The sequence below is a fragment of the Variovorax sp. FW305-3-2-15-B-LB1 genome (genome assembly GCF_058787635.1).
Window position 1 is genome coordinate 56739 of record NZ_JBYSZY010000010.1, and the last position, 54895, is coordinate 111633.

58 protein-coding genes (2 of these 58 only partly in view) are annotated in these 54895 nt (G+C 68.4%); 17 read left to right on the plus strand and 41 right to left on the minus strand.

All coding sequences use genetic code 11. The annotated features are described in order from the left end of the window. From flhB to fliE, 20 genes are all read right to left on the minus strand, one after another. Positions 1 to 939, minus strand: the 5' portion of a protein-coding gene (gene flhB, locus AC3WQR_RS08790) for a flagellar biosynthesis protein FlhB (RefSeq protein WP_095946641.1). 204 nt of this gene lie to the left of the window's left edge; 939 of the gene's 1143 nt are visible here — the first part of the coding sequence; the start codon lies at positions 937 to 939; its stop codon lies off the left edge, out of view. A gap of 134 nt (positions 940 to 1073) precedes the next feature. Further along, the gene (gene cheZ / locus AC3WQR_RS08795) at positions 1074 to 1718 is read right to left on the minus strand and encodes a protein phosphatase CheZ (RefSeq protein WP_062469395.1); all 645 of its coding nucleotides are present in this window, start codon (positions 1716 to 1718) and stop codon (positions 1074 to 1076) included. After that, positions 1715 to 2107 (minus strand): chemotaxis response regulator CheY, encoded by a 393-nt coding sequence (gene cheY / locus AC3WQR_RS08800; RefSeq protein WP_056582361.1) that lies wholly within the window; start codon positions 2105 to 2107, stop codon positions 1715 to 1717. Before cheY ends, cheZ begins: the two co-directional genes overlap by 4 nt. A 37-nt stretch (positions 2108 to 2144) precedes the next feature. After that, entirely contained in the window at positions 2145 to 3236 is a 1092-nt protein-coding gene (locus tag AC3WQR_RS08805; protein ID WP_082817926.1) for a protein-glutamate methylesterase/protein-glutamine glutaminase, read from the minus strand. A 2-nt stretch (positions 3237 to 3238) separates the two neighbouring features. Continuing rightward, positions 3239 to 3832: a chemoreceptor glutamine deamidase CheD gene (cheD, locus tag AC3WQR_RS08810; protein WP_095946640.1), complete on the minus strand. Its 594-nt coding sequence runs from the start codon at positions 3830 to 3832 to the stop codon at positions 3239 to 3241. After that, positions 3829 to 4656 carry a CheR family methyltransferase gene (locus AC3WQR_RS08815; RefSeq protein WP_070061567.1) on the minus strand — a complete coding sequence of 276 codons (828 nt, stop codon included), beginning with the start codon at positions 4654 to 4656 and terminating at the stop codon, positions 3829 to 3831. The genes cheD and AC3WQR_RS08815 overlap by 4 nt, the downstream gene beginning before the upstream one ends. Before the next feature lie 91 nt (positions 4657 to 4747). Beyond that, the gene (locus AC3WQR_RS08820) at positions 4748 to 6034 is read right to left on the minus strand and encodes an EAL and HDOD domain-containing protein (RefSeq protein ID WP_492741770.1); all 1287 of its coding nucleotides are present in this window, start codon (positions 6032 to 6034) and stop codon (positions 4748 to 4750) included. A gap of 22 nt (positions 6035 to 6056) precedes the next feature. Next, positions 6057 to 8066 (minus strand): chemotaxis protein CheA, encoded by a 2010-nt coding sequence (cheA, locus tag AC3WQR_RS08825; RefSeq protein ID WP_492741771.1) that lies wholly within the window; start codon positions 8064 to 8066, stop codon positions 6057 to 6059. A gap of 63 nt (positions 8067 to 8129) precedes the next feature. Further along, positions 8130 to 9038: a flagellar motor protein MotB gene (gene motB, locus AC3WQR_RS08830; RefSeq protein WP_139700362.1), complete on the minus strand. Its 909-nt coding sequence runs from the start codon at positions 9036 to 9038 to the stop codon at positions 8130 to 8132. A gap of 13 nt (positions 9039 to 9051) precedes the next feature. Beyond that, complete coding sequence (motA, locus tag AC3WQR_RS08835) at positions 9052 to 9912, minus strand: flagellar motor stator protein MotA (protein ID WP_307637195.1); 861 nt, start codon at positions 9910 to 9912, stop codon at positions 9052 to 9054. Positions 9913 to 9974: 62 nt separating this feature from the next. Further along, a complete protein-coding gene (gene flhC / locus AC3WQR_RS08840) occupies positions 9975 to 10565 on the minus strand; it encodes a flagellar transcriptional regulator FlhC (protein ID WP_070061562.1) in 591 nt (196 codons plus the stop codon). Further along, the gene (flhD, locus tag AC3WQR_RS08845) at positions 10562 to 10930 is read right to left on the minus strand and encodes a flagellar transcriptional regulator FlhD (RefSeq protein WP_370680118.1); all 369 of its coding nucleotides are present in this window, start codon (positions 10928 to 10930) and stop codon (positions 10562 to 10564) included. Before flhD ends, flhC begins: the two co-directional genes overlap by 4 nt. A 350-nt stretch (positions 10931 to 11280) precedes the next feature. After that, positions 11281 to 11565, minus strand: a complete 285-nt coding sequence (locus AC3WQR_RS08850) for an EscU/YscU/HrcU family type III secretion system export apparatus switch protein (protein ID WP_062469365.1) — start codon at positions 11563 to 11565, stop codon at positions 11281 to 11283. After that, complete coding sequence (gene fliK, locus AC3WQR_RS08855) at positions 11562 to 12791, minus strand: flagellar hook-length control protein FliK (protein ID WP_492741822.1); 1230 nt, start codon at positions 12789 to 12791, stop codon at positions 11562 to 11564. The genes AC3WQR_RS08850 and fliK overlap by 4 nt, the downstream gene beginning before the upstream one ends. 31 nt (positions 12792 to 12822) lie before the next feature. Beyond that, entirely contained in the window at positions 12823 to 13188 is a 366-nt protein-coding gene (locus AC3WQR_RS08860; protein ID WP_223301366.1) for a flagellar protein FliT, read from the minus strand. Continuing rightward, on the minus strand, positions 13188 to 13607 hold the full coding sequence (gene fliS / locus AC3WQR_RS08865) for a flagellar export chaperone FliS (protein WP_070061560.1): 420 nt from the start codon (positions 13605 to 13607) through the stop codon (positions 13188 to 13190). Before fliS ends, AC3WQR_RS08860 begins: the two co-directional genes overlap by 1 nt. Positions 13608 to 13621: 14 nt before the next feature. Beyond that, a complete protein-coding gene (fliD, locus tag AC3WQR_RS08870) occupies positions 13622 to 15070 on the minus strand; it encodes a flagellar filament capping protein FliD (RefSeq protein WP_492741772.1) in 1449 nt (482 codons plus the stop codon). Positions 15071 to 15124: 54 nt separating this feature from the next. Next, complete coding sequence (locus AC3WQR_RS08875) at positions 15125 to 15490, minus strand: flagellar protein FlaG (RefSeq protein ID WP_139700351.1); 366 nt, start codon at positions 15488 to 15490, stop codon at positions 15125 to 15127. Positions 15491 to 15653: 163 nt separating this feature from the next. Then, positions 15654 to 17300 (minus strand): flagellin N-terminal helical domain-containing protein, encoded by a 1647-nt coding sequence (locus tag AC3WQR_RS08880; RefSeq protein ID WP_492741773.1) that lies wholly within the window; start codon positions 17298 to 17300, stop codon positions 15654 to 15656. A gap of 166 nt (positions 17301 to 17466) precedes the next feature. After that, complete coding sequence (fliE, locus tag AC3WQR_RS08885; RefSeq protein WP_159274393.1) at positions 17467 to 17784, minus strand: flagellar hook-basal body complex protein FliE; 318 nt, start codon at positions 17782 to 17784, stop codon at positions 17467 to 17469. Positions 17785 to 18064: 280 nt separating this feature from the next. Between fliE and fliF the strand changes: the two genes are divergently transcribed. From fliF to AC3WQR_RS08955, 14 genes are all read left to right on the plus strand, one after another. Beyond that, entirely contained in the window at positions 18065 to 19762 is a 1698-nt protein-coding gene (gene fliF / locus AC3WQR_RS08890; protein ID WP_492741774.1) for a flagellar basal-body MS-ring/collar protein FliF, read from the plus strand. Further along, positions 19755 to 20756 (plus strand): flagellar motor switch protein FliG, encoded by a 1002-nt coding sequence (gene fliG / locus AC3WQR_RS08895; protein ID WP_062469343.1) that lies wholly within the window; start codon positions 19755 to 19757, stop codon positions 20754 to 20756. The genes fliF and fliG overlap by 8 nt, the downstream gene beginning before the upstream one ends. Further along, the gene (fliH, locus tag AC3WQR_RS08900) at positions 20743 to 21516 is read left to right on the plus strand and encodes a flagellar assembly protein FliH (protein ID WP_492741775.1); all 774 of its coding nucleotides are present in this window, start codon (positions 20743 to 20745) and stop codon (positions 21514 to 21516) included. Before fliG ends, fliH begins: the two co-directional genes overlap by 14 nt. Before the next feature lie 4 nt (positions 21517 to 21520). Then, positions 21521 to 22948, plus strand: coding sequence for a flagellar protein export ATPase FliI (gene fliI / locus AC3WQR_RS08905; RefSeq protein WP_492741776.1), 1428 nt, complete (start codon positions 21521 to 21523; stop codon positions 22946 to 22948). Continuing rightward, positions 22945 to 23403: a flagellar export protein FliJ gene (fliJ, locus tag AC3WQR_RS08910; RefSeq protein WP_062469337.1), complete on the plus strand. Its 459-nt coding sequence runs from the start codon at positions 22945 to 22947 to the stop codon at positions 23401 to 23403. The genes fliI and fliJ overlap by 4 nt, the downstream gene beginning before the upstream one ends. Before the next feature lie 19 nt (positions 23404 to 23422). Then, positions 23423 to 24760 carry a flagellar hook-length control protein FliK gene (locus AC3WQR_RS08915; RefSeq protein WP_492741777.1) on the plus strand — a complete coding sequence of 446 codons (1338 nt, stop codon included), beginning with the start codon at positions 23423 to 23425 and terminating at the stop codon, positions 24758 to 24760. A 117-nt stretch (positions 24761 to 24877) separates the two neighbouring features. After that, positions 24878 to 25393 (plus strand): flagellar basal body-associated protein FliL, encoded by a 516-nt coding sequence (gene fliL, locus AC3WQR_RS08920; protein ID WP_492741778.1) that lies wholly within the window; start codon positions 24878 to 24880, stop codon positions 25391 to 25393. Positions 25394 to 25423: 30 nt separating this feature from the next. Then, a complete protein-coding gene (gene fliM / locus AC3WQR_RS08925) occupies positions 25424 to 26425 on the plus strand; it encodes a flagellar motor switch protein FliM (RefSeq protein WP_062469328.1) in 1002 nt (333 codons plus the stop codon). Further along, a complete protein-coding gene (fliN, locus tag AC3WQR_RS08930) occupies positions 26418 to 26846 on the plus strand; it encodes a flagellar motor switch protein FliN (RefSeq protein ID WP_492741779.1) in 429 nt (142 codons plus the stop codon). Before fliM ends, fliN begins: the two co-directional genes overlap by 8 nt. Next, complete coding sequence (gene fliO / locus AC3WQR_RS08935) at positions 26843 to 27325, plus strand: flagellar biosynthetic protein FliO (protein WP_492741780.1); 483 nt, start codon at positions 26843 to 26845, stop codon at positions 27323 to 27325. Before fliN ends, fliO begins: the two co-directional genes overlap by 4 nt. Continuing rightward, positions 27322 to 28080, plus strand: coding sequence for a flagellar type III secretion system pore protein FliP (gene fliP, locus AC3WQR_RS08940; protein ID WP_492741781.1), 759 nt, complete (start codon positions 27322 to 27324; stop codon positions 28078 to 28080). Before fliO ends, fliP begins: the two co-directional genes overlap by 4 nt. Then, positions 28077 to 28346, plus strand: a complete 270-nt coding sequence (gene fliQ, locus AC3WQR_RS08945) for a flagellar biosynthesis protein FliQ (protein ID WP_062469313.1) — start codon at positions 28077 to 28079, stop codon at positions 28344 to 28346. The genes fliP and fliQ overlap by 4 nt, the downstream gene beginning before the upstream one ends. Then, positions 28343 to 29140, plus strand: a complete 798-nt coding sequence (fliR, locus tag AC3WQR_RS08950) for a flagellar biosynthetic protein FliR (protein ID WP_070061550.1) — start codon at positions 28343 to 28345, stop codon at positions 29138 to 29140. The genes fliQ and fliR overlap by 4 nt, the downstream gene beginning before the upstream one ends. Before the next feature lie 57 nt (positions 29141 to 29197). After that, positions 29198 to 30079, plus strand: coding sequence for a hypothetical protein (locus AC3WQR_RS08955; protein WP_492741782.1), 882 nt, complete (start codon positions 29198 to 29200; stop codon positions 30077 to 30079). Between the two features lie 40 nt (positions 30080 to 30119). Here AC3WQR_RS08955 and AC3WQR_RS08960 read toward each other — a convergent pair whose 3' ends face one another. Together AC3WQR_RS08960 and AC3WQR_RS08965 are read right to left on the minus strand one after the other, a co-directional pair. After that, positions 30120 to 30914 (minus strand): LytR/AlgR family response regulator transcription factor, encoded by a 795-nt coding sequence (locus AC3WQR_RS08960; RefSeq protein ID WP_492741783.1) that lies wholly within the window; start codon positions 30912 to 30914, stop codon positions 30120 to 30122. After that, positions 30911 to 31966 carry a sensor histidine kinase gene (locus AC3WQR_RS08965; RefSeq protein WP_492741784.1) on the minus strand — a complete coding sequence of 352 codons (1056 nt, stop codon included), beginning with the start codon at positions 31964 to 31966 and terminating at the stop codon, positions 30911 to 30913. The genes AC3WQR_RS08960 and AC3WQR_RS08965 overlap by 4 nt, the downstream gene beginning before the upstream one ends. 238 nt (positions 31967 to 32204) lie before the next feature. Here AC3WQR_RS08965 and AC3WQR_RS08970 point away from each other — a divergent pair, with 238 nt between their 5' ends. Next, positions 32205 to 33389, plus strand: coding sequence for an alpha/beta fold hydrolase (locus tag AC3WQR_RS08970; protein WP_492741785.1), 1185 nt, complete (start codon positions 32205 to 32207; stop codon positions 33387 to 33389). A gap of 160 nt (positions 33390 to 33549) precedes the next feature. On the opposite strand, the gene AC3WQR_RS08975 is transcribed toward AC3WQR_RS08970, so the two are convergent. Then, positions 33550 to 33927, minus strand: coding sequence for a tautomerase family protein (locus tag AC3WQR_RS08975; RefSeq protein ID WP_492741786.1), 378 nt, complete (start codon positions 33925 to 33927; stop codon positions 33550 to 33552). Between the two features lie 82 nt (positions 33928 to 34009). Here AC3WQR_RS08975 and AC3WQR_RS08980 point away from each other — a divergent pair, with 82 nt between their 5' ends. Then, positions 34010 to 34867 carry a LysR family transcriptional regulator gene (locus AC3WQR_RS08980; RefSeq protein WP_492741787.1) on the plus strand — a complete coding sequence of 286 codons (858 nt, stop codon included), beginning with the start codon at positions 34010 to 34012 and terminating at the stop codon, positions 34865 to 34867. Positions 34868 to 34877: 10 nt separating this feature from the next. On the opposite strand, the gene AC3WQR_RS08985 is transcribed toward AC3WQR_RS08980, so the two are convergent. Together AC3WQR_RS08985 and AC3WQR_RS08990 are read right to left on the minus strand one after the other, a co-directional pair. Beyond that, positions 34878 to 35480 carry an SMI1/KNR4 family protein gene (locus tag AC3WQR_RS08985; RefSeq protein ID WP_492741788.1) on the minus strand — a complete coding sequence of 201 codons (603 nt, stop codon included), beginning with the start codon at positions 35478 to 35480 and terminating at the stop codon, positions 34878 to 34880. Positions 35481 to 35545: 65 nt separating this feature from the next. After that, complete coding sequence (locus AC3WQR_RS08990; protein WP_492741789.1) at positions 35546 to 36232, minus strand: GNAT family N-acetyltransferase; 687 nt, start codon at positions 36230 to 36232, stop codon at positions 35546 to 35548. Between AC3WQR_RS08990 and kdsA the strand changes: the two genes are divergently transcribed. Beyond that, entirely contained in the window at positions 36186 to 37037 is an 852-nt protein-coding gene (gene kdsA / locus AC3WQR_RS08995; RefSeq protein WP_492741790.1) for a 3-deoxy-8-phosphooctulonate synthase, read from the plus strand. The two genes, AC3WQR_RS08990 and kdsA, sit on opposite strands and share 47 nt — an antisense overlap. Positions 37038 to 37060: 23 nt before the next feature. On the opposite strand, the gene AC3WQR_RS09000 is transcribed toward kdsA, so the two are convergent. The 16 genes from AC3WQR_RS09000 to flgE all read right to left on the minus strand — a co-directional run. Then, positions 37061 to 38119 carry a hypothetical protein gene (locus tag AC3WQR_RS09000; protein WP_492741791.1) on the minus strand — a complete coding sequence of 353 codons (1059 nt, stop codon included), beginning with the start codon at positions 38117 to 38119 and terminating at the stop codon, positions 37061 to 37063. A 184-nt stretch (positions 38120 to 38303) separates the two neighbouring features. Then, positions 38304 to 38942, minus strand: a complete 639-nt coding sequence (locus AC3WQR_RS09005; RefSeq protein WP_492741792.1) for a pentapeptide repeat-containing protein — start codon at positions 38940 to 38942, stop codon at positions 38304 to 38306. Positions 38943 to 39088: 146 nt separating this feature from the next. Then, positions 39089 to 40300 carry a flagellar hook-associated protein FlgL gene (flgL, locus tag AC3WQR_RS09010; protein WP_492741793.1) on the minus strand — a complete coding sequence of 404 codons (1212 nt, stop codon included), beginning with the start codon at positions 40298 to 40300 and terminating at the stop codon, positions 39089 to 39091. Positions 40301 to 40333: 33 nt separating this feature from the next. Then, complete coding sequence (gene flgK, locus AC3WQR_RS09015; protein WP_492741794.1) at positions 40334 to 42286, minus strand: flagellar hook-associated protein FlgK; 1953 nt, start codon at positions 42284 to 42286, stop codon at positions 40334 to 40336. A gap of 123 nt (positions 42287 to 42409) precedes the next feature. Next, positions 42410 to 44128, minus strand: coding sequence for a methyl-accepting chemotaxis protein (locus AC3WQR_RS09020; RefSeq protein WP_095946608.1), 1719 nt, complete (start codon positions 44126 to 44128; stop codon positions 42410 to 42412). A gap of 10 nt (positions 44129 to 44138) precedes the next feature. After that, positions 44139 to 44663 carry a chemotaxis protein CheW gene (locus AC3WQR_RS09025; RefSeq protein ID WP_307586301.1) on the minus strand — a complete coding sequence of 175 codons (525 nt, stop codon included), beginning with the start codon at positions 44661 to 44663 and terminating at the stop codon, positions 44139 to 44141. A 16-nt stretch (positions 44664 to 44679) separates the two neighbouring features. Continuing rightward, complete coding sequence (locus AC3WQR_RS09030; protein WP_492741795.1) at positions 44680 to 46302, minus strand: methyl-accepting chemotaxis protein; 1623 nt, start codon at positions 46300 to 46302, stop codon at positions 44680 to 44682. Between the two features lie 16 nt (positions 46303 to 46318). Beyond that, positions 46319 to 47899, minus strand: coding sequence for a methyl-accepting chemotaxis protein (locus AC3WQR_RS09035; protein WP_492741796.1), 1581 nt, complete (start codon positions 47897 to 47899; stop codon positions 46319 to 46321). A gap of 190 nt (positions 47900 to 48089) precedes the next feature. Continuing rightward, positions 48090 to 48371: a hypothetical protein gene (locus AC3WQR_RS09040; protein ID WP_307637168.1), complete on the minus strand. Its 282-nt coding sequence runs from the start codon at positions 48369 to 48371 to the stop codon at positions 48090 to 48092. A 9-nt stretch (positions 48372 to 48380) separates the two neighbouring features. Next, complete coding sequence (locus AC3WQR_RS09045; protein ID WP_492741797.1) at positions 48381 to 49946, minus strand: methyl-accepting chemotaxis protein; 1566 nt, start codon at positions 49944 to 49946, stop codon at positions 48381 to 48383. A 70-nt stretch (positions 49947 to 50016) separates the two neighbouring features. Then, positions 50017 to 51009, minus strand: coding sequence for a flagellar assembly peptidoglycan hydrolase FlgJ (flgJ, locus tag AC3WQR_RS09050; protein ID WP_492741798.1), 993 nt, complete (start codon positions 51007 to 51009; stop codon positions 50017 to 50019). A 10-nt stretch (positions 51010 to 51019) separates the two neighbouring features. Next, positions 51020 to 52141, minus strand: coding sequence for a flagellar basal body P-ring protein FlgI (locus AC3WQR_RS09055; RefSeq protein ID WP_492741799.1), 1122 nt, complete (start codon positions 52139 to 52141; stop codon positions 51020 to 51022). Next, positions 52141 to 52836, minus strand: coding sequence for a flagellar basal body L-ring protein FlgH (locus AC3WQR_RS09060; RefSeq protein ID WP_095946601.1), 696 nt, complete (start codon positions 52834 to 52836; stop codon positions 52141 to 52143). The genes AC3WQR_RS09055 and AC3WQR_RS09060 overlap by 1 nt, the downstream gene beginning before the upstream one ends. Continuing rightward, entirely contained in the window at positions 52836 to 53618 is a 783-nt protein-coding gene (flgG, locus tag AC3WQR_RS09065; RefSeq protein WP_070061530.1) for a flagellar basal-body rod protein FlgG, read from the minus strand. The genes AC3WQR_RS09060 and flgG overlap by 1 nt, the downstream gene beginning before the upstream one ends. Positions 53619 to 53641: 23 nt before the next feature. After that, positions 53642 to 54388, minus strand: a complete 747-nt coding sequence (locus AC3WQR_RS09070) for a flagellar basal body rod protein FlgF (protein WP_492741800.1) — start codon at positions 54386 to 54388, stop codon at positions 53642 to 53644. 13 nt (positions 54389 to 54401) lie between these two features. Further along, on the minus strand, positions 54402 to 54895 hold the 3' portion of the coding sequence (flgE, locus tag AC3WQR_RS09075; RefSeq protein WP_095747489.1) for a flagellar hook protein FlgE. Its footprint extends 721 nt past the window's final position; only the last 494 of its 1215 coding nucleotides appear in the window; its start codon lies off the right edge, out of view; it ends in the stop codon at positions 54402 to 54404.

The following is a 54895-nucleotide window of genomic DNA, read 5'->3' on the forward strand; positions in this document are numbered from 1 at the left end:
CAGAATCGCGACCTTGTGCTCCTTGGCCATCTCGCGGATGCGCGCGGCCACCAGCTCGGTGCCCTTGGCGACCACGCGCGGCGCGCGCATGTCGCTGTCCAGGTACTGCAGCGCGACGGCGAAGTGCGTCGGGTTGGTGAGCACGATGTCGGCCTTGGGCACCTCGGCCATCATGCGGCGGCGTGCCATCTGCTGCTGTTGCCGGCGGATCTGCGCCTTGATGTGCGGATCGCCTTCGCTTTCCTTGTGCTCCTGGCGCACGTCCTCGCGCGACATGCGCAGCTTGCGGTAGTAGTTCCAGAGTTGAAACGGCACGTCGACGAGCGCGACGAGGAAGAGCGTGGCGGCGATCAGCGCGCAGTGCTTGGCCACCAGCACCAGTGCATGCGGCAGCGCCTCGTGCGCGGGCTGCGACATGAGCGCCATCACGGCCTCGATGTCGTCCACGATGACCCACCACGCCACGCCGCCGATCAGCGCCGACTTGGCCAGCGCCTTCACGAGTTCGGCCAGCGCCTGCGCCGAGACCATGCGGCCGATGCCGGCCAGGGGATTGAGTTTTCCGAAGTTCGGCGCAACGGCCTTGCCGGAGAACATCCAGCCGCCGAGCATCAGCGGCGCCGCCACGGCGGCCACGACCATCATGGCGAACAGCGGCCCGATGGCCATGAGTGCATGCAGCACCATGAGCCCGCTCTGCGAGAGCATGTGCGCGGGGTCGAAGGCGCTGGCGCGTTCGAACTGCAGGCCGCGGCGCAGCGCGCCGCTCAGGCTCGCGCCGAGCGACTCGCCCGCCAGCCACAGGCCGGCGCTCGCGGTGGCGAGCATGACGAAGGTGGTGAGCTCGCGCGAACGGGCCACGTTGCCTTCCTCGCGCGCCTTCTCCAGGCGCCGCTCGGAGGCGGGTTCCGTTTTCTCGAGATCGCTTTCCTCAGCCATTCATGCTCCGAACCAGCACTGGCGAAGTACGCCTTGCCCAGAACCAAATTATTGGATCCGGTGGTGCGGAACAATCTGCCGATCAGGGCCGGTATCGCCCTGCAATTCGGCCAATCAAGCGGCCTGCAAGCGGCTCAGAAACCGAGGCTTTCGAGCAGGTCGTCGACCTGCGCCTGGTCGGTCACGGCGTCGGGGTTGCCGGGCTTCACCTGCGGCCCGTTCTGCAGGCTCTGCACGGCCTCGTGGCGCTTCTCGGGCGGCGAGTTGTCGATCAGCACCTGCAGCAGCTGCGTCTCGACGTCGTTGACGACTTCCATCATCTTCTTGATGACCTGGCCGGTGAGGTCCTGGAAGTCCTGCGCCATCAGGATCTCCATGAGCTGCGTGTTGATGGCGCTGGCGCGCTGGGGCACGTCGTTCAGGTAGCCGCGCGTGTCCAGCACGAGCTCGCGCGCCTGGTCGAGTTCGATCGGGTTCTCGAACCACTGGTCCCAGCGCTGCGTCAGGGCCTTGGCGTCGGTGGCCAGGGCTTCCTGCAGCGGCTGGGCCACGTCGATGGCGTTGAGCGCGCGGTGCGCCGCGCGCTCGGTGGTGGCCGCCACGTAGTTGAGGCGGTCGCGCGCATCGGGGATGGCCTGCGCGGCCTTGGCCACCTGCTTGTCCAGGCCCAGCTCGCGCAGGCCTTCGCGCAGCTGGCGCGTGAGGTGGCCGATGCGGCCCAGCAGTTCTTCGGTGGTGTTGTTGGTGGCGTCTGCCGCGCCGGCGGTGTCCTGGCTCATGCCTTGGCCAGCTTCTCGAAGATCTTGGTGATCTTCTCTTCCAGCGTCGCCGCGGTGAAGGGCTTCACCACGTAGCCGTTGGCGCCGGCCTGCGCGGCCGCGACGATGTTCTCCTTCTTGGCCTCGGCCGTGACCATCAGCACCGGCAGCGTCTTCAGCTCGGGGTCGGCGCGGATGGTCTGCAGCATGGTCAGGCCGTCCATGTTGGGCATGTTCCAGTCGGAGACCACGAAGCCGAAGCTGCCGCCGCGCAGCTTCTCCAGGCCGGCCACGCCGTCCTCGGCCTCGTCGACGTTGAGGAACTCCAGCTCCTTCAACAGGTTGCGCACGATGCGCCGCATGGTCGGGAAGTCATCCACCACCAGGATCTTGATGCTCTTGTCGATCACGATTTTTTCCAGCTCCACAGGTCGTTGTTCAAACTCGTCATACCCGGTTCGCACGTTCACCGAACGTGCGAAGGTGCGCCATCACGCGGCGACTGATCTCGTTCAGCGGCGACACCTCGTCCACCGCGCCCAGCGCCACCGCCTCGCGCGGCATGCCGAAGACCACGCAGCTGGCCTCGTCCTGCGCCAGCGTGTGCGCGCCCGCGCGCCGCATGCGCAAGAGGCCCTCGGCGCCGTCCTTGCCCATGCCGGTGAGGATGATCCCGATGGCGTTCTTGCCCGCGTGCTTGGCCGCCGAATCGAACAGCACGTCGATCGACGGCCGGTGGCGGTTCACGGGTGGCTCCTGGTCCAGGTGCGCCACGTAGTTGGCGCCGCTGCGCGCCAGCGACAGGTGAAAGCCGCCCGGCGCGATGTAGGCATGGCCCGGCAGCACGCGCTCGCCCTGCTCCGCCTCCTTCACGCGGATGCGGCACAGGCCGTCCAGGCGCTGCGCGAAGGAGCGCGTGAAGCCGGCCGGCATGTGCTGCGCGATGAGCACCGCGGGCGCGTCGGGCGGCAGCGGCTGCAGCACCTCGCGGATGGCCTCGGTGCCGCCGGTGGAGGCGCCGATGATGAGCAGCTTCTCGGTGCTCAGCAGCGGGCTGCGCAGCAGCGCCTCGGGCGCCGCCTCGTGGGCGGTACGTGCCGCCGTGGCCGCTGGGCGCGCGGGCAGCAGCCGCGCACTGGCGGCCGTGCGGATCTTGCCGGCGATGAGCTCGGTGTAGTTGAGCAGGCCGTCGCGCACGCCCAGGCGCGGCTTGGTCACGAAGTCGATGGCGCCCAGCTCCAGCGCGCGCAGCGCGATCTCCGAGCCGCGCTCGGTGAGCGAGGACACCATGACCACCGGCATCGGCCGCAGGCGCATGAGCTTCTCGAGAAACTCCAGGCCGTCCATGCGCGGCATTTCCACGTCGAGCGTGAGCACGTCGGGGTTCGTCACCTTGATGAGGTCGCGCGCCACCAGCGGGTCGGCCGCGGTGCCGACCACGGTCATGTCGCTCTGGCTGTTGATGATCTCGCTCATCACGCTGCGGATCAGCGCCGAATCGTCGACGCAGAGCACCTTGATCTTTTTCTTGCTTGGCAGGCTCACCGGCTTCCTTTGGTTCTGTCGATCTCGTGCGGCGCGGCGGGCACCGACAGCCGGCGCAGCAACTCGCCTTCGTCGCGGCGCACCCGCAGCACCTCGGTCTGCGCGCGCAGGCGGCGCACCACGGCCTTGCCGCTCTCGGGCAGGAAGCACACGCGGCGCGCGTGCGGCCCGCGCAGGTCCTGCGCCGCGACTTCGATGCGTTCCGCCTCCAGGTAGCGCAGCACGAAGTCGGCATTGCGGTCGCCGATGTTGAGCGTGGTCATGCCGGCCAGCACGGCGCCGCCGCCGAACACCTTGGCCTGCAGCCGCTCGCGCCGCGCGCCCGCGCGCACCAGTTCGCGCACCAGCACGTCCATGGCGTAGGCGCCGTAGCGCATCGAGCCGCCGCCGGGCTCGCCGTCATCGGGCAGCATGAAGTGGTTCATGCCGGCCACGCCCGCCTGCGCGTCGTGCAGGCAGGCGGCCACGCAGGAGCCGAGCACGGTGCTCAGCACGGTGTGGTCGGTGGTCACGTAGTACTCGGAAGGCAGCAGCTTGACGGCCATGCGCCCGACATCGCGGTCGAAGTAGTGATGGCTCGCCAGGCTCATGCGGTGCCCGGCGTGCGCGACAGCTCGTACACCGTCTGCCCCAGCGGGCGGAAAGCCGGGTTGACGAGCGAGGCGTTCTCGGAATGCCCGGCGAACAGCAGGCCGCCCGGCTTGAGCAGCGGCGCGAAGCGGTCGAGCACCTTCTTCTGCGTCGGCTTGTCGAAATAGATCATCACGTTGCGGCAGAAGATCGCGTCCACCGGCTCCTTCACCGACCAGGCGCTGTCCAGCAGGTTGACGCGCGAGAACTTCACCAGCGTGGCGACCTCGGGGCGCACGCGCACCTTGCCGGCGTTGGTGCCGGTGCCCTTGTTGAAGAAGCGCCGCAGCCGCTCGGGCGACAGGCGCCGCACCTGCTCGGTGGTGAAGACGCCGGTGGCGGCCTTGGCCAGCACGGCGGTGTCGATGTCGCTGGCGATGACGCGGGCCGAGCCGGCGCGCTCGCCCAGCGCTTCCATCAGCGTGATGGCGATCGAGTACGGCTCCTCGCCCGTCGAGGCGGCGGCGCACCACACGGTGACCGGGCCCGGGCGCTTGCGCACATGGTCGGCCAGCGTGGGAAAGTGGTGCGCCTCGCGAAAGAACGAGGTCAGGTTGGTGGTGAGCGCGTTGATGAACAGCTGCCACTCGTCGCCGTCGTGGCGCGCCTCGAGCTGGTCCAGGTACGGCGCGAACGCCGGCAGCTGCAGCTCGCGCAGGCGCCGCGACAGCCGGCTGTACACCATCTGCCGCTTCTGCTCGCCCAGGGCGATGCCGGCGCGGCGATGGATGAGGGTCCGGATTCTGGAGAAGTCGTGGTCGGTAAAGTGGAACTCGGTCGTCACAGCCAGCCTGGAAGCGTGACTTTCAATGGTCACGGAAACCGCCGTTTCCAATCGGCCGATCAGACGCGCAAAAGCCTTGCATTTCCGGGGGTCAGGCAGGCGGTGCGGTCACGGCCGGGCCGGCGTCGAGCGCCCACACCAGCGCCGACAGCTGCGCGGCATTGACCTGCGCCGCGCTCAGGAAGAGCGCCTCCGACAGGCGCGCGGCACGGCCGTCGTCGGTCTCGCAGCTTTCGGCCAGCGCCACGAAGGGGCCGTAGACGCCGCTGCGCGACAGAATCGCCTGCTGCACGGCCTCGGTGAGCTGCACCTTGCGCAGCACGCCTTCCATGGGCACGCCCAGCAGCTGGTCGAGCAGCGAGAACATGCCCGCGACGAACAGGTTGTCGGCTTCGCCGGGCGGCAGCATGCCCTGCCCCATCAGCTCGACGAAACGCCCGCGCAGGATGGCCTTCTTCATCATGAAGGGCGAGCTGACCTTGTTGCTGGTGGCCAGCAGCAGCGACAGCCAGCGGTACAGCGGCGAGTAGCCCAGCATCGCGACCGCATGGCGCAGCGAGTGGATCTCCACTGCCAGACCCACCGAGGGCGAGTTGATGTAGCGCAGCAGCCGGTAGGTGAGCGCGGCGTCGTGCTTGAGCGCGCCCTCGATGGCGCGCACGTCTTCGTTGCGCAGGATCATCTGCATCAGGTGCACGATGAGCTGCGACTCGGGCTGCAGCGCATCGGCGCTGTCGCGCGCCGGCGGCAGGCGCACGGCGCCGTCGACGAACACCTGCACGCCGCGTGCGGCGCAGGCCTCGAACTCGGCCCAGTTCGCCACGCGCGCGGCGATGGGCGCGGGGCCGGCGGGCGACACGTCCGCCAGGTGGGAGGGCAGCACCTCGCGGTGCGTGACGATGGCGCGCAGCTCGTCGTCGTCCGGCAGCGCGACGCCGCCGCACAGCATGAAGCCGAAGCCCTGCTCGCGCAGGAACAGCAGGATGGAGCGCATGTCGGCGTCCATCAGCTCGTCGGCCTTCATGCACAGCACGACGTTGCGCGGCGGCAGCGACTGCAGCTCGCTCTGGAACAGCGCATCGACCGTGACGTCGACGAACACCCTCTGTGCGCCCAGCAGCCAGCCGTGGCCGCCCGGGTTCAGGTGCAGGCCCAGCGTGTCCATGAGCGCCTTGACGCCGGCTGCGGCACCCGCGTCGGTGCCCTGCCCCGCCGCGCGCCAGGCCATGCGGTAGCCGACCACGCGGCGCTTGCCGTCGAGCAGCATGGCGTAGGCCACGTGGCCGTCGGCACCGACTGCGGGCGTGATGGCGGGCGTTGCGTCGGCTTGCGCGCCGTTGCCGTCGACGCCGGGGCGCCGGAAGAAATCGAACCTCATGCGGCCGTCCCTCGCGTCGGGATCAGGACGCCAGCGCGTCGATGCGGCGCGCCGCGCCCGCCAGGGCCGCCGCGCTCGCGGCCTGTGCGCGTTGGATGCGCGGCATCGCGCCCACGTCGACGATGAACGCCACGCTGCCGTCGCCCACGATGGTGGCGGCCGAGATGCCCGGCACCTTGCGGTAGTTGGTTTCCAGGTTCTTCACCACCACCTGGTGCTGGCCGAGCAGCTCGTCGACCAGCAGCGCGAAGCGGCTGTCGTCGGCCTGCACAATCACGAGGATGCCCTGCGTGGGCTGCGTCTGCGCGCCGGCCACGTCGAACACGCGGTGCAGCTCGATGAGCGGCAGGTACTCGCCGCGCACGCGGATCACGTGGCCGTCGGCGGTGATGGAGTGCAGGTGCTCCGGCAGCGGCTGCAGCGACTCGATCACGTAGCTCAGCGGCAATATGTAGGCCTCGCTGCCCACCCGTACCGACATGCCGTTGAGGATGGCCAGCGTGAGCGGCAGCACGATGCGCGTGGACGTGCCCTGCCCGCCGCGCGAATGAATCTCGACATGGCCGCCCATCTCCTGGATGTTGCGCTTGACCACGTCCATGCCCACGCCGCGTCCCGAGATGTCGGTGACCTGCTCGGCCGTGGAGAAGCCGGGCGCGAAGATCAGCTGCCACACCTCTTCGTCGGGCATGGCATCGTTCACCGGCAGGCCCTGCTGGCGCGCCTTGTCGAGGATGCGCTCGCGGTTCAGGCCCGCGCCGTCGTCGCTCACCTCGATCACGATGTTGCCGCCGTGGTGCTGCGCCGACAGCAGCAGCTGGCCGGTGGCGTCCTTGCCCTTGGCCAGGCGCACCTCGGGGGCCTCGATGCCGTGGTCCAGGCTGTTGCGCACGAGGTGCGTGAGCGGATCGACGATGCGTTCGATGAGCCCCTTGTCGAGCTCGGTCTCCTTGCCGTAGGTGTCCAGGCGCACCTGCTTGCCGAGCTTGGCGCTCACGTCGCGGATCACGCGCGGAAAGCGGCTGAACACGTAGTCCATCGGCATCATGCGGATCGACATCACCGATTCCTGCAGGTCGCGCGCGTTGCGCTCCAGGTGGCCCAGGCCGCTCAGAAAGCGCTCGTAGGCCACGGGGTCGAGCACGGTCGCGGCCTGCGTGAGCATCGACTGCGTGATGACGAGCTCGCCCACGAGGTTGATGAGCTGGTCGACCTTCTCGACGTCGACGCGGATGGAGCTGGACTCCTTGGCGCTGGCGGGCACGGGCGCGGCGGCGACCGGTGCTGGTGCGGCGGGTGGCTGCACGACCGGTGCTTCAACTGCGACCACAGGTTCGGCAACGTCGGCCGCCTCGCGCGTGATGTCGATCTGCGATTCGTCGATGACGAAGCAGCACACGGCCACGATGTCGTCGGGGTCGCAGGTGGTGGCGAGCCGCACGGTCAGCTGGTCGTTGCTGCGCGTGCGCGTCAGCACCGTGCCGAGGTTGGCCAGCTCGCCGGCGAGCAGCTCGCATTCGCTGTCGGACAGGCGCGCGAAGCGCACGACCAGCACGCCGTCGCTGCTGCCGCCTTCCTCGGCCGGCGCAGCGGCTTGCACGACAGGCGCCGGTGCGGGCGCGGGTGCCGGCACGGGCGCGGCGGCGTTGTTCTCCATGGCCAGCTGCTGCAGCACGCCGCAGATGTGGGCGACCCTCTCGGCGTCCGGCTCCTTGCCGGCCTGGTAGGCGGTGAGTTGTTCTTGCAAGGCGTCCTTCGTTTCCAGAAAGGCATCGATCATCGGAGCGCTCAGGTGCAGCTGCCCGTGGCGGGCCCTGTCCAGCAGCGTTTCGAGCACGTGCGTGGTGTGGGTCAAGGCGGTGAAACCGAACGTGGCCGCGCCGCCCTTGATGGAGTGCGCCGCGCGGAAGATGGCGTTGAGCTGCTCGCCGTCGGGCGCCTCGACGTCGAGGTCGAGCAAGAGCTGCTCCATCTCCGCCAGCAGCTCGATGGCTTCGACGAAGAAGGCCTGGGTGAATTGACTGAGGTCCATCTGTGGTGCTCCGGGGCCCGCGCTCGCGCACATTCACGCACGCAGGCCGCTTCCTTGTTCTTGTTATCCCGCCGTGTGTCCTGCCGCCGTGCGCGCCTGCGCGGCCGGTGGCGGCAGGCCGATGCGCGTGGCGCCGGCGTCGTTGCTGTTCTCGCGCTCGATGCGCTCCTGCGTGCGGTGGTTCAGCAAGATGATGCTGATGCGGCGGTTGATGGGGTTGCGCGGGTCGGCGCGGTCCAGGTGCATGCTGTCGGCCAGGCCGATCACGCGCAGCACCTTGTCCTCGGTCATGCCGCCGGTCACCAGTTCGCGGCGCGAGGCATTGGCGCGGTCGGCCGAGAGCTCCCAGTTGCCGTACGCGCGGTCGTTGGTGTAGACGATGGCGTCGGTGTGGCCCGACAGCGTGAGCTTGTTGGGCAGGCCGTTGAGCACGGGCGCCAGCTCGCGAAGAATGGCGCGCATGTGCGGCACCACGCGGGCGCTGGCCAGCTCGAACATCGGGCGGTTCTCGCTGTCCACGATCTGCAGGCGCAGGCCTTCGGTCGTGATGTCGATGAGGATCTGCGAGCGGAACTGCTGGAACACCGGGCTCTTCTCGATCAGCTCGTCGAGCTTCTTCTTCATCTCGGCCAGGCGGCTGGCGTCGGCCGCGTCCTCGCTGTCGGCTTCGGTGTGGCGCACCTCGCCCTCGGCATGCATCACGTCGGCGCCGCCGCCGGGGATCATGCTGGTGCTCATGCTGCTCTTGTCGCCGCCGGCCAGCGCCACGCGCAGCGGCATGCGAAAGTGCTCGGCAATGCCTTCGCGCTGCTTGGGGCTGGAGATCGACAGCAGCCACATGACGAGAAAGAAAGCCATCATGGCCGTCATGAAGTCGGCGTAGGCGATCTTCCAGCCGCCGCCCGCATGGCCGCCGCCGTGCCCGCCGCCGTGGGCGCGCTTGATGATGATGCGGGGCTTCGCGTCGCTCATGGCCGTCGCAGGGTCAGCGTGCCTTGACTTCGCGCACGTGGTCGTCCAGCTCGGTGAACGAGGGACGCTCGGTCGAGAACAGCACCTTGCGGCCGAACTCCACGGCCAGCTGCGGCGCGTAGCCGTTCAGGCTGGCCAGCAGCGTGACCTTGGCGCACTGGTAGATCTTCATGCCCTCTTCGACCTTCTGCTCGATCAGCGAGGCCAGCGGCGACACGAAGCCGTAGGCCAGCAGCACGCCCAGGAAGGTGCCGACCATGGCGTGTGCGATGAGCGCGCCCATTTCCGACGGCGGCAGGTGGGCCGAGCCCAGCGCATGCACCACGCCCATCACGGCCGCGACGATGCCCAGCGCGGGCAGCGCGTCGCCCACGCGCGAGAGGCTGTGGCCGGGCACGGCGGCCTCGTGGCGGATCGTCTCGATCTCGTGGTCCATGAGGGCCTCGATCTCGTGGGCGTCGGTGTTGCCGCTGATGACCAGGCGCAGGTAGTCGCACAGGAAGACGGTGATGCCCTCGTGCGCCAGGATGGTGGGGTAGCGGCCGAAGATCTCGCTTTGCTCCGGCGCCTCCACGTCGGACTCGAGCTTCATCATGCCCTCCTTGCGGGCCTTGGCGAGCAGCTCGTACAGGAGCGCCAGAAGGTCCATGTAGAGCTGGCGGTTGTGCTTGGAAGAACGCAGCAAGAGCGGCAACTCCCGGATGGTCGCCTTGATGGTCTTGCCGTTGTTGCCCGCGATGAACGCGCCGAGCGCGGAGCCGCCGATCATGAGCAACTCCACGGGCTGGAACAGCACGCCGAAATGCCCGCCCATGAGGCCGTAGCCGCCGAAGACGGCGCCGATCACCACCAGATATCCCACCAGAACCAGCACGCGCTTCCCCTATGCCCTGAGGCGTCCAAAACAAAAAACCCGCGCCGGGCGCCGGGGCACTTTCACGAGACGGCGCCGCCGATGTCGAGCACCGGGCCGCCGGCAATGAGGCCGCCGCGGCGCACCGGTTCGAGCTTGGGCTTGCGCGCCTTGCCCGCGCGCGAAGGCGGGCGGCACAGCACGCACACGTAGCCGTGCTTGTGGTCGTGGGCATGCGCCACGAAGTGGCCGCCGCAGCGGCTGCACGGGCTCAGCTGCAGCATGTCGCTGTCGAAGAAACGCACCATGGTCTCGGCGCGCGTGAAGTCGAGCACGACCTCGCTGCCCTGCGACTCGACCTGCTCGGCGTACAGGCGGTAGGCCTTGATGAGCGCGGGCAGTTCGCCCTCGCCGGCCTCGTCGCGCATGAAGCGGTAGATGTTGTAGAACATCGACGAGTGGATGTTGGCCAGCCAGGTCATGTACCAGTCGGTGGAGAACGGCAGCAGGCCCTTGGGCGGCGAGACGCCCTTGAGTTCCTTGTACAGGCGGATCAGGCGTTCGCGGCTGAGCGCGACCACGGCCTCCAGGAACTGCAGGCGCGCACCCAGGCCGATGAGCTCGACCGCGAGCTGCACCTGCCGCACCTCGCCCAGGATGCTCTTGGCAGTCATGCGCTGGCCGAACCTGCTTTGCGCATCTGCGGCTGGGCTTGGGCCTGTGCCTGGCGCGCGCTCATCAGGATCGACATGTGGGCCTGCTGCAGCGCAGGCTCCTTGCCCTCGCCGACCACCGCGAACATGGGCCGGTCGTCCAGGCGGAAGCTGCACAGCAGGAAGTTGGACGCGGCCAGCTTCACGATCTGGCTGAGCGACATGTTCATGAGCAGATCGGCCAGTTCGCGCCCCACGCCGAGGCGGAACATGGCTTCCGCCCGGTCCCGCTTCACGAGCTTCTGCGCGAGCAGCATGTAGGCCAGATTGATCTCGCCGATTTCCTTCGAAATCACGCCGCCTGCGTTGACATTGCAATTTTCCACGTCTACTTCCATTTCCGATTCCATGTCGACTCCGCACGTCCATCCAACATGTATACATTATATACACACTTATTTACACTTCGAAGACAAAGTAGACCAAAAAGTAAAAGGGTTTTGACGCGGTTTCCGACGGAAGGCTTCAGGCCTCCCTCTGGGGAAGCGGTTTCAGTCCTGGCACCGGCGCGCGGTCACGGAGCGCAAGCAATTGTTACGGTCGTGCGTATTCCGGCAATTGGCAATCCCCTCGCCAATTGAATTTATAAAGACTATCGAACACCGACGAGCGTTAATCGGCGGCTTTATTCATTGTCTTTCAATAGGTCAATGACTTTCCATAGAACAACCGCCGATCAAGGCGCCGCCGCCTCGGCGCCGCCTTCCAGCCGGTGAATCCAGGCCATCACTTCCGCGACCGCCTGGTACAGCTGCGGCGGGATCTGGCGGTCGAGGTCGATCTGCATCAACAGCTTCACGAGGTCGGCCGACGCATGCACATACAGCCCGTGCGCGCGCGCCTCGCGCAGGATCGATTCGGCGACCACGCCGTAGCCCTTGGCGACGACGACGGGGGCCTTGCGCGTGTCCGCATGCGAGAGCACGACGGCGCTGTGGCGGTTGCGAAGGTCATCGGTCATGCCGGCGCCTTCTCCGTGACCTGCAGCTGCTGCAGTTGAAGCCCGACAGCCTCGAAGCGCTGCGCGAGCCGGCCGGCGTCGCCGCGCAGGCGGGCCACGGTGGCGTGCTCGCGCGCCTGCAGCTGCGCCTGCACGGTCGGGCCGCTGAGGCTCAGGCGCAGGTCGACTTCGCCCAGGCGCGGCAGCACGAGCGACACGGTGGTCGACCAGCGGCGTGCGGCTTCTTCCTCGGCGGGTTCGCCTTCGCGTGCGCCGGACCCGGCGGGCTCTTCCTCGATGGTCCACGCCATCGGCACCTCGGGCCAGGCGTGGCCGCTCCAGCGGAAGGCGGCGCTGGCCAGCAGGTCGAGCTGCTGGTGCACGACGGTGACGGCTTGCGGATGGATCACTTCGGCGCTGCGCGGGGTCGGCGGGCTCGCGACGTCGACTGCAGCACGCGCGTGTTCTGCGATGCGGGGTGCAGGCATTTCCGGCGCGGCATCGGAGAGGCCGTAGGCCGCCTGCACGCGCGCCGCATCCGGTGCGGGCGCGGCGGTGGTCTCGCTGCGTGCGGCCCCACGCGCTGCTTGCGCAATGTCGGCTTCCGGCGCGTCGACCTGCGGGGCCTGCGCCTGCGCATTCGGCGCGGGCGGCGTTGCAGCATCGACCGCAGCCAGCGCCGTCGCCGCAGCCACCACGCCCTGCCCCGCTGCCGCCGTTGTCGTCGTCATCGCCACCATCACCGGACTCGCCCAGCGCGCCTGCGGCTCCCGCCCCATCTGCGCGAGCGTGCGCGTGCCGGCCGCGAACTCGGCCAGGTGCGATTCGTAGAAGAGACCGCTGTCCGCCACCGTCTGCGCCAGCGTGCCCGCGAGTGCCGCGGTGTTCGTTCCCTGGCGCGCGACGGGCAGCAGCAACGGCGCCTCGCCCCGCACCGGCCCCGGCGCGGCCTGCAGGTCGGCCAGCACCGCGCCGATCACGCGCGCGGCCAGCGACAGGCGGGTGTCGATCGAAGGCGGCGCACCACCGGCAGGCGGCGCAGCCACCTCGCCACCGGACGCGCCCGAGGGCACCAGCCGGTCCAGCGCCGCGCGCGACGGCAGGCGCACGTCGTTCGCCGTCTTCGGCACGGCCACCGCCGCACCGGGCGCACCGACCGTGGTCTCCGGCCGCAGGCCGAGCAGGTCGAGCGGCGGCGTCAGGCGCGCGGCCCTCAGTGCATCGATCAGTCCGGTGAGTCCCAGCATGGCCACGGTGGTGTCGTCCTGTCGGTTCGCGTCAGTGCGCGAGGCCGTAGGCCTTGCCCAGGTTCTTCTGGTGGTTGAGCGAATCCATGCGGCGGATCAGGTCGTCGAGTTGCGGCTTGATGAGCCCCGACAACTCGGCCTGCTCGGTGCAGATGCGCTCGAGCAGGCGCAGCACGAGGTCGCGCTGCGCGGGCTCCAGCGACGCCAACGGCTGGATCGCCTTCAGGCGCTCGACCGATGCCGAGCACCGGGCCTCCAGCTCGGGCAGCTGCCCCCATTCCTTGGCACGGGCCAGCGCCAGCATCGTCGAGATGCACGCGGCCAGTTGCTCGTAGCAATGGACGATCTCGCTGCGCACGGCCATCTGTTCCTGCCCCCAGGTCACGCTCTGCATCATCAGTTGGAAGGCCTGTCGTCGATCTCGCGCCAGGCGGACGCCAGGTGGTCGAGCAGGCGGTCGGCCTCGTCCAGCGCCTGCACGTCGTTGCGCAGGTTGGCCAGCAGCAGGCGCTGCACCACGTAGTCGTACAGCGACGAGAGGTTGCCGACGATGTCGCCGCCGGCCTCGCCGGCCGCCTCGGCATCGAGGCTGGCCTTCAGGCCGTTGTCGACGATGTTGATGGCCTTCGAAATCGCCTGCCCCTTGGCGCCGATGTCGCCGGCCGTCATGTGCAGGCGCGCCGCGCCGATGGCGGTCTTCGCGCCGTCGAACAGCATGTGGATCAGTTGCAGCGGCGACGCGCTCATGGCGCGCGTCTCCACGCCGACGCGCGCGTAGACGCCGGCACCGGTGCGGGAGTGGTGAGAGCTGTACATGTCGCTTCCTGTCCTCAGCCCTTGTTGGCGTTCATCGCGTCGAACTGCTGCGCGAGGTATTTCAGCGTGCCGTTCATCTTGTTCATCGCCACGTCCAGCTGCACGAACTGCTTGCGATAGCGCTCCACCGTCGCGTCCGCGCGCTCCTTCATCGCGGTGTACTGGGTGTCCAGCTGCTTGAGCGAACTCGTCACGCCGTCGGTGGCGACCTTGAGCGCGCCCTTGGTGCCGGTGAGGTCGTCGACCAGCGCCGTCAGCTGCTTGCCGTAGCCGGCGGTGCTGCCGGTGCCGCTGGAGAACAGCTTCGCCACGCCCTCCAGGTTGGTGTCGATGGCCTTGTCGAGCTTGTCGTTGTCGATCGCCAGCGTGCCGTCCTTCTGGAACGAGATGCCGATGGACGTGAGCACTTTCAGGTCGTTCGGGCCGCCCACCTGCGGTGCGACCAGCGCCTGGCGGATGCGCGTCTGCAGGTTGCGCAAGGTCGAGTCGCCCACCAGCGGCGCGGCGGCCTTGGCGTCGGTGTCGAAGGCCGTGAGCGACTTCGCGGTGCTCTGCAGCGCGTTGTAGGCCTTCACGAAATCGGTGATGGCCGTCTTCACCGACGTCGTGTTGGCCTTCATCACCAGGCTGAGCTTGCCGGTCTGCACCAGCGTGAGCGTGGTGCCCTGGATGGCGTCGGTCACCGAGTTGCTCGTGCTGGTGACGGCGATGTTGTTGACGGTGAGCTTGGCGTTCTGCGCCGCGGCGGTCTGCTTCAGGTTCTGCGTGCCGGCGGGGTCGTTGCCCAGCAGGTTCTGCAGCGCGGCGTCGCCGTCCACCGAGATGCGCATGGCCGAGGCCTCGCCGGTCTGCGTGGAGGTGAGCACCAGCCGGTTGGGCGTGCCGCTGCCGTCGTTCACGATGGTGGCCGACACGCCCGCGTTGGCCGCGTTGATGGCATCGCGGATGCCACCCAGCGTGTTGTTGGTCGCATCGATGGTGATCGGCTTGGCGATGCGCGTGGCGTCCTTGTCGAAGGTGGCGCCGGTGTACTGGCCGGTCGCCGGGTCCAGCGTGCCGCCGGACACCTTGCCGAAGTCGATGGTGATCTTGCCGCTGCCGATCGCGGCGGTGGTGCTGGCCTGGCCCTTCGCGATGACCGACTGCGCCTGCGCGAGCTGCGAGATGTCGATGGCATAGGTGCCGACCGAGCGCGGGTCGGTGCCGCTGGCAGCCAGGATGCCGCTCACGCTCGGCGTGCCGGTGATGGCCTGGAACAGCGCCGGGTCGCCCAGCTTCTTGGCAGCCGCCTGGATGCCGGTGAGCGCGCTTTGCAGCGTGCCGTAGGCCGAGAGCTTGCTGTTGTAGCTGGTCTGCTTGGCCTTCAGGGCCACCAGCGGCTGGTTCTCCGCCGTCTGCAGCTGGGTGAGCAATGCGCCCAGGTCAAGGTTGGCGCCAACGCCGATGCTGCTGATCGATGCCATGTCGGGGGTGTCCTGAAATGCGAATGAAATGAAGAGGTCCGGAGCGGGTCGTGATCAGGCTTGCTGGCTCACCAGCAGCCCGGCCTGCCGGTCCATGACCTTGGCAATGCGAACGACCTCTTCGGTCGGAATCTGGCGAATGACTTCGCCGTTGCTGCGGTCGACCACCTTGACGATGAGCTTGTCGGTGTCGCGGTCGACCTCGAACTGCAGGCTGATCGAGCGGCTCTCGAGCGACGCATTGACGGACTTCACCGCCATCTCGATCTGCACCGGCGTCGCCTCCTCGACCTCGGCCTCGGCCTTGCGCAGTGCGGTGGCCTCGGCGGCGGCCGCAGCGGCGCCACCGGTGCGGCCGGCGAGCAGTTGCTGCAGCCAGGGGCTTTCCACGGCGGAGGCGGCGGGTACGGGCTGGGACATGGTCTGCGTTCTTCTTCTGGAGTTCGTTGTCCTGTGCGGCCTCGCCACGAGCGTGGCCGCACAGGACAACGCAGGCGGCTTCGGGTCGCCCCGAAGGCCTGCGAGCAAAAAACCAAGGCACCGGGCGCCACCCTTGTGAGGGGCGCCCGGCGGTCTCAGCGAATCAACGCAGCAGCGACAGCACGCCTTGCGTGGTCTGGTTCGCCTGGGCCAGCACCGAGGTACCGGCCTGCTGCAGGATCTGCGCGCGCGTCATGTTCGACACTTCCACGGCGTAGTCCGAGTCTTCGATGCGCGAACGCGACGACGACAGGTTGGTGATGGTGGTGCCGAGGTTGGCGATCACCGAGTCGAAACGGTTCTGCACCGCACCCAGCGAGGAGCGCAGCTTGTCGACCTTCGACAGGGCGGCGTCCAGGGCCTTGAGCGGGTCGACCGTCGAGGTCTTGCCGCTGCGGGCGTTCAGCGTGAAGGCACCGGCCTTGGCCGAATCGGCGTAGACCGCATTGCCAGCGCCGTCGGTCACTGCGCCGTTGCTGTGCACGCTGTAGGTCGACACGGTGGTGAGCGAGTTGCCGAGCGAGCCGTCGGCGCCCACGTAGGCGCCAGCAACCGTGCCGCCAGCAGTGATCGTGACACCTGCCACGCCGCCGATGGTCGATGCCAACACGGCGGTACCAGCACCTGCGGCCAGCTTGTCGTTCAGCGCAGCGGCCGAGATTTCGTCGCCGGTCACGTCGAAGTTGGCTGCACCGGCAGTGGCCGTGTAGGTCGTGCCGCCGACCTTGATGGTGCCGCCCGTGCCGGCAGCAGCCGCCATGCTGGTGGTCAGGCTGGTCAGCGTGGCTGCCGTACCCGTACCGCCTGCGTTGTTCTGCGTCAGGTTGCCAGCCGTGTCCACCCACAGCGCGGAGCCGTCGGTCGCCGTGATGGTGCCAGCGCTGTCGATCTTCACGTCCAGCGAGTTGCCGCCGATGGTGACCGTGGCGGTCTTGCTCGCGCCCGCTGCGGGCTGGAGCGAAGCGATCGTGGCGGCGTTCGTGCGGCCCGTTTCACCGAAGGTGAAGGCGGACTTCGCAGCGTTGTAGGTGTAGGTGGAGCCACCGGCGACGACCGAGTCGCCCGCCTTGGCGCCCGCCAGCAGCTGCGAGCGCGTGGCCAGCGTGTTGGTGGCCGTGACGTCGTACTTCTGCGTGCCGTTGACCGGTGCGCCGTTGGCGACAGCGCCAGCCAGCGTCAGGTCGTCCTTGGTGGCGGCCTTGTTCAGCGTGCCCGTGCCGTTCACGTTGAAGCTTTCCAGACCCAGGGTCTTGGCGCTGATTTCCTGCAGGTCGATGTCGATGGTTTCGCCATCGTTCGCGCCGACTTGCACCGTCAGCTTGCCGGCGTTGGCCGACAGGACCTTCACGCCGTTGAACTGGGTCTGCTCCGACACGCGGTTGATTTCGTCCAGGCGCTGGCCGATTTCCGACTGGATCGAGTCCAGGTCGGTGGCCGAGTTGGTGCCAGTGGCGGCTTGCACCGACAGGTCGCGGATGCGCTGCAGGTTGTTGTTGACTTCGGTCAGCGCGCCTTCGGTGGTCTGCGCGATCGAGATGCCGTCGTTGGCGTTGCGCGCGGCTTGCGTCAGGCCCTTGATGTTGGCGGTGAAGCGGTTGGCGATGGCCTGGCCGGCGGCGTCGTCCTTGGCGCTGTTGATGCGCATGCCGGACGACAGGCGCTCGATGGCCGTGTTCAGGGCCGATTGCGACTTGTTGAGGTTGTTCTGCGTGAGAAGAGAAAGGCTGTTCGTATTGATGACTTGCGCCATGTTCGACTCCTGATTGACAAAAGGTTGTGGACTCCGGCCATCGGCCGTAACGCTGGACCCGCTTCCACGGTGAGACTCAAGCCATCGTTGAAGGGGATATCGGCGGGTGTCCGCAAACCTTTAGGGCCGCAACGAAAAAAGTTCTACGTTGCCGCCCCCTGCCTCGTCATGCCTGCATGCTCATGATTTCCTGATAGGCCGTCACCAGCCGGTTGCGCACCTGCAGCCCGGTCTGGAACGCCACGTTGGCCTTCTGCAGGTCGACCATCACGTCGTTGAGCGCCACGCCGGGCTTGCCCAGCTCGAAGGATTCGGCCTGCGCATAGGCCTGCTGCTGCGCGCCGCTGATGTTGGCGAGCGAGCGCTGCAGCTCGGCCGCGAAGCCGCCCGCGCCGGCCGGCGCAGTCGTCGCGGGCCCCATGCCGCTGGCCAGCGCGGTGGCGCGCATCTGCTGCAGGACGGATTCGATGGCATTGATGGACATGGGGAAAAGTTCACTTCCAGCTGACTTGACACGGAGCGCGCGAGCGCTCCAACCGGCAGGCAGCGTATCAAGGGAAGACCCCCATTCAAACGCGCAACTGAGGGCAAAACCCCCGGCTGTTCGACCGATCGAATTCCACATCGCCTGCTGACAATCGTTCGCGAAACCACAGGCCGCGCACGACGTCGCCGGCCACCGGCATGACATCCCAACACCGAATTCCCTCTCTCACACCGGCGCCGGCCCTGCAGGGCGCAACGGCCCCGGCGAAGGCGCGCCGATGAGCACGGCCGCGCCCACGGGCGGCCTGGCGGCGGGCGCCAACGGCCTGCCCCCGATGCTGGAGCGCATGCGCGCGCAGCCCCGGCTGCCGCTGATCATTGGCGCCGCGGCGCTGGCGACGGTGGCGGCCGCTTTCTTCCTGTGGAGCCGCGGCCCCGACTACAAGGTGCTCTACACCAATGTGTCGGACCGCGACGGCGGCGCGATCATCGCGTCGCTGCAGCAGATGAACGTGCCCTACAAGTTCGCCGAGGGCGGCGGCGCGATCCTGATCGCGGGCGACAAGGTGGCGGAAACGCGCCTGAAGCTCGCGGCGCAGGGCCTGCCCAAGGCCGGCGGCGTGGGCTTCGAACTGATGGACAACCAGAAGTTCGGCACCAGCCAGTTCGCCGAGCAGGTCAACTACCAGCGCGGGCTCGAAGGCGAGCTGGCGCGCTCCATCGAATCGATCGGCAGCATCGAGGCCGCGCGCGTGCACCTGGCGCTGCCCAAGCCGTCGCTGTTCGTGCGCGACCAGAAGAAGCCTTCGGCCTCGGTGGTGCTCACGCTGATGCGCGGGCGCAGCATCGACGAAGGCCAGGTGAGCGCCATCGTGCACATGGTGTCCGCCAGCGTGCCCGACCTGGACGCCAAGAACGTCACGGTGGTCGACCAGCGCGGCAACCTGCTGTCGTCGGCGCGCGGCACCAGCCAGGGGCTGGACGTGAGCCAGCTCAAGTACGCGCAGGAGATCGAGCAGGGCTACGTGCGCCGCATCGAAGCCATTCTTCAGCCGCTGGTGGGCGCGAGCAACGTGCGCGCGCAGGTCGCGGCCGAGATCGACTTCTCGGTGGTGGAACACACCGACGAGAAGTACAGGCCCAACCAGGACCCGGCACAGGCCGCGATCCGCAGCCAGCAGTCCAGCGAATCGGCGCAGCACAACGGCGCGCCGCCCGGTGGCGTGCCGGGTGCGCTGTCGAACCAGCCGCCGGTGAACCCGACGGCGCCGATCACCGCGCCCAAGCCACCGAACGCACCGGGTGCACAGAACACGCCCGCCGCACCCGCTGCTGCACCGGCCGGTCCGAGCAACACGCGCAAGGACGTCACGACCAACTACGAGCTCGACCGCACCATCCGCCACGTGCAGCAGGCTGCCGGCGGCGTGAAGCGCCTGTCGGTCGCCGTGGTGGTGAACCACCGCGACACGGTCGATGCCGCGGGCAAGACCAGCGCCCGCGCGCTCGCGCCGGCCGAGCTGGAACAGATCCGCAACCTCGCCAAGGAAGCGATGGGCTTCAGCCAGGAACGCGGCGACTCGCTCAACGTGGTCAACAGCGCCTTCGCCCGCGACGGCGACAGCGAGGCCGGCCCCGCGCTCGACGTGCCCTTCTGGCGCGACCGCGACACCCTCGCGTTCGGCAAGACGCTGGTCCCCTACCTGCTCATCGGCCTGCTCGCGCTGTTCGCCTGGTTCGCCGTGGGGCGTCCGCTGATGCGCCGGCACCTGGCCGCGCCGCCGCCCGCGCCGCCCGTGACCGATGCAAGCGCCGTGGCCCCCACCGGCACGGCCCCGGCCGAGCCCGAAGAAACCCTGCAGCAGCGCGAGTCCGCACGCCAGAAGGCCGACATGGACTACGCCCAGCAGACCGCCGACAAGGACCCCAAGCTCGTGGCCGCCCTGATCCAGCACTGGATGCACTCCGATGACTAGCAGCGAAGCAGGCACCCGCAAGAGCGCCATCCTGCTCATGGCGCTGGGCGAAGACCGCGCCGCCGCCGCGCTGCACCTGCTGCCCACCTCCGAGGTGCAGGCGCTGGGCCTGGCCATGTCCAAGCTGAGCGCGGTCTCGCGCGACGAGCTGGCCTCGGTGCTGGCCGAGTTCCGCCAGGAGACCGAGCAGCTGTCGGCGCTGCACCTGGGCTCCACCAGCTACATCCGCGCCGTGCTCAAGAAGGCGCTGGGCGACGACCGCGCGAGCAACCTGCTGGAAGACATCCTGCAGCCCGACGAGCCGCACGGCGGCATCGAGCGCCTGAACGAACTCGAGGCCGGCGAGGTGGCCGAGCTCATCCGCGACGAGCACCCGCAGATCCTTGCGACGCTCTTGGTGCACCTGGACCGCATGAAGGCCTCGGAAGTGCTCGAGAAGCTGCCCGCGCGCCTGCGCCACGACGTGATCATGCGCGTGGCCACCTTCGGCGGCGTGCAGCCGTCGGCGCTGAACGAGCTGACCGAGGTGCTGACCGAGATGCTCGCGGGCCAGGGCCTGCGCCGCAGCCGCCTCGGCGGCGTGCGCACCGCGGCCGAGATCGTCAACCTGATGAGCACCACGGTGGAAGAAGAAGCCATTGCCCATGTGCGCGAACAGGACGAGGCGCTGGCCCAGCGCATCGTCGACGAGATGTTCGTGTTCGAGAACCTGCTGGGCCTGGAAGACCGCAGCATCCAGCGCCTGCTCAAGGACATCGAGAGCGACTCGCTCATCATCGCGCTCAAGGGCGCGCCGCTGGAGCTGCGCGACAAGTTCCTCAGCAACATGTCGCAGCGCGCGGCCGAGACGCTGCGCGAGGACATGGAGCTGCGCGGTCCCGTGCGCGTGTCGCAGGTCGAGACCGAACAGAAGGCCATCCTGCAGGTCGCCCGCCGTCTGGCGGACGCCGGCGAGATCGTGATCGCGGCGCCTGGCACCGATGACTTCGTCTGACCCCGGCGCCTTCGGCGCCTCCAACAGTTCGCGCGAGCGCCTCGCCGCCATCCACGCGGCCGCGCGCCAGGCCGGCGCCGGCACCCCGGCGCTGTCGGCGTGGGAGCGCTGGGAGATGGGCACGCTCGATGGCAAGGCGCCGTCGGGCACGGCCCTCTCGCGTCAAACCGTGCAGCGCCCTTCCCCGCCTGCTGCACCTCCCGCTCCCAAGGTCGACCTCGCCGAGCTGGCCCGCATCCGCAAGGAAGCGCGCGCCGCGGGCGAAGCCGAGGGCCGCGCCGCCGGGCTGGCCGAAGGCCGCCAGGTCGGCCACACCGAAGGCCTGGCCACCGGCCTCGCCGCCGCCAGCGTGCACGCCGAACGCCTGCGTGCGCTGGCCCGCTCGCTGCCCGAAGCGCTGCGCGGCGCCGAGGCCGAACTGGCCGAGACCGTGCTCGCGCTCGCGCTCGACGTGGCGCGCCAGGTGGTGCACCGCACCTACCAGGCCGAGCCCGAGTGGGTGCTGCCGCTGGTGCGCGACCTGCTGCACGCCGAACCCGCGCTGCGCGGCGAACCGCGCCTGCTGCTGCATCCCGACGACCTGGCGCTGGTGAAGAACAGCCTGAGCAACGAGATCGAAGCGGCCGGCTGGCAGTTGCGTGCCGACGACAGCCTGGCGCGCGGCGGCTGCCGCGTGCAGTCGGCCACCGGCGAGCTGGACGCCAGCCTGGCCACGCGCTGGGAGCGTGTGGGTGCGGCGCTGCGTGGCGACACTTCTTGAGCCGATGCAGACGACGGCCACCAACCCTCATCTGACCAGCGTGCGCGCCGTGCTGGAACAGGCGCGCGCCGACGTCGCCCGCAGCACGACCACCACCGCCTCGGGCCGTCTCACGCGCGCCGTCGGTCTCGTGCTCGAAGCCGTGGGCCTGCAGCTGCCCGTGGGCAGCGACTGCCTGATCGAACTGCCGCCCGGCCACCCGCAGCGCCATGCCGAAGCCGAAGTGGTGGGCTTCGCGGGCGACCGCCTCTTCCTCATGTCGCAGACCGAAGTGGCGGGCCTGTTGCCCGGCGCGCGCGTGTTCGCACGGCCCGGCCTGCGCGAGCCCGGTGCGACCGGCGACGCCCACACCAAGCGCCTGCCCGTGGGCGAAGGCATGCTCGGCCGCGTCGTCGATGCGGCCGGCCGCCCGCTCGACGGGCTGGGCCCGCTCGACGTGGCGCGCCAGGTGCCGCTGGCGGCGCCGCCGATCAACCCGCTGTCGCGCGCGGCCATCGACTCGGTGCTCGACGTGGGCGTGCGCGCCATCAACGCGATGCTCACCGTCGGTCGCGGCCAGCGCATGGGCCTGTTTGCCGGCTCGGGCGTGGGCAAGAGCGTGCTGCTGGGCATGATGGCCCGCTACACCAGCGCCGAGGTGATCGTGGTCGGCCTCATCGGCGAACGCGGTCGCGAGGTGAAGGACTTCATCGAGAACACGCTGGGCGAGGAAGGCCTGGCGCGCGCCGTGGTGGTGGCCGCGCCGGCCGACAACTCGCCGCTGCTGCGCCTGCAGGGCGCGGCCTACGCCACCTGCCTGGCCGAGTACTTTCGCGACCAGGGCAAGGACGTGCTGCTCATCATGGATTCGCTCACGCGCTATGCGATGGCGCAGCGCGAGATCGCGCTGGCCGTGGGCGAGCCGCCCGCCACCAAGGGCTACCCGCCCTCGGTGTTCGCGCGGCTGCCTGCGCTGGTCGAACGTGCCGGCAACGGCGCGCGCGACGCGCAGGGGCGCGGCGGCTCGATCACGGCCTTCTACACCGTGCTGTCGGAAGGCGACGACCAGCAGGACCCGATCGCCGATTCGGCGCGCGCGATCCTGGACGGCCACGTCGTGCTCTCGCGCACGCTGGCCGAGGCCGGGCACTACCCGGCCATCGACATCGAGGCCTCGATCAGCCGCGCGATGACGTCGTTGATTGCGCCCGCGCAGTTCGACACCGTGCGCCGCTTCAAGCAGATGCTGTCGCGCTACCAGCGCAACCGCGACCTGATCAGCGTCGGTGCCTACGCGCCGGGGCACGACCTGCAGCTGGACCAGGCGATCGCGATGTACCCGCGCATCGAGGCCTTCCTGCAGCAGTCGATGCACGAACGCACCGGCTACGAGGAGGCCATCGCCCACATGGACAGCCTGTTCACGAACACACCTTCCCCAGGACGCCCATGAGCAGCAGCAAGCTCCCCCTCGGCATGCTCATCGACCTGGCGCAGAGCCAGACCGACGACGCCGCGCGCCGCCTGGGCGCACTGCAAAGCGCGCACCTGAGCGCGCAGCAGAAGCTCGAGCTGCTGCTGCAGTACCGCCAGGACTACCACGCGCAGCTGGACACGCTGATGCGCGGCGGCCTGCCGTCGTCGCAGTGGCGCAACTACCGCAACTTCCTCGGCACGCTCGACCACGCGATCGCGCAGCAGCGCGCCATCGCCGAGCGGGCCGGCCACCAGCTCGACCGGGGCCGCACCGACTGGCAGCGCGAGAAGCGCCGCCTCAGCTCCTTCGACACGCTGGCCGATCGCGTGCGTGCGCAGGAGCTGATGGCGCAGGCCAAGCGCGAACAGCGCGACAGCGACGAACGTGCCGCCCGCCAGTTCTTCGACCGCGCCTCGCACCCCACCCACTGAATCTCCCCCAGGAACCGACATGCCTCCCATGATCCCGCCGACCGTCACGCCTGCCGCCACCTCGCCGGTGGCGCAGGGCGGCGCACGTGGCCGCAGTGCCGACGAAGCGCAGGGCCGCGCGTTCGGTGCCGCGCTCGAACGTTCGCGTGCGAGCCAGGCCGAGAAGGCGTCGGATGCCGACACCGTGGTGGCGGATGCCAAGCCGCTGCGCAAGGCGGACCTTGCGGAAGAGATACGGGATGCGCAGCCTGCGGAGCCGGACCTTGCTTTCCTCGCAGCAGCCGTCACGCCGCAACAGGCATTGGTGCTCGCGGGAGGTGCGGCCACGCAGGGCAGCGGTACGCCAGAAACTTCACTTGCGCCGGTCACGCCTGACGCACAAGCCGGCCTGCCTGCAGGCACGGTCCGAGTGAGCAGCGATGTCGCCGCCACGCCCGCGCCCGCGCCCGCCATCGCCACCGAAGACGCTTCCGCGCCCACCGCCACTGCCGCCGCACAAAGCGCGACGCCCGAAGCCGACAGCGCAGCACCGCCTTCGCTGTACGAGATCGTGCGCGCCGCCGTGGCCGCGCAGCCGGTGGCTGTCGATGGCAAGAAGCCAGCGGCCGCACCTGCAGGCCCGCCCGTCGGCACCGCCGCACCGGGCCGCGCGGGTGCACCGCGCACCGTGAGCGCCACCACCACCGAACAGCTCGCAGCCGCAGCGCAGGCCCAGCCCGCCGGCGACGCGAAGCCCGCGTCAGCGGAAGCCGCCCCCGTCGCCGCAGTGTCGGCCGGCACCTCGGGCGAGGACGGAGCGGCGCCATCCACCACGCCGTTTGCGCTGCAACAGCCCACGACCGTCTCCTCCGAACGCACGACCGAAAGCCCCGCCGCACGCCCCGCCATGCACACGCTCGCCCCCGAAGTCGGCAGCGAGAAATGGGCGCCCGCACTCGGCCAGCAACTCGCGCGCATGAGCCTCGGCGGCACGCACACGGCCGAGCTGAACCTCAACCCCGCCGGCCTCGGCCCGCTGAAGGTCACGCTGTCGGTCGGCGAGCACCAGGCGCAGGCCGCGTTCGTGTCGGCGCACGAGAGCGTGCGCAAGGCCGTCGAAGCCGCGCTGCCGCAGCTGCGCACCAGCCTGTCGGAGCAAGGCATCACGCTGGGCCAGACCTCGGTCGGCGCGGACACGCGCGCACCGTTCGGGCAGGACGCCGCGTTCGCGCAGCAACAGCAGCAGCAACACCAGCGACAGGGCGCATGGCGACCACAGGGCACTTCCGCTGCCACCGACATCGCCCGCACGGCAACGACAGCACCCCGCCCCGTTGCCACCCCACGCACGGGCCCGGGCGTCGACACCTTCGCCTGAAACCGCCCCGCCCGCCTCTCCCAATGAACGGATGTGAAGCGCCTTTGTGCGCTTGTTCGGCCGTTCGCCGGCGGGCGACTTCGCAAAGAATAGATCGGACCCGTCCACCGTTTCACCATGGCTACCTCTTCTCCCGCCGCCACCGCGGCTGCGTCGGTCGCGACCGACCCGCCGGCCTCGCGCCGCACCTCGAAACTGCTGATCGGGCTCGTGGCCGCTCTCGGCCTGGCCGTGGCCGGCGCGGCGGCGTACGTCTTCGTGCTGCCCCGCTTCACCGAGCACGCCGCCGCCGAGACGGCCAAGGCGCCGGTGCCCGAGAAACCCATCTTCCTGCTGCTGGAGCCGCTGACCGTCAACCTGCAATCGGAAGGCCGCTCGCGCTTCCTGCAGATCGGCATGGCGCTGAAGGTGCGCGACGAGCAGGCCAAGGCGCAGATCGTGGAGTTCATGCCCGAGCTGCGCAGCCGCCTGCTGGTGCTGCTGTCGAACCGCCCGCCCGAATCGCTGGTCACCTCGGAAGACAAGGCCCGGCTGGCCACGGAGATCCACGGCGCGCTGAACGCACCGCTGGCCGAGGGCCTGCCCGAGCTGGGCATTGCGAGTGTGTCCTTCAACTCCTTCGTCGTGCAGTGACGACGATGCCCGTTTGCGGACCCGCGATCCATGGCGTATGAACAGGTGCTCTCCCAGGACGAGGTCGATGCGCTGCTGCAGGGCGTCACCGGCGGCGACCTCGACCAGGCCGCCGCACCCGCGCCGCCGCCCGACGGCCTGCCGGCCTACGACCTCGGCGCGCCCGACCGCGTGGTGCGCAACCGCATGCACACGCTGGAGGTCATCAACGACCGCTTTGCGCGCGGCCTGCGCAGCGCGCTGCTGAACTTCATGCGCCGCAGCCCCGACATCTCGGTCGGGCCGGTGCAGATCCAGCAGTTCGGCGAGTTCGTGCGGCATCTGCCGGTGCCCGCGAACATCAACATGGTCCACATGAAGCCGCTGCGCGGCACCGCCCTCTTCGTGTTCGACCCGAAGCTGGTGTTCCTCGTGGTGGACAACCTGTTCGGCAGCGACGGGCGCTACCACGTGCGCGTGGAAGGGCGCGACTTCACGCGCACCGAGCAGCGCATCATCAAGCGCCTGCTCGACCTGTCGCTGCAGTGCTACGGCGATGCGTGGCAGCCGGTGTTTCCGCTGGCCTTCGACTACGTGCGCGCCGAGATGCACGGCAAGCTCGCCAACATCGTGGCGCCCAACGAGGTGGTGATCAACACCACGCTGCAGATCGAGTTCGGCCCCATCGGCGGCTTCCTGCATGTGTGCCTGCCCTACTCGATGATCGAGCCGATCCGCGACCTGCTGTCCAACCCGATCCAGGACGAGGTCGAGGTCGACAAGCGCTGGGTCACGCAGATGTCGCGCCAGATGCAGGCCGCCGACGTCGAGCTCACCGCCGACTTCGTGACCATGCCCTCGACGCTGGGCGAGGTGATGAAGCTGCGCGTGGGCGACGTGATTCCCATCGAGCTGCCGGCGACGGTGGTCGCCAAGGTCGGCGGCGTGCCCGTGATGGCCTGCGGCTACGGCACCTCCAACGAGCGCTACGCCCTGCGCGTGCAACACATGATCTCCCACCAAGACAGCGATTCGAAGAACGACCATGACTGACAACACCTCTGCCGCCAGCGACGCGGACGACTGGGCCAGCGCACTGGCCGAGCAGACCGCGGCCAGTGCGCCCGCGCCCGACCCGGCCGTGGCCCCCGCAACGGCGCAGGTCTTCCAGCAGATCCAGGATGCACCGGCTGCATCGGCCGCCACGCCCGTGGACATCGCGCGCGTGCTCGACGTGCCCGTGCAGCTCACCGCCGAGATCGGCCGCACGCGCATCACCATCAAGAACCTGCTGCAGCTGTCGCAGGGCTCGGTGGTCGAGCTCGACGGCCTGGCCGGCCAGCCGCTGGACGTGCTGATCAACGGCTACCTCATTGCGCAGGGCGAGGTGGTGGTGGTGAACGAGAAGTACGGCATCCGCCTGACCGACATCGTCACGCCCTCCGAGCGCATGCAGAAGCTCGCGCGCGCATGAACCTGGCGCGGGTGTCTTCGCTGCTTGCGCGGAGCACCGCGCTGCTCGCATTGGGCTTTCATGCGGCGCATGCGGCCTTGCCCACCGTGCCCGCGCCGGTGCGCGAAGCCGCGCCTCCCGCTGCGGTCGGCGGCGCGGGCTTGCTGCAGGCGGGCTTCGGCATGGCGGCAGTCGTCGGCCTGATCTTCCTGTGCGCGTGGCTGGCGCGGCGCTTCGGCCTGCAGCGGCTGGGCGGCGGCCAGGTGGTGAAGGTGGTGTCCACCGCCATGGTCGGCCCGCGCGAGCGCGTGGTCGTGGTGGACGTGGCCGGCCAGTGGCTGGTGCTGGGCGTCACCAGCAGCCAGGTCCGCACACTGCACACGCTGCCGGCGCAGGCCACGCCTGCGGCAGTCACACCCCTGTCGCCACAGAACCCGGTGGGCCTGTTCGCCCAGAAGCTGCGCGATTCGCTCGCGGGCAAGGCACGCTCCACGCCATGACACGCCCCGCCCTGCACCGCGGCCTGCGCACCGCCTTGCTGCTGCTCGCCGCCACGCTGCCCACCGCCGCGTGGACGCAGGGGCTGCCCGGCCTCACGAGCACGCCGGGCCCCGGCGGCAGCCAGACCTGGTCGCTGAGCGTGCAGACGCTGGTGCTGCTCACCTCGCTCACCTTCCTGCCCGCGCTGCTGCTGTCGATGACCAGCTTCACGCGCATCCTCATCGTGCTGGGCCTGCTGCGCACCGCCATCGGCACGCAGACCTCGCCGCCCAACCAGATCCTGGTGGGGTTGTCGCTGTTCCTCACCTTCTTCGTGATGTCGCCGGTGTTCGACAAGGCCTACACCGAGGCCTACGTGCCCTTCTCGGAAAGCAAGCTCAGCGCCGAAAAAGCGCTGGAGCGCGGCATCGCACCCTTCAAGACCTTCATGCTCAAGCAGACGCGCGAGACCGACCTGGCGCTGTTCGCGCGGCTCGCCAAGGCGCCCGAGATGCAGGGGCCCGAAGACGTGCCGCTGCGCATCCTGCTGCCGGCCTTCGTGATCAGTGAGCTGAAGACGGCGTTCCAGATCGGCTTCACCATCTTCATTCCCTTTCTCATCATCGACCTCGTGGTGGCGAGCGTGCTGATGTCGATGGGCATGATGATGGTGCCGCCCGCGTCCATCGCGCTGCCCTTCAAGCTGATGCTGTTCGTGCTGGCCGACGGCTGGCAGCTGCTGATCGGTGCGCTCTCTCAGAGCTTCTACTTATGACGCCCGAATCCGTCATGACCATGGGCCACCGGGCCATGGAAATCTCGCTGCTGCTGGGTGCGCCGCTGCTGCTGGTGGCGCTGGTGATCGGCCTGGTGGTCAGCATCTTCCAGGCGGCCACGCAGATCAACGAGGCCACGCTGTCCTTCATTCCCAAGCTGCTCGCGGTGTTCGCGACGCTGGTCATCGCCGGGCCGTGGATGCTCGACCGCATGCTCGACTACATGCGCGCCCTGTTCGCCAGCATCCCGCAGATGCTGGCGTGACGCCCTCGGTTTTCTCCGTCACCTCGGGCCAGCTCGAGGCCTGGCTGGTGGCCTTTCTCTGGCCCTTCGTGCGCATGCTGGCCATGGTCTCCACGGCGCCGGTGTTCGGCGAGCCCTGGGCGACGCGCCAGGTGAAGGTGGGCATCGCCGCCGTGCTCACGTTGGTGATCTCGCCCACGCTCGGGCCGCTGCCGGCGGTGCCCGTGGTGTCGGCGGGCGGCCTCTGGATCATCGTGCAGCAGGTGCTGATCGGCGCCGCCATGGGCTTCTCGATGCGCCTCATCTTCACGGCCGTGCTGGCCGCGGGCGAGTACATCGGCCTGCAGATGGGCCTGTCGTTCGCGTCCTTCTTCGACCCCATGAGCCACGGCAGCACGATGGTGGTGTCGCGGTTGCTGAACATGCTGGCGATGCTGATCTTCATGGCGCTGGACGGCCACCTGCTCATGCTGGAGGCGCTGGCCGCGAGCTTTCACACGCTGCCCATCGCCGATGCGCCGCTGGCGGCCGGCGGCTGGATGTTCCTGGTGCTCGCGGCCGGCGACATCTTCGCGAGCGGCCTGCTGCTGGCGCTGCCGCTGATCACCGCGCTGCTCACGCTCAACCTCGCCATGGGCATCCTGAACCGCGCCTCGCCGCAGTTCAGCATCTTCGCAGTGGGCTTTCCGCTCACGCTGCTGGCGGGGCTGGTGATGCTGCAGCTGCTGATGCCGCACCTGGCGGCGTTCCTGGAGCCGCGGTTTGCGGAGTCGCTCTCGAACATGCTGCGGTTCACGCAGGGGTTGCGGCGCTGAGGGGATGACGCGCCACTCCCACTAAGATGATTCCGGCCGCAACACGGAAGATCGCGCATGTCACACCCCATTTATCTGTCCAGCTCCTCCCTGCCCCGGATGCCGGAAGGCAGCCGCAACGAATGGCGCAGCTTCTTCGGCGACGGCGCCGAGCTGGAGGCCAACGCGTTCTTCCCGCTGTTCTGGCGGGCACTCTTCAGCACCAGCGACATCCGGTACGCGCGCTTCATCGACGAATACGACATCGACGACGAAGCCTCGGCCGTCGACCGCGAGGAATGCATCGAGGATTTCGGCGCCGACGCGACTTACCCCTACCTCGTCATTGACAAGGCCGCAGCGGTTGCGCGGCTGGCGACACGGCGTGAAGCGATCCTCGGCGCCGTCGGAGAACGCTACCGCCCGATCTACGCGTCCTTTGAAGCACTGATTGCGCAGCACTTCGGGGACTACCTCCTGCTGCGCACCTCTGGCCTGCCAGATGCGGCCGACGCCGAGCCATGGCTGCGCGCCGATCTTGGGGACATCGACGGTCTCCACGACGGCAAGGCGCTCGAAAGCCTGATGTCGGATCTTGCGAGACACGATGCGGACCCGGTCTGGACATTGAGCGGCCTCGCATCATCCAGCGATGGCGCCTGGCCCACGCCGGCGTTGCGAGAGCACTTCCCCGACCCGCGACAACGGAAGGCCCGCAGACCGCCGACAACAACACAGCAGATCGACGAACACGATCGCGCGTTCGCGGAACCCAAGGCGCACGCTGCCAAGAGCTGGCTCGACCCCGCCCTGGAATGGCTGGGCGCCTTCGTGGCGGCGGGTGCGGCCTTGGGCGCCTATTACTTCACCCAATCCACCTGGCTGGCCGTGCTGGCATTCTTGTGCGTCGCCGTGGCCTTGGGCTTCGGCATTGCGAGGCTGCGCACCCCGAGACGATGAGCGCGGCCGTGGCCCCGGGCCGTCCACGAGCTCGCTGCCTCTACATCGCGCGAAACAGGTGCCCGAACGCCCGGCTGACCTTGAGCGGTCGCGCCAGGCCCCGCACCGACAGGCTGTAGCGCCCGTTCTCGTCGCGGGTGGCGCTCACGACGCAGTGGGTGTTGACGAGCACGCCGCGATGCACCTGCGTGAAGTCGGTGGCGTCGATCCGCGACACCAGATCGCGCAGGCTCATGCGCACCAGCGCCTCGCCCTGGGCCGTGACGACATTGACGTACTTCTCGGCGGCTTCCAGGCAGATCACCTCCGAGACCGGAATCATCCGCACGGTGTTGCCGACGCCGGCGCGGATGACCTTGATCTTTTCGGGCGCGTCCGCCGGATCGGTGATCGACTGAACGCGCTCCATCAGGGCCGCCATGCCACCGGCCGCCGGTGTCCGCGCGCGCTCGTGCAACCTTTGCTTCAGGCGTTGCACGCAGACCTGCAGGCGTTCGAGCGTCGCCGGCTTGAGCATGTAGTCCATCGCCGCATGCTCGAACGCCGAGATCGCGAAGTTGTCGTACGCGGTGATGAAGACGAAGAGCGGTTCGGCCTGGTCGTCGGGCCACTCGTCAGCGACGGCCTCGGCGACTTCCAGGCCGGTCTTGCCCGGCATCTTGATGTCCAGGAACATCACATCGGGCGCCAGGGTCTGGGCCAGTTCGATCGCCTTCAGGCCATCGTCGGCGACGCCCACGATCTCCAGCTCGGGCCAGGCTTCGTGCAACAGCCGCTGCAGCGTTCTCGACAGCACCGGTTCATCTTCGGCAATCACGCCGCGCCACGCGCTCACGATGGAATCCTCACGACCGCGCGAACGCCGCACGGCGATCGGGCCTGCAGAGACAGGGACGCACGCAAGCCATAGAGGGCCTGGAGGCGGTCACGCACATTTTTCAGTCCGGCCCCGCAGACCTCGTCGCTACCCGAAGCGGGCAGGTGCGGCGACAAGCCCAGACCGGAATCGTCTACCGCGACCTCGATGCCGCCCTCGATCGAACGTGCCAGCACTTCGACGCCACCTGCGCCCAACTTCGGCTCCAGGCCGTGCCTGATGGCGTTCTCGACCAGCGGCTGCAACAGCATCGGCGGGATGGCGATCCGTTCCAGCTCGGCGGGCAGGTCGAGCCGATAGGCCAGCCTGGGCCCCATGCGCAAGGACATGATGTCGAGGTACGACCTCAGCTGGGCGAACTCCGACTGCAGCGTCGTCACCTCGTCGCGTGACGCGGCATGCGTGCTGCGCAGGTAGACGATCAGCTGGTCGATCATGCGCTCGGCCTGTCGGGGGTCCTCGTCGACGAGCGAGCGCAGAGTCGCCAGCGTGTTGAACAGCATGTGGGGCTCGAGTTGCGCGCGCAGCAGCCGCAGTTCCGATTCGGTAGCCAGGCGCTGGGCGTCGGATCGGGCGACCGCCTCCTTGGCAAGCTGGTCACGCGTCGCAGCGACGTAGAGGACGAACATGGCCAGCACCAGGCCGAATGCGAACGCCACCATGTAGTCGCTGCCGTGACCCACGACGCGGCCGATCGGTTCGCCCAATATCAGGAGCGCGACCAGGTGACCGCCGAAGTACCCCGTCGGGATGGCGATCGCGCCGGTCAGAAGCCAACGGGGCAGCGCCTGCATTCGCCGCAGTCGTCCAAAGCGGCCCAGCACCGCGACGCACGCGATGAACACCATGCCGACACATTCGACGAAGACAAACAGGCGCGCCGGCGTTTCGAGTGCAGGAGCGGCCCAGAAGAGCAGCCCGGCCGCGATCGCGCACAGCAGGAACGAACTGGCCGTCAGCCGCGCGGCGCCCAGCCAGCGGGCGGGAATGGGTGAATCAACGCGGATCACGGGTGGCCGTCGGCTGCATGCATCGCGCCACTTTAGAGGTTGGCACGCCATGCCGCCACCGATCCAGAGCCGGTGGGGGCGAGTTTGTCCTCGAGCCGTCGTTTGAGGGGACCGAACGGCGACCGCTCGATACCGTCTCACGACCGTTGGCACCCTCGGTTGGACGTTTGGGCGCCAAACCGGATGCGCGCCTGGCTGCGGCCGCCGACAGTGCGGACCTCACCACCCGGGAGTCCCCATGCAACGATCTTCTTCTCTTTCGCACACGCTGCTTTGCACTGCGGCCGCCGTCTGCGCGGCCCTCGTCACGACGAACGCACAGGCCTTCGACGGCATCGTGGAAAAGCAGGTGTTCAACCTGCCCACCTACACGACCGTGAACGGCCAGGTCATCAAGGGCGTGCGCATCGGCTATGAAACCTATGGCCGTCTGAATGCGGCGCGAGACAACGTGATCCTCATCAATCACTTCATCACCGGCACCTCGCACGCCGCCGGCCGGTATGCGGCGAGCGACGCCGCGCCGGGTTACTGGGACACGATCATCGGCGCCGGCCTGCCGATCGACACCGATCGGTTCTTCGTCATCGCGACCGACGCGTTGGCCAACCCCAATCGCGCATCGGCCACCGTCGTCAGCACCGGCCCCGCCAGCATCGACGCCGCCACCGGCCAGCCGTATGGCCCGCGCTTCCCGGTGCTGGCGGCGCGGGACACGGTGGAAGTGCAGAAGGCCCTGCTCGATGCGTTGGGCATTCGAACCCTCTACGCCGTGGCCGGCGCGTCGGCCGGCGCCTGGATGTCGGTGGAATGGGCCTCGGCCTACCCGGAGCGCGTGCAACGCCTGGTGTCCATCGTGGGTCCTGGCGTCGACAGCCCGGCCTACGCCATCGCCAAGATGAGCTCGTGGGGCGCGGCCGTGCGGCTGGACCCGAACTGGGCCCACGGCGACTACCACGGCAAGGCCGAGCCGCTGGCCGGCATGACGCAGGCCATGCGGCTGGTCACGCTCGACGCACTCAGCTTCGCCTGGGCCGACAAGGCTTTCGGTCAGAAGTGGGCCGACCCGGGCAAGAACCCCGGCGAAGCGGCTGCAAACCAGTTTGCGGTCGATGCCACCCTCGAGAAGATCGGCGAAGCGCGTGCCAAGGGCATGGACGCCAACAGCTGGCTGTACACGCTGAAGGCCTTGCAGTTGCCCAGCGCCAAACCAGAACGCATCAAGGCCAGGTCGCTGTTCGTGGGCATCAGCTCGGACCAGATCTTTCCGCCGCTCCTGTCCAAACGAGCCGTGGAGATCCTCAAGGCGCAGGGCACGCCGGCAGAGTATGTCGAGATGAACAGTCCCAATGGCCACGCCGATGCACTGGGTGCCACCATCGGCCTGGCCGGGCCGGCGATTGCGTCGCTCCTGGCGAAGTAGGCAGGCGGTGAGTGGCCGAACCAGGACCTTGGGTCTGCGGCGTTGTCGGGGGGCGTTCGGTCGGGAAGAGGACGCCGGCTTCTTTCAAATTCCGTCCACCAGTTTTCTGGAATCGCGCGATGGATGCAGGCTTTCTTTTGGAGGCTGAAGGAGCCATTCCTCAGGCAAATTGCGCCAGCCCATGCCCGACGGACCAGTTCTCCCTGGGTGCATCGGCAAGGGTCACGAACACGTCCTCCGGCCGTATCCCCGGACTCTCGGCCAGCAGCTGCGCGATGCGCTGGAACAGCGCCTTCTTCTGCTGCGCGGTGCGCGTGTTGAAAACGGTGATCTCGATGTACAGGAGATCGTCGCTGCGCGCGACGCCAAAGGCGCCTCCATATCGGAAGTTGGCGGCCTCGTGCTCGGTGATCGTCATGAACTGGTCGTCTTGCGGCACGTTCAACGTGTCGCGCAGGGCGCGATAGAGGCTGTCGAAGATCGCCTGCCGGTAGGCCTCGGGCTTTCCCGCGCGCATCGAGATGTGAATGGTGGGCATCGCTACTCCGGTCATCTTGGAACAGCGGATGTTATGTATTCAGATTTGCTATTGATACTTATCTCAATAACAATCTTTTGTCATGACTGATCGCCCGCTGGATCTCGATGCCGTTCAGGCCTTCGTTCGCATCACCGAGCTGGGCAGCTTCACGCGCGCCGCGGAAGTCATGCAGACCACGCAGGCAGGAATCAGCCTGAAACTGAAACGCCTGGAAGACAGGCTGGGCTGCCGGCTCCTGGAACGCACACCGCGGCACGTGGAACTGTCGGCGCGCGGTGCCGCCTTCCTGGGACATGCCCGGGAACTCCTGGCGGTCCACGATCGCACGCTGGCCGCCTTTGCCAGCGCCCGCCAGCGACTGACCATCGGCATCAGCGACCACGTGGCAGGCCCGGAGTTGCCCGCGCTGATCGCCCGCATGAACGCGCAAGACGCGCAGCTGCTGATCGATATCCGGATCGGCTCGTCGGGCGATCTGCTCCAGAGCTACGACCGACGCGAACTCGACACGGTCATCGTCCGGTTGCATGCCGGACGCACGGACGGGAAGCTTCTGACGCAGGAGCGCTTCGGCTGGTTCGCTGCCGCAGGCTGGCAGCATCGCGTGGGCGAGCCCCTGCCGCTGGCCACGATGGCGCAGCCCTGCGGCGTGCGCGCGCTGGCGGAGCAGCTTCTGGACACGGCCGGCATCCCGTGGACCGAGGTGTTCGTGGGGGGCGGCGTCGCGGCCGTGGCGGCGGCGGTGGTGGCCGGACTGGGGGTCGCTGCGTTGGCGCCGCGCATGCTGCCCCTGGGCTGCGTCGACGTGGGGCCGAAGCTGGGTCTGCCCGACCTGCCGCGCCTGCCGGTCCTGCTGCACTCCAGGGTCCGGGAGGCTCGGGCGCACGAGGCCGTGGACGCCCTGTCTGCGGCGTTCAGGAGCGTGGCGAGAAACTGAGCCGACCGCGTCAGGGCGCGCGTTCGTCCACCACGAAGCCCCAGAAATCGTCGTCGCAGTGGATGCAATGGTCCAGGAAGGATTGCATGCCGCTGGCGTGGAACCACACCAGGCCCTGCGCCTCGTCGCACAGCGCATCGGCCTGCGCGTCCAGGCCGAGCGATGGGAGGTGGGCCAGTTCCATGTCGGCCAGAAATTCCTGCGTGTCCAGCTTACCTGCAAAGAGGTCGTGGTCGAGGCTGGCGATCCTGCCCTTGTGCCGGCCGTGCAGCACCTCCACGAACGGGTTGCCCGCAGGGTCGCTGCCGATGTCCAGGAACCAGTCGGCCAGCAGGCTCTCGGCCTGCAGCGTCTCCAAGTCGCAGTGGGGGTCCGAGGCGCCGAAGCTGTTGAGCACGCGGAAGTTGGCATGCGACGCGCTGCTCGCCGTGCCGTCTGGCTGCACATAGGCAGCGATGTCGCCGGCCTGCTCCATCTCGTACAGCGAGAAGCCGTTCTGGGTTCGCAGGAAGGTGGCGTAGGCGTCGGAGAAACCGAGGCGGCGCTGCAGCGCGTCGACCGCTTGTGCGCAGGCCGGTGCGCGGCCGAAGGGATTGGGGAAAAGTACTTTCATGGCGTTCGCTGCAGCCTAACGCGGATCACGGCACACCGGCCCCGCGTCGCTTTCGTGCACCGCCCCTATCGGCCAGGCAGGTTCAGGCCGTAGATCAGCATGTCCTCGAAGACGCCCCGGTGGTTCACGTGCTTCACCAGGCGCCCCTCCGGGAGGAACCCGGCCTTCTGCATGACGCGCTCGGAGCCGATGTTGCGCGGCAGGCAGCTGCAGACGATGCGGCTGATGCCGAGCTCGCTGTGTGCGTAGCGGATCGCGGCGCCGACCGCTTCGGAGCAGATGCCGCTCGACCAATGCGCAAAGGCGACCCAGTAGCCCAGCTCGGCGCGGCGATGCAGTGCGGACATGTGGGCCAGCTGCACCGCGCCCAACAGCTCGCCCGTGTCGGCGCTGGTCACGGCATAGATGACGTCGGTTCCCGCGCGGAACGCGGGAGCGTGCGAGGCGATCCATTCGCTGGCCACGCCATCCGGATACGGGTGGGGCACGTGCGCGGTCGGCTCGGCGACGCGCACATCGCCTGCGATGCGTTGCACGTCATCGGCGTCGTCAGGATCGAACGGGCGCAGGACGAGACGGGAGGTTCGGAGCTGAGGTTGCATGGCGGGGTTCGGGTTCAACGTCGCTTGCGTGGCCAGGGGGCCATTCTGGGCCAGAAGCCGAACCGCGAGAATGCGGGCAACAGACACTTCAGAGGAGCTCGCCTTGACCACCGTCGCCATCACCCCCGCCATCCACGTCAGCAACAGCAAGGGCTTTGTCCTGTTCGGCGGCGTGAACGTCCTCGAGTCGAAAGACATGGCCCTGCGTGCCGCGGAAGAGTACGTGCGGGTCACGCAGAAGCTCGGCATTCCCTATGTCTTCAAGGCGAGCTTCGACAAGGCCAATCGCTCGTCCATCCATTCCTACCGGGGCCCTGGCCTGGAAGAAGGCCTGAAGATCTTCGAGGCCGTCAAGGCGGCGTTCGGCGTGCCGGTCATCACCGACGTGCACGAGCCCTGGCAGGCGAAACCCGTCGCCGAAGTGGTGGACGTTCTGCAGCTGCCCGCGTTTCTCGCGCGCCAGACCGACCTGGTCGTCGCGCTGGCCCAAACCGGCAAGGTCATCAACGTCAAGAAGCCCCAGTTCCTGAGCCCGACGCAGGTGCTCAACATCGTCGAGAAGCTCAAGGAGGCGGGGAATTCTTCCGTCATCCTGTGCGACCGCGGCACCTGCTTCGGCTACGACAACCTGGTGGTGGACATGCTCGGCTTCGGCACCATGAAGAAGGTCACCGGGGACCTGCCGGTCATCTTCGACGTGACGCATTCGCTCCAGCAACGCGAGGCCAACGCCATCGCCTCCGGCGGGCGGCGCGAGCAGGTGGCCGAGCTGGCGCGTGCGGGCCTGGCGGTGGGCCTGGCGGGCCTCTTTCTCGAAGCGCACCCCGACCCGGCGCAGGCCAAGTGCGACGGTCCCAGCGCCCTGCCGCTGGACCAGCTGGAGCCTTTCCTCACGCAGCTGAAGACGTTGGACGACCTGGTGAAGTCGTTCGCGCCCCTTCACATCCGCGCCTGAACAGGACGCTCCCGCAGGGGCCTCTAGCGGCTGTCGAGGCGGGCCTTCATGTAGCAGGCCCGCAGCAGCGCCTGTTCGCGATGGGGATCGTGCAGGCCATTGCCCATCGGCCGGGTCCGGCTCGCCGCCTCCTGCAACGCTCCGGCGTGGTACTCGGCCAGCGACTGGGGCGGGACGGCCAGCGCGCCTGCGGCGTATTCGACCCTGGCTTTTTCCGTCATCCAGCCCTGCACCCGCTCGCGAGACCCTGTGTGCGTGCGGCGGTAGTAGCGGTCGGCCTCCACCTCCGATTGATAGAAGGTGTCGATGGCGGTCCGCAGGGCGTCCGAGCAGCGCGACATCAGCATGTCCACGGAGGGTTCGCTGCGCGAGGATGCTCTCGCCGCGGAAGCGCTGCCCGCCTGAACCGTCGGGCGTTCCGGCGCCGCGGCCTCGTTCGGCATGGCGGCCGAGTCACAGTTCCTCGCGCCCGAATGCCTGCATTCGGAGACGAGCCGCACGTATTCCTGCTGATAGACCTTGCGCGTGGCCGCGCGATCTTCGGGCGTCAGGTTGCCGCAGCTGCGATCGAGGTACTCGATCATCGTGTAGTTGTGGACCCGGTCCGCACTAGGACCCGAGGCCTGCGTGGCGCGTTGCTGCAGCGCCTTGCATTCTTCCGAGGAGGCGCGCGTTCGCTGGGAAGGTGCCGGGTTTCCGGCCTTCGCTTCCTTCTCGGAGAAGCAGTACCCCCGGTAGCCTCGCCCCTCCACGTACCGCCAGCGGCCCGTGCCCCGGTGCTTGGTCGCGCAGGCCCACCAGTGCACGGTGCCGTGCAGGAGGTTGCCCTCCTTCTTGCCAGGGCCCAATGTGCTGAGTCCGCCGTTGGGGCACTGGAAGGCCTCGGAGCTGTCGAAGAAGTGCTTGGTCTGCCGCGGGTTCTCGACGCAGAAGCCGACGTCGACGCTGTAGTTGCACTGGTTGAAAAGCGTGCTGTCCTTGCCGACGACGCAATGGCTGTCGGTGCCGTCGTTCGCGGCCAGGGCGGGCAAGGCCGTGCCCAGCAGGAAGACGCTCAGGGCCAGGGTGCGAACGATCGGCATGCTTTTCTCCTCCAGGATGGCGCCTGAATCTAGCCCGACGATTCGCAAACGAAATACCGCTTTTGTGGGAGGCCACGGGAACCGGTGGCCCGCCTCGCAAAACGCAGGTGGAGAAGCAATCCCACGCCAACGGCAGGCAGCGTGCTTCCTGCCTCGTGTTCATCGCACCCGCGATGTCTCGCTTCTATTCCTCCGGCCTGACGTCCATTCCCAGCGCCTCGGCGATGGTCAAGGCTTGCACGGCGGTGATGACTGCGCCTTGGAGCTGCACGTGCTGCGGTTCGAGTGCGCTCAGGTCACTGCCGCGCAGGTCGCAGCGCGAGAGGTTGGCGCTGTGCAGCCAGGCCCCCGACAGATCGACATCGCGAAGCACGCCGCCGTCGCACCGTGCGCCCGTGAGGTCGACCTCGCGCATCCGTGTGCCGTTGAACGACGCCTTGCGCAAGTCGGCACCCGGAAGGCCGGCAAACGACCAGTCGCCGCCGACCGCCTTCATCACCTCGAACATGCAGCCATCGAACATGCAGCCATCGAACATGCTGCCGATGAACTTGCAATCGATGAAGCTGGCGTCGAAGAACTTGCAGGCGACAAACGTGCAATTGACGAAAGCCGCCTCCGTGTGGACCGACGCATTGAAGCGCGCGCTCCGGAACGTGCAGTCGGTGAACACCGAGCCGGTGTTCCTGGCCTCCGTGAGGTCGAGATCGCTGAACAGGACGGCGGTGTAGGTTTGCCGGTCGATGTCTTTCCCGTACCAGCGCTCTCCAGCCAGCGTGGTCCGGGTCGCAGGTGCCGGTGCCCCATATGCACGTTCGGCCATGGATCGATTCTCCGAGGAAGGTGGGGGTGGTGCGCGGCTGCCAGGCGGACGACCGGCGGCAGCCAGTCGACGCATTCTGCCCGCGTCCATCGCGACGATCGGCTTCCCCCTCCAGTGGCCGGCACGCAGCCGCTGGCCACCCACCCTCACAGGTAGTTGAAAAGCGAAATGCTGTTCAGCTTGGCAAACGTCATCTGCGTTGCCTGCAGCGACGACTGCCGCTGGTAGAACTCGGAAATCGCCGTGTACGGATCGAGGTCCTCGATCGACGACAGGTAGCTTTCTTCCTGCAGCTTGTTCATCGCACCGGCACTGTCGAGCGCCTGCAGCTCGACCTGGCGCGAGCCCACCGACGACAGCACGGTGAGCACGTTGTCGTGCGCGTTCGTGACCTTCACGTTGGCGGTGCTCAAGGCGTTGCGCAGCTGCGCCTGGGCCGCCGCGCCGCCGCCGTTGAGCGGTGCGCGCAGCGCTGTCACCAGCTCGCCCAGGGCCGCGAAGATGTCGGTGCCGGCGTTCTGTGCGGTCGACACGTCGAAGCTGTCGCCGTTGGCCGGCGTGCCGCTGATGGCGATCTGCACGCCGCCGAACGAGATCGGGGTGCCGGCGGTGAACGGGCCGCTCGCGGCCACCACGGGCGGCGTGTCCTTGGTCATCACCGTGTAGTCGGTGCCGGTGAAGCGGATCGTGAAGTCCTTGCCGTAGTTCGGTGCGGTGGCGTCGGTGATGCTCACCGCGCCGAACACGCCCGAGCCGGTGTTGGCGGGTGAGCCCGAGGTCACATAGCCCGCACCGCCCTGCACCGACTGGAAGATGCTGCGGCCGTCGTCCGAGGTCGACATCTGGCGCGCCACGTCGATCTGCATCAGCCGCTCGCCCTGGTCGCCCACGTACTGCACGCCGCCGCCGGCAGCCATCACGAAGGGCGGGCTGCCGCTCTTGTAGCCGGCGAACAGGTACTGGCCGCTGCCGTTGTCGCTGTTGGCCACACCCACGAGCTGCTCCAGGCTGCTCTGGATGGCCGTGGCGAGCGAAGCGCGGTCGGCGTCCGACAGGCCGCCGCCGCCGGCTTGCACGACCAGCGTCTTCACGTGCTGCAGGATCGACGTCACCGAGTCGAGCGCGTTCTCTTCGGTCGACAGCGCCAGCGCCGCGCGTTGGCGGCTGGTGGCGAACTGGGCGCCCTCCGCCAGCGTCTGGCTCACGCCGAGCGCGCGCGCCGCGCCCACCGGGTCGTCGCCGGCCGACAGGAACTTGGAGTTGGTCGCCAGCTGCTGCTGGACCTTGAACAGCTTCTGCTGCTGCAGGCCCATCGACTGCAGGCTCTGTTCGTAGAAGGATTGGGTGCTGATGCGCATCGCGGGTCCTGGAATCTGTGCGGAGGTGAACGACTAGCTGCGGATGCCGAGGATGGCGTCGAACATCGCCGAGGCGGTCTGGATCACCTTGGCGTTGGCCTGGTACATCTGCTGGAACATCAGCAGGTTGCCGGTTTCCTCGTCCTGCACCACGCCGGAAATCGCGCGCTGGCTGGCCTTGATCTGGCCGGTGACGCTGTCCTGCGTGACGGCGGCCACCTTGATCGACATGGCGCGGTTGCCGACGTCGCTCACCAGCTGCGAGTAGGCGCCGTTGAAGGTCGCGGTGCCGTTCGACATCGTGGTCTTGCGCTGCAGCGCGCCCAGCAGCAGCGCGTTGCCGCCGTCGGAGACGCCGCCGGTGTTCTTGCCGATGGTGAAGGTGTCGCCCTGCGCGGGCGCGCCCGTCATGGCCACGGTGATGCCGTCGAAGCTCATCTTCGCGCCGGCCGTGTACGGCACGGGCGTGCCGGCCGGGTAGCTGGTGGCGGTGCCGTCGGCGCGCGTGACGGTCACGGCCGAGCCGGCCGGAAAGCCCGACAGCGTGCCGGTGCCCGCGTTGAAGCTCAGCGTGACGTTGCCGGCCAGCGGCGAGCCCGGGTAGGCCGCATCGACGGTGGCCGCGCCCAGTGCGCCGCTGCCCTTGTTGCCCGCGGTGTTGCCGGTGATCACGGGCGACGCGGCGGCCACCTTGGCCGGGTCGCGCACCAGCACCTCGAGATCGCGCGCGCCGGTGCGCGTGGGCTGCACCAGGAACGAATCGCCCGCCTGCGCCGTGCCGCTCGCGGCCGTGAGGCTCACGCCGTCGAAGCTGATCGGGAAGGTGGTGAAGCTGCCCATCGGCGTCTTGTCCGAGAGCCGCGTGACCGTGTAGGTGAGCGTGCCTCCCACGTCGGTGACGCTCACGTTGTAGTCGCTCGTGGTGAGCTTGGACGCATCGGTCAGCGTGGCGCCAAGCTCGAGGTTGCCGCTGTTGCCGGCGTTGGCGATCGTGCCCGGCACGGCCTGCGAGAAGAAGTTCTGGCCCAGTGCGCCGTTCAGGTCCACGCCCAGCTTGTGCTGCGCGTTCACCGCGTCGGCCACCGACATGGCGAGCCGGCCGATGGCGTTCTGCGTGGGGATCAGCGTGTCCTTGCGAAAGGCCATGAGGCCGCCGAGCACGCCGCCGGTGAAGGCGCTGTCGTCGAGCTCGACGGTGTTGCCGGCAAAGCCCGACAGGGCCACCACCTGGCGCGTGGGGTCGGCCGACGACGTCACCGCCGCCATCTTGGAGGCATGGTCGCCCACCACCAGCGACTGGCCGGTGGCGATGAACACGTTGTACTTGCCGTCGTCCTGCTGCAGCACGCGCACGTCGACCACCTGGCTCAGCTCGCTCACGAGCTGGTCGCGCTGGTCGAGCAGGTCGTTCGGCGCCTGGCCGCCGGCCACCGCGCTCATCTGGCTGATCTGCTGGTTCAGGCTGGCGATCTTGGCGGCGTAGGTGTTGATCTGGCTCACGCTGCCCACGATCTGCTCGTTGACCGAGGTGTTCAGGTCCGACAGGTACTGGTCGGTCGCGCGGAACTTGCTGGCCAGCGACTGCGCCGCGCTGATCATCTGCTGGCGCGCCGCCGGGTCGGCCGGCGTGTTGGCCACGCCCTGCACGCTGGTGAAGAAGCTCTGCATCAGCGGCGCGATGCCCGAGGTCTTGTCGGCCAGCAGCTGGTCGATGCGGTTGACCTGCACGCCGTTGGTGGCCAGCGCGGCCGACTGCGACTGCGCGGTGGCCAGCTGCGCCGTGAGGTAGCGGTCGTAGCTGCGCGACACGGTCGTCACGTTGGCGCCCGAGCCGATGAAGCCCGAGCCGCTGGCAATGCCGCCGGCGGAGGCGATCTGCGCGATCTGGCGGCTGTAGCCGGCCGTGTACACGTTGGCGGTGTTGTGGGCCGTGGTCATCAGCGCGGTGCGGGCGACCGCGAGGCCGCTCAGACCTGTGTAGAACATGCTTCCGGACATAAGGCTTTACCTGTCAAAGGGGTGTGGGGGAGCGGCATCACGCGATGCCTCCCCATGGTTATCGGCAGCGCGCGCCCGAAGTTGAGGGCGCACACATTCATGCCGTCTTTCTCAGAACTCCGACCAGTCGCCCTTGGCATCGCCGGCCATGGCCAGCTGCGGCGTCCCGGTGGGTTCGCGGCGCGTGGGCAGCGCCTTGGCACGCGGCTTGGGCGTCGGCTTCGGCGGCTTGGGAATCGGCGTGATGCGCGTGAAGCTGGCGCGGGTCGTCGCGACCGCGTTCGCGTCGAGCTTGAAGACGCTCACGGCCTGCACGAGGGCGCCGGCCTGCTCCTGCAGCGACTGCGCGGCGGCCGAAGCTTCTTCGACCAGCGCCGCGTTCTGCTGCGTCACCTGGTCCATCTGCGTGATCGCCTGGTTGATCTGCTCGATGCCCGAGGTCTGTTCCTGGCTCGCCGCCGTGATCTCGCCCATGATGTCGGTCACGCGCTTGACGCTGCCCACGATCTCTTCCATCGTGCGGCCGGCTTCTGCGACCTGCTTGCTGCCTTCTTCGACCTTTTCCACCGAGTCGCCGATCAGGGTCTTGATTTCCTTCGCAGCGGCTGCGGAGCGTTGGGCGAGGCTGCGGACTTCTGATGCGACCACCGCAAAGCCACGGCCTTGTTCACCGGCGCGAGCGGCTTCCACCGCCGCATTCAGCGCGAGGATGTTGGTCTGGAACGCGATGCCGTCGATCACGCCGATGATGTCGACGATCTTTTTCGACGAGGCGTTGATCGATCCCATCGTGTCCACGACCTGCGAGACCACGGCGCCGCCCTTCACTGCAACTTCCGAAGCCGACACCGCCAGCTGATTGGCTTGACGCGCGTTGTCCGCGTTCTGCTTCACCGTCGAGGTCAGCTCTTCCATCGATGCCGCCGTCTGCTCCAGCGAACTCGCCTGCTCTTCCGTGCGCGACGACAGGTCCTGGTTGCCCGAAGCGATCTGCCCCGAGGCCGTGGCGATGGTCTCCGTGCCCGTGCGCACTTCACCCACCACCTTCGCGAGATTCGCGTTCATGTCCTTCAGTGCCTGCATCAGCTGGCCCGTCTCGTCGCGGCTGTCCACGCGGATGTTCGCGCTCAGGTCGCCGGCCGCCACCGTCTCGGCCACGCCCACGGCCTTGGCCAGCGGGCGCACGATGCTGCGCGAGATGAAGAAGGCGAACAGGCCGCCCAGCAACACCGTGAGCGCCGTCAGCAGCAGCCGCAGGTTGAAGCTCTTCGCATTCGCCGCGTCGATGGCGTGGCTCATGTCGTCGATGGCGCGGCGCTCGATGGCCAGCAGTTCGAGCACGCGGTTCTCGTAGGCCTTGGCGGCCGGCTGAAACGACAGCTGGTAGGCGCGCACGGTCTCGACCGTGTTGCCGCTGGCCTTGGCGCGGGTCACCTCGTCCTTGGCGGCCTGGTACTTGGCGCGCAGCTCGACGATGGACTTGTAGGTCGCTTTTTCTTCGTCGGTGACCAGCAGCGCCTCGACCTTGGCCATGGTCTCGCTGCCCTTCTTCACGCTCTCGGAGATCACGTCGGCGAACAGCATCGGCAGCGCCTCGTCGGTGGTGCGCGCGATCATCGAGGTGCGCGCGATGGCCGAGTAGGTCAGCACGTACCAGTCGGAAATGAGCCGCTCCTTGGCCAGCGGGCTCTGCATCATGATGCGCGTGGCTTCGGCGTTCTTGTGCGCCGACATCAGCCCCACGGCGCTGGAGATGAGCGTCAGCCCCAGCACGATGGCGAAGGCAAGGGTCAGGCGGGTGCCGATGCGCAGGTTCGAAAAGAATGTCATGGGATGGTCCTCAAACGGTGGCGGCGGCTTCGATGAGGCCCATTTCTTCGCTGGACATCAGCCGGTCGATGTCCACCAGGATCAGCATGCGTTCGTCCAGCGTGCCCAGGCCGATCAGGTAGTCGGTGTCGAGCACCGAGCCCATCTCGGGCGCCGGCTTGATCTGCTCGGCCGTGAGCGTGATCACGTCGGACACGCTATCGACCACCATGCCCACCACACGGCCCGAGATGTTCAGCACGATCACCACCGTGAACTGGTCGTAGGTGGGCGCGCCCAGCTCGAACTTGATGCGCATGTCGATGATCGGCACGATGATGCCGCGCAGGTTGACCACGCCCTTGATGTAGTCCGGCGCGTTCGCGATGCGCGTCACGGCGTCGTAGCCGCGCAGCTCCTGCACCTTCTGGATGTCGATGCCGTATTCCTCGTCGCCGAGCTTGAAGGTCACGACCTCCAGGCGGTTGGCCACGGCGGACGCGGACGGGGCCGCGCCGTTCGATCGCGGCGATGTGTCTCTGGTGTTGTTCAACATGTGTTCTTCTCCTCGTTCAATACGCATCCCGGGCGCCGGCACCCTCGCCCGCCCCGGTCCTGAATACCCCTGCGGCCCTGACCAGGCCCTCCGCCTGTTCCTGCAGCGACTGCGCCGTGGCCGACGCTTCCTCGACCAGCGCGGCGTTCTGCTGCGTCACCTGGTCCATCTGCGCGATGGCCTGGTTGATCTGCTCGATGCCCGAGGTCTGCTCCTGGCTCGCGGTCGTGATCTCGCCCATGATGTCGGTCACGCGCTTCACGCTGCCGACGATCTCCTGCATGGTCCGGCCGGCCTCGGCCACCTGCTTGCTGCCCGCCTCGACCTTCTCCACCGAGTCGCCGATGAGGGTCTTGATTTCTTTGGCCGCAGCGGCCGAGCGCTGCGCGAGGCTGCGCACTTCCGAAGCGACCACGGCGAAGCCCTTGCCTTGCTCGCCCGCGCGGGCCGCCTCGACGGCCGCGTTCAGCGCGAGGATGTTGGTCTGGAACGCGATGCCGTCGATCACGCCGATGATGTCGACGATCTTTTTCGACGAGGCATTGATCGAGCCCATCGTGTCCACGACCTGCGACACCACGGCGCCGCCCTTCACCGCCACTTCGGAGGCGGAGACGGCCAGCTGGTTCGCCTGCAGCGCGTTGTCCGCGTTCTGCTTCACGGTCGAGGTCAGCTCTTCCATCGATGCGGCCGTCTGCTCGAGCGAACTGGCCTGCTGCTCGGTGCGCGAGGACAGGTCCTCGTTGCCCGAGGCGATCTGGCTCGACGCCGACATCACGCCCGCGACGTTCGCGCCCACGTCGGCGACGATGGCGAAGAGGTTGGCGCTCATCTGGTTCAGCGCGCGCAACAGCCCCGCGATCTCGTCGCCGGGCCGCACCGTGAAGCGCACCAGGTCGCCGCCCGCGATGGTGCGTGCCACCTCGATGGCTTCGTCGAGCGGACGGAACACCGTGCGCCCGAGGAACGCCCCCAGGCCCAGCCACGCCAGCGCGGCGGCGAGGCCGCCCGCTGCCACGGCGTTGGGCAGCCAGCTGTGCGCGCCGGACGCAGCGGCCAGACGGGACGCTTCCGTCCAGCCCATCGCGCCCAGGCCCGCTGACAGCACCGCCGCCGCGACGGTCACGCCGAACACGCGGCGGCGCACCGGGATGCGCCGCAGCCGCGCCAACGGATTGGCCCAGCCGCTGCGCACCACTTCGCCCTGCAACAGTTCAAGGCCCTTGGCTTCGCCCTCGCGCATGCGGCGGTAGAGCGCATCGGCGGCGGCCACGTCGTCGCGCGCGGGGCGGCTGCGCACGGACATGTAGCCCTCCACGCGGCCCTGGTGGCGGATCGGCGTGACGTTGGCGAGCACCCAGTAGAAGTCGCCGTTCTTGCGCCGGTTCTTGATCAGCCCGGTCCAGGGCAGGCCCTGGTCGAGCGTGCGCCACAGGTCGGCGAAGGCCTCGGGCGGCACGTCGGGGTGGCGCACGATGTTGTGCGCCTTGCCCAGGAGTTCGGCGGCCGTGAAGCCGCTGGCCGCGACGAAGGCCGGGTTGACATAGGTGATGCGGCCCTTGAGGTCGGTGCGGGACACCAGGGCCTCTTCCTTCGAGAGTTCGTATTCGATGTCGGTGACGGGCAGATTGACACGCATGGCCGGTGCGTCGCCTTCAGGCCAAGGCCAGCGCGTTGCCGTGGCTGCTGCTGCCGCCGAGGCGGAACACGCCGACGACCTGCGACAGGCTGCCCGCCTGCTCCTGCAGCGACTGCGCGGCCGCCGAGGCTTCTTCGACCAGTGCCGCGTTCTGCTGCGTCACCTGGTCCATCTGCGTGATCGCCTGGTTGATCTGCTCGATGCCCGAGGTCTGCTCCTGGCTGGCGGCCGTGATCTCGCCCATGATGTCGGTCACGCGCTTCACGCTGCCGACGATTTCTTCCATCGTGCGGCCGGCTTCTGCGACTTGCTTGCTGCCTTCTTCGACCTTTTCCACCGAGTCGCCGATGAGGGTCTTGATTTCCTTGGCGGCGGCTGCGGAGCGTTGGGCGAGGCTGCGGACTTCGGATGCGACCACCGCAAAGCCTCGACCTTGCTCACCGGCACGCGCAGCTTCAACCGCCGCATTCAACGCTAGGATGTTGGTCTGGAACGCGATGCCATCGATGACGCCGATGATGTCGACGATCTTCTTGGAGGACGCATTGATCGAGCCCATCGTGTCCACCACCTGCGACACCACCGCGCCACCCTTGACGGCGACCTCAGAGGCAGAGACTGCCAGCTGATTCGCTTGCCGCGCGTTGTCCGCGTTCTGCTTCACCGTCGAAGTCAGCTCTTCCATCGACGCTGCCGTCTGCTCCAGCGAACTGGCCTGCTCTTCCGTGCGCGACGACAGGTCCTGGTTGCCCGAAGCAATCTGCCCCGAGGCCGTGGCGATCGTCTCCGTGCCCGTGCGCACTTCGCCCACCACCTTCGCCAAGTTGGCGTTCATGTCCTTCAGCGCCTGCATCAGCTGCCCGGTCTCGTCGCGGCTGTCCACGCGGATGTCCGCGCTCAGGTCGCCGGCAGCCACGGTCTCGGCCACTTCGAGCGCGTGGCCCAGCGGGCGCACGATGCCCAGCGTGAGGCGCCATGCGAACAGCGCGCCCAGCGCCAGCGCGATGGCCGAGAGCACGAGCAGCGTGGTGCGGCCCTCGGTGTGGTCAGCCGCGATGCCCTTGGCGGCGGCGTCGATCTTCTCGCGCTGGTGGTTGGCCAGGTTCTCGACGGCGCCGGCGTAGACGGCGAGCGCCGCGCTGAACTTGGTGTCGACCAGCACATTGGCTTCGTCGATCTTCTTCTCGTCCTTGAGCTTGTTGAGCGTGCCCACGGTCTCGAGCACGACCACGCGCGCCGCGACCACCGCGGCATAGAGCGCCTTTTCTTCCGGCGTGGCGAGCATGGCTTCCAGCTGCTTCTGCGCCGGCGTGATGCGCGCCGAACCCGCCGCCTGGAGCTTGGCGAAATAGGCCGCCACCTCGGGGTCGGTGGTCTTGACCATCGCGTAGTTGGCCACCGTGTTCGACTTGAGCAGGCTGAGCCATTCGGCCGCCAGCCGTTCCTTGACCAGCGCGCCCTGCACCATCTCGTCGGTGGCCTGCCCCACGTTCGTCAGGCGCAGCACGCCCGTGCCCGCAATGAACGCCATCAGCAGCAGCAGCACCGCGAAGCCGAGCCCCAGGCGGGTGCCGATTTTCAGATCCTTCAAACTCATTGCGCTTTTCTTCCTTCAATAACGGGGGACGGTGGCCGCATCGCGCGGCGGGCCACCGGCATGACATGACGGCATGGCGGGGCAGCGGCCTGCGCCACCCCGTCTCCCTGTTATCGGCAGCGCGCCGCCAGACTTGAGTCTTTTTTCTAAAGAAAGGCGCGGATCGGGGCGCGGGCGCATGCGTTCTCTGTCAGGCGTCGGTGGCGTTGACGTGCTGGAACACCCGGTCCAGCCGCTCGGCCACCTTGGCGTCGTGGTGACTTGCACGGGCCCGCGCGTGCGCCGCGAAGCCCGCGAGACCCAGGCCCGTCAGGCCGGCGGCGCCCGCCAGCGCCCACACGGCATGGAGCGCCCAGGCGCAGCCAGTGCCGACATGGAAGCCGAGGAAGAGCGCCACGGCCAGCAGCAGGAGCAATGCGGCGAAGCCCATGCCGACACGGCGCAAGGCTTTCGGATGGAAATGCGTGGACACGGGGCGTTCTCAGGCCGCAACGGCTTCGTCGGCGTCGAGCTTGAAGGTGCTCACGGCCTCGACCAGGGCGCCGGCCTGCTCCTGCAGCGATTGCGCCGCCGCCGAGGCTTCTTCGACCAGCGCCGCGTTCTGCTGCGTGACCTGGTCCATCTGCGTGATCGCCTGGTTGATCTGTTCGATGCCCGAGGTCTGCTCCTGGCTCGCGGCGGTGATCTCGCCCATGATGTCCGTCACGCGCTTGACGCTGCCCACGATCTCTTCCATCGTGCGGCCCGCTTCAGCGACTTGCTTGCTGCCTTCTTCGACCTTCTCTACCGAGTCGCCGATCAGGGTCTTGATTTCCTTGGCGGCGGCTGCGGAGCGTTGCGCGAGGCTGCGGACTTCGGAGGCCACGACAGCGAAGCCTCGGCCTTGTTCGCCGGCACGCGCAGCTTCAACCGCTGCATTCAACGCCAGGATGTTGGTCTGGAACGCGATGCCATCGATCACGCCAATGATGTCCACGATCTTCCTGGACGAGGCGTTGATCGACCCCATCGTGTCCACGACCTGCGACACGACCGCCCCACCTTTGACGGCAACTTCCGAAGCCGACACCGCCAGCTGGTTCGCCTGCCGCGCGTTGTCCGCGTTCTGCTTCACCGTCGAAGTCAGCTCCTCCATCGACGCTGCCGTCTGCTCCAGCGAACTCGCCTGCTCTTCGGTACGCGAAGAAAGATCCTGGTTGCCCGCCGCAATCTGCCGCGACGCCACCGCGATCGAATCGGTCGAGGCCTTGATGCGCGTCACGAGGTCGGTGAGCGTGTCTTCCATCTCGCCCATGCCGCGCAGCAGCCGGCCGAAGTCGCCGCCGCGCTCGGTCTCGAACTCCTGGCTCAGGTCGCCGGAGGCCACGGTCTCGGCGATCAGCAGCGCCTCGGCGACCGGATCGGCGATGCTGCGCGTGAGCAGCCATGCGAGCACCGCGCCCAGCGCCAGCGCGGCCGCGGCCAGCGCGACGATGTAGATGAGGCCCGCACGGTACTGCGCGTCGATGGCCGCGGCGGTGCTGTCGATGTGCTTTTGCTGGTGCGCCACCATGGCGCGGATGCCCGCGTCGTAGCCGTCGAGCATCGGCAGCAGCTGCGTGTCGGTGCGCGTCGCGGCCTCGTCCTTGCGGCCTTCGGTCTTCAGCTGGAGGATCTGCTGGCGCAGCGCGATGTACTCGCCGCGCCGCTTCTGGATGTCGGCGCTCAGCGCCAGCTCTTCCGGCGACACGAGCAGCGCCTCGAGCGCCTTCTGCGTCTCGGAGATGGTGGCGCTGGTGGCGGCGATCTGCTTTTGCAGGTGGGCCTGCACCTGCGCGTCGTCGCTCTTGAGCAGCGAGAAGGTGCGCACGCTGTTGGTGGCCGTGCCCAGCTGCCAGGCCGTGGCCAGGCGCTCCTTGGACAGGGTGCGCGAGGCCATGTCCTGCGTGGCCTCGCCCACGCCCTGCAGCCGCAGCACGCCGATGCCCGCCACGGCCACCAGCAGCGCCAGCACCAGCGCAAAGCCGGCGCCCAGCCGCATTCCGATCGTCCAGTTCTTTATCGTCATTCGCTTGTCTCCTCTCGGGGCCTCTCGTGTCGTTGTTCTCGGGTCCGGGCAGTCAGGCTGTGCGAAGGGCTCAGCCGAACTTCTGCATGATGCGAACCAGCTTCTCGCCGTACTTCGGGTCGGTGGCATAGCCCGCGCGCTGCAGGCCGTGCGCCGCCTGCGCCGGGTCGGCGGTGGCCAGCACGTTCGCGTAGCGCGGGTTGCGCGTGATGAAGCGCGCGTAGTCGGTGAAGGCCTCTTCGTACGAGGCGTAAGCACGGAACTTCGCGCGCACCTTCTGCGGCTCGCCGTCGATGTACTCGGTGGTGGTGGTCTCGACCGTCGCGCCCTTCCAGCCCTTGTCGGCCTTGATGCCGAAGAGGTTGAAGCTTTGCGTGCCGTCGTCGGCGCGGATCTCGCGCTTGCCCCAGCCGGATTCGAGCGCGGCCTGCGCCAGGATCAGCGGCGCGGGCACGCCGCTGGCGGCGCTGGCCGCCTGTGCCGAAGCGCCCATGCGGTCCACGAACGCATCGACCTGGCCTTGCAGCGAGGCGTTCGCGGCGGGTGCAGGGCCGTTCCTGACTTGATAGACGCCCAGGTCGGCCGCCGTCGACACGCGCGCGCCCGGCGCCGAGCCGATGGGAATGCCCGCGCGCGGGCCGTACGGCAGGCCGGCGGCCGGCTCCAGCGACATCGCCCGGGTGCCGATGCCATCGTCGGCTTCGGTCGCCGCCGAAGGCAGTTGCCGCCGAAGCTGCGCCAGCATCGCCTCGGCCAGCCCCACGCCGCGCCCCGAAAGGTTCTGCGTGAGCTGCTGGTCGAACATCGACAAGTAGACCTTCTGGTCCTGGCTGTCGAGCAGGCCGCTCGAAGGCGTCGCCTCGCGCATGCTCTTGAGCACCATGTTCATGAACAGCGCCTCGAACTGGCGCGAGACCTGCTGCAGGCCCTCTTCGGGCGAGGTGCGCACGGTGCGCCGCAGCGCATCGACGCCCTGCACGTCGAGTGCAAAGCGCTGGTCGAGCGCGCCGCTTCGGCTGGCCGCGTCGGCGCCGCTCCACGCACTGTTGGGAGAGATAGTCATGCCGTCGACCTCAGATGATCTCGAGCTCGGCGCTCAGGGCGCCGGCCGACTTCATGGCCTGCAGGATCGACACCAGGTCCTGCGGGTTGGCGCCCAGGCTGTTGAGCCCCTTGACCACATCGGCCAGCGAGGCCCCGCCGCGCACCATCTGGATCGCGCCGCCGCCCTGGTTGACGGAAATCTGCGAGGTCTGCGCCACCACGGTGCTGCCGCCCGAGAACGCACCCGGCTGGCTGATCACCGGCTCGGTGTTGATCACCACCGACAGGTTGCCGTGCGCGACGGCGCAGTCCTTCACGCGCACCGCCTGGTTCATGACGACCGAGCCCGTGCGCGCATTCACCACCACCCGCGCGCCCGCCTGCGTGGGCGTGACCTCGAGCTCCTGCAGCTGCGCGAGAAAGCCCACGCGCCGCTGCGGCTCGGGCGCCTGCACGCGGATCACGCGCGCGTCCATGGCTTCGGCGGTGCCGGCACCGAACTGGCGGTTGATGGCATCCGTGGCGCGCTGCGCGGTGCCGAAGTCGGAGCGGTTCAGCTCGATGGTGAAGGAGCCCTCCGCGCCCACCGGCGCCTCGACCGTGCGCTCCACCAGCGCGCCGGCGGGAATGCGCCCCGAGCTCAACTGGTTGACCTGCACTTTGCTGCCGTTGGCCGCGGCGCCCGCGCCACCCACCACCATGTTGCCCTGCGCCACCGCGTAGGTCGCGCCGTCCACGCCCTTGAGCGGCGTCATCAGCAGCGTGCCGCCGCGCAGGCTCTTGGCATTGCCCATCGACGACACGGTGACGTCGATGTTCTGCCCCGGCCGCGCGAACGACGGCAGCGTGGCCGTCACCATGACGGCCGCCACGTTCTTCAGCTGCATGTTCACGCCCTGCGGGATCGTGATGCCCAGCTGCTGCAGCATGTTGTTCAGGCTCTGCGTGGTGAACGGCGTCTGCATCGTCTGGTCGCCCGTGCCGTCCAGGCCGACCATGAGGCCGTAGCCGATGAGCGGGTTGTCGCGCACGCCCTGGATGCTGGCGAGTTCCTTCAGGCGCTCCGCATGCGCGGGCGCGATGAACAGGAGCGCGCACAGCGCCGCGATGCGCCAGCGATTCGAAAGGGGTGAAGCCTGGAGGTGTGTCATCAGAATGGCATCACGTTCAAGAAGATGCGCTGCATCCAGCCCATATGCTGGGCCTCATCGATGTAGCCCTTGGCCGAGTACTCGATGCGCGCATCGGCCACCAGCGTCGAGGGCACGGTGTTGTTGCCCGACACGGTGCGCGGGTTCACCACGCCCGAGAAGCGGATGTACTCGGTGCCCTGGTTGATGCCCATCTGCTTCTCGCCGCTCACCAGCAGGTTGCCGTTGGCCATGACGTCGGTCACGGTGACGGTGATCACGCCGTTGAAGGTGTTGTTGGCGTTGGCGCCGCCCTTGGCGTTGAGCGTGTTGGTGCCCGACAGCTTGGTCTCCTGCCCGTCGAGCAGGCCGCCGATGAGCTTGGGAATGGCCGCGAACACGCTGGTCGTGTTGCCCGTGCGGCTGGCATTGGCGCCCGAGTTCTTGGTCGCGTTGACCTTCTCGCTGATGAGGATGGTGAGGATGTCGCCGACGTTGCGCGGGCGGCGGTCTTCGAACAGCGCATTGGCGCCGGGGCCGTCCTGGAAGATCGCACCGGGAGCGCGGCGCGCCTGCACCGCCGCGTACTGGTCGGCGCGCGCCGTCATCGGCTGGTGCACCAGCGGCTCGCGCGGCACCTGCGCGCAGCCGGCGGCCAGCGCGGTGGCGAGCAGCAGCGCCGCCGCCCGGCGAAGAAGACGCACCCCCGCCCGCATCACAACTGGGCCAGGCGCTGCAGCATCTGGTCCGAGGTCTGGACCGCCTTGCTGTTGATCTCGTACGAGCGCTGCGTGGCGATCATGTTGACCAGTTCTTCCACCACGTTGACGTTGGAGGCCTCCACATAGCCCTGGCTCAGCGTGCCCGCGCCGTCCACGCCGGGGTTCACCTGGTTGGGTGCGCCGGAGGCGTCGGTCTCGGCATACAGGTTCTCGCCCTTGCTCTGCAGGCCCGTCGGGTTGACGAAGGTCGCGAGCTGCAGCTGGCCGACCTGCACGGTGTTGGTGCCGCCCGCCTGCACCACCGACACGATGCCGTCGCGGCCCACGGTGATGCTGGTGGCGTTGGCCGGGATGGTGATGGCCGGTTGCACCGGGAAGCCGCTGGCGGTGACCAGCTGGCCGTCGCGGTCGGTCTGGAACGAACCGTCGCGCGTGTACGAGGTGGTGCCGTCGGGCATCAGCACCTGGAAGAAGCCGCTGCCACTGATGGCCACGTCGGTCGGCTTGTCGGTCTTGGTGAGGTTGCCCTGCGAGTGGATGCGCTCGGTGGCGACCACGTGCACGCCGGTGCCCACCTGCAGGCCCGAAGGCAGGCGCGTCTGGTCGGAGCTCTGGCCGCCGACCTGGCGCAGGTTCTGGTAGACCAGGTCTTCGAACACGGCGCGGCTGCGCTTGAAGCCGGTGGTGCCGACGTTGGCCAGGTTGTTGGAGACCACGTCGAGCTGCGTCTGCTGCGCGTCCAGGCCGGTCTTGGCGATGTAGAGGGAGCGGATCATTGAAAGGAGTTCCTGGAAGAGGGTCAGCCGTAGGCCAGCAGCTTGTTGGCGGTCTGCGCGTTGATGTCGGCGGTCTGCAGCGACTTCATCTGCATCTCGAAGCTGCGGGCGTTGGCGATCATGGCCACCATGGCATCGACAGGCTGCACGTTGCTGCCCTCGATGGCGCCCGAGATGAGCGTGACGGCCTCGTCGGCCTCGGCCGGTGGCAGGTCGGCGCGCATGCGGAACAGGCCGTCGTCGCCGCGCACGAGGTCGGTCACGGGCGGGTTGACCAGCTTGAGACGCCCCACCTCGGCGATGCCGGTGAGCGTGGTCGAGGCCGCGTCGCGCGAGCCCACGAGGCCGTTGGACGCGATGCTCACGGCCGAACCCGGCGGCACGGTGAGCGCGCCGTTGTCGCCCACCACGGGGCGCCCGCCCATCGTCGTGAGCTGGCCGTCGGCGCCGATCTGCAGGTTGCCGACGCGCGTGTAGGCCTCGCTGCCGTCGGCCGCCTGCACCACCAGCCAGCCCGGGCCGCCCACGGCCACGTCGAGCGCGCGGCCGGTCTGCGTGAGCGGGCCGTGCGTGAAGTCGGCGCCGGGCGTGGTGGCGGCCACGAAGGCGCGCGTGGGCGCTTCTTCGCCGACCACGGGCACGGCGCGGAAGGTCGCGATCTGCGCGCGGAAACCCGGCGTCGAGACGTTCGCCATGTTGTTGGCGACCACGGCCTGCTGCTCCATGGCCTGCTTGGCGCCGCTCATGGCGACATACAGCATTCGATCCACGAAGTGCTCCCGATCAGCGGATGTTCATGAGCGTCTGCATGACCTGGTCCTGCGTCTTCACGGTCTGCGCATTGGCCTGGTAGTTGCGCTGCGCGACGATGAGGTTCACCAGCTCGGAGGTCAGGTCGACGTTGGACGACTCCAGCGCGCCCGAGGCCAGCGAGCCGGCCTTGGTGCCTTCGCCCGGCGTGCCGGTGAGCGCGTTGCCCGAGGCCTGCGTCTCGGCCCACACGTTGTTGCCCTTGGGCTCCAGGCCGTTCGGGTTGGCGAACGACGACAGCACGACCTGGCCCAGCAGGCGCGTCTGCTCGTTGGAGAACTTGCCGGTGATGGTGCCGTCGGGGTTGATCGAGAACGCGGTGAGCTCGCCCGACTTGTAGCCGTCCTGGCCCAGCTTGCTCATGCCGTTGGCGCTGCCGAACTGCGTGGTGCCCGTGAGGTCGACCGAGGCGGTGAGCGGCGAGGCGCCGTTGGTGAAGGTGAGCGGCCCGATGTTGAACGCGCCCG

Excerpts from the sequence above, each read along its gene's own strand:
- AC3WQR_RS09055 (WP_492741799.1), bottom strand. The coding sequence starts at position 52,141 with ATGACACACCTCCAGGCTTCACCCCTTTCGAATCGCTGGCGCATCGCG.
- AC3WQR_RS08915 (WP_492741777.1), top strand. The coding sequence starts at position 23,423 with ATGCCTCCCATGATCCCGCCGACCGTCACGCCTGCCGCCACCTCGCCG.
- fliS (WP_070061560.1), bottom strand. The coding sequence starts at position 13,607 with ATGTACAGCTCTCACCACTCCCGCACCGGTGCCGGCGTCTACGCGCGC.
- AC3WQR_RS09000 (WP_492741791.1), bottom strand. The coding sequence starts at position 38,119 with ATGCCGATCGTTCGCACCCTGGCCCTGAGCGTCTTCCTGCTGGGCACG.
- fliH (WP_492741775.1), top strand. The coding sequence starts at position 20,743 with ATGACTTCGTCTGACCCCGGCGCCTTCGGCGCCTCCAACAGTTCGCGC.
- fliP (WP_492741781.1), top strand. The coding sequence starts at position 27,322 with ATGACACGCCCCGCCCTGCACCGCGGCCTGCGCACCGCCTTGCTGCTG.
- cheA (WP_492741771.1), bottom strand. The coding sequence starts at position 8,066 with ATGGACCTCAGTCAATTCACCCAGGCCTTCTTCGTCGAAGCCATCGAG.
- AC3WQR_RS08970 (WP_492741785.1), top strand. The coding sequence starts at position 32,205 with ATGCAACGATCTTCTTCTCTTTCGCACACGCTGCTTTGCACTGCGGCC.
- AC3WQR_RS08860 (WP_223301366.1), bottom strand. The coding sequence starts at position 13,188 with ATGATGCAGAGCGTGACCTGGGGGCAGGAACAGATGGCCGTGCGCAGC.
- flgG (WP_070061530.1), bottom strand. The coding sequence starts at position 53,618 with ATGATCCGCTCCCTCTACATCGCCAAGACCGGCCTGGACGCGCAGCAG.
- AC3WQR_RS08980 (WP_492741787.1), top strand. The coding sequence starts at position 34,010 with ATGACTGATCGCCCGCTGGATCTCGATGCCGTTCAGGCCTTCGTTCGC.
- fliE (WP_159274393.1), bottom strand. The coding sequence starts at position 17,784 with ATGTCCATCAATGCCATCGAATCCGTCCTGCAGCAGATGCGCGCCACC.
- fliM (WP_062469328.1), top strand. The coding sequence starts at position 25,424 with ATGGCGTATGAACAGGTGCTCTCCCAGGACGAGGTCGATGCGCTGCTG.
- AC3WQR_RS08985 (WP_492741788.1), bottom strand. The coding sequence starts at position 35,480 with ATGAAAGTACTTTTCCCCAATCCCTTCGGCCGCGCACCGGCCTGCGCA.
- AC3WQR_RS09045 (WP_492741797.1), bottom strand. The coding sequence starts at position 49,946 with ATGACGATAAAGAACTGGACGATCGGAATGCGGCTGGGCGCCGGCTTT.
- motB (WP_139700362.1), bottom strand. The coding sequence starts at position 9,038 with ATGAGCGACGCGAAGCCCCGCATCATCATCAAGCGCGCCCACGGCGGC.
- flhC (WP_070061562.1), bottom strand. The coding sequence starts at position 10,565 with ATGACTGCCAAGAGCATCCTGGGCGAGGTGCGGCAGGTGCAGCTCGCG.
- AC3WQR_RS08820 (WP_492741770.1), bottom strand. The coding sequence starts at position 6,034 with ATGAGGTTCGATTTCTTCCGGCGCCCCGGCGTCGACGGCAACGGCGCG.
- AC3WQR_RS09035 (WP_492741796.1), bottom strand. The coding sequence starts at position 47,899 with ATGAGTTTGAAGGATCTGAAAATCGGCACCCGCCTGGGGCTCGGCTTC.
- fliJ (WP_062469337.1), top strand. The coding sequence starts at position 22,945 with ATGAGCAGCAGCAAGCTCCCCCTCGGCATGCTCATCGACCTGGCGCAG.
- AC3WQR_RS08850 (WP_062469365.1), bottom strand. The coding sequence starts at position 11,565 with ATGACCGATGACCTTCGCAACCGCCACAGCGCCGTCGTGCTCTCGCAT.
- AC3WQR_RS09030 (WP_492741795.1), bottom strand. The coding sequence starts at position 46,302 with ATGCGTGTCAATCTGCCCGTCACCGACATCGAATACGAACTCTCGAAG.
- fliN (WP_492741779.1), top strand. The coding sequence starts at position 26,418 with ATGACTGACAACACCTCTGCCGCCAGCGACGCGGACGACTGGGCCAGC.
- fliO (WP_492741780.1), top strand. The coding sequence starts at position 26,843 with ATGAACCTGGCGCGGGTGTCTTCGCTGCTTGCGCGGAGCACCGCGCTG.
- AC3WQR_RS08975 (WP_492741786.1), bottom strand. The coding sequence starts at position 33,927 with ATGCCCACCATTCACATCTCGATGCGCGCGGGAAAGCCCGAGGCCTAC.
- AC3WQR_RS09060 (WP_095946601.1), bottom strand. The coding sequence starts at position 52,836 with ATGCGGGCGGGGGTGCGTCTTCTTCGCCGGGCGGCGGCGCTGCTGCTC.
- flgJ (WP_492741798.1), bottom strand. The coding sequence starts at position 51,009 with ATGACTATCTCTCCCAACAGTGCGTGGAGCGGCGCCGACGCGGCCAGC.
- AC3WQR_RS09020 (WP_095946608.1), bottom strand. The coding sequence starts at position 44,128 with ATGACATTCTTTTCGAACCTGCGCATCGGCACCCGCCTGACCCTTGCC.
- flgL (WP_492741793.1), bottom strand. The coding sequence starts at position 40,300 with ATGCGCATCAGCACCCAATCCTTCTACGAACAGAGCCTGCAGTCGATG.
- cheD (WP_095946640.1), bottom strand. The coding sequence starts at position 3,832 with ATGAGCCTGGCGAGCCATCACTACTTCGACCGCGATGTCGGGCGCATG.
- fliF (WP_492741774.1), top strand. The coding sequence starts at position 18,065 with ATGAGCACGGCCGCGCCCACGGGCGGCCTGGCGGCGGGCGCCAACGGC.
- flgK (WP_492741794.1), bottom strand. The coding sequence starts at position 42,286 with ATGTTCTACACAGGTCTGAGCGGCCTCGCGGTCGCCCGCACCGCGCTG.
- fliG (WP_062469343.1), top strand. The coding sequence starts at position 19,755 with ATGACTAGCAGCGAAGCAGGCACCCGCAAGAGCGCCATCCTGCTCATG.
- AC3WQR_RS09025 (WP_307586301.1), bottom strand. The coding sequence starts at position 44,663 with ATGTTGAACAACACCAGAGACACATCGCCGCGATCGAACGGCGCGGCC.
- fliD (WP_492741772.1), bottom strand. The coding sequence starts at position 15,070 with ATGGCATCGATCAGCAGCATCGGCGTTGGCGCCAACCTTGACCTGGGC.
- AC3WQR_RS09005 (WP_492741792.1), bottom strand. The coding sequence starts at position 38,942 with ATGGCCGAACGTGCATATGGGGCACCGGCACCTGCGACCCGGACCACG.
- AC3WQR_RS08875 (WP_139700351.1), bottom strand. The coding sequence starts at position 15,490 with ATGTCCCAGCCCGTACCCGCCGCCTCCGCCGTGGAAAGCCCCTGGCTG.
- cheZ (WP_062469395.1), bottom strand. The coding sequence starts at position 1,718 with ATGAGCCAGGACACCGCCGGCGCGGCAGACGCCACCAACAACACCACC.
- AC3WQR_RS08880 (WP_492741773.1), bottom strand. The coding sequence starts at position 17,300 with ATGGCGCAAGTCATCAATACGAACAGCCTTTCTCTTCTCACGCAGAAC.
- AC3WQR_RS08955 (WP_492741782.1), top strand. The coding sequence starts at position 29,198 with ATGTCACACCCCATTTATCTGTCCAGCTCCTCCCTGCCCCGGATGCCG.
- fliQ (WP_062469313.1), top strand. The coding sequence starts at position 28,077 with ATGACGCCCGAATCCGTCATGACCATGGGCCACCGGGCCATGGAAATC.
- fliK (WP_492741822.1), bottom strand. The coding sequence starts at position 12,791 with ATGCTGGGACTCACCGGACTGATCGATGCACTGAGGGCCGCGCGCCTG.
- fliI (WP_492741776.1), top strand. The coding sequence starts at position 21,521 with ATGCAGACGACGGCCACCAACCCTCATCTGACCAGCGTGCGCGCCGTG.
- fliL (WP_492741778.1), top strand. The coding sequence starts at position 24,878 with ATGGCTACCTCTTCTCCCGCCGCCACCGCGGCTGCGTCGGTCGCGACC.